The organism is Paraburkholderia phymatum, from assembly GCF_038900715.1.
Lineage (GTDB): Bacteria > Pseudomonadota > Gammaproteobacteria > Burkholderiales > Burkholderiaceae > Paraburkholderia > Paraburkholderia phymatum_A.
The window spans coordinates 55,639-112,464 of sequence record NZ_JAYMRZ010000009.1; the positions used below are offsets into that span (position 1 = coordinate 55,639).

General features: G+C 64.8%; 53 protein-coding genes and 1 pseudogene (2 of these 54 cut by a window edge). 36 read left to right on the top strand and 18 right to left on the bottom strand.

Translation table 11 applies throughout. The features are described 5' to 3' along the window. Together VSR68_RS18005 and VSR68_RS18010 are read right to left on the bottom strand one after the other, a co-directional pair. Positions 1-217, bottom strand: the 5' portion of a protein-coding gene (locus VSR68_RS18005; RefSeq protein WP_342941133.1) for an MFS transporter. Its footprint begins 1,052 nt before the window's first position; the window shows 217 of its 1,269 coding nt (coding positions 1-217); it begins with the start codon at positions 215-217; its stop codon lies off the left edge, out of view. Then, a complete protein-coding gene (locus tag VSR68_RS18010) occupies positions 214-1,248 on the bottom strand; it encodes a PRC-barrel domain containing protein (RefSeq protein ID WP_342941134.1) in 1,035 nt (344 codons plus the stop codon). Before VSR68_RS18010 ends, VSR68_RS18005 begins: the two co-directional genes overlap by 4 nt. Before the next feature lie 33 nt (positions 1,249-1,281). On the opposite strand from VSR68_RS18010, the gene VSR68_RS18015 reads away from it, so the two are divergent. From VSR68_RS18015 to VSR68_RS18035, 5 genes are all read left to right on the top strand, one after another. Beyond that, positions 1,282-1,686: a hypothetical protein gene (locus tag VSR68_RS18015; RefSeq protein ID WP_342941135.1), complete on the top strand. Its 405-nt coding sequence runs from the start codon at positions 1,282-1,284 to the stop codon at positions 1,684-1,686. A gap of 172 nt (positions 1,687-1,858) precedes the next feature. Continuing rightward, positions 1,859-3,256 carry an NCS2 family permease gene (locus VSR68_RS18020; protein ID WP_090862439.1) on the top strand — a complete coding sequence of 466 codons (1,398 nt, stop codon included), beginning with the start codon at positions 1,859-1,861 and terminating at the stop codon, positions 3,254-3,256. 113 nt (positions 3,257-3,369) lie between these two features. Continuing rightward, positions 3,370-3,792 (top strand): metalloregulator ArsR/SmtB family transcription factor, encoded by a 423-nt coding sequence (locus VSR68_RS18025; RefSeq protein WP_342941136.1) that lies wholly within the window; start codon positions 3,370-3,372, stop codon positions 3,790-3,792. Next, positions 3,699-4,127, top strand: coding sequence for an SRPBCC domain-containing protein (locus VSR68_RS18030; RefSeq protein ID WP_342941137.1), 429 nt, complete (start codon positions 3,699-3,701; stop codon positions 4,125-4,127). Before VSR68_RS18025 ends, VSR68_RS18030 begins: the two co-directional genes overlap by 94 nt. Before the next feature lie 62 nt (positions 4,128-4,189). Then, complete coding sequence (locus VSR68_RS18035) at positions 4,190-4,963, top strand: thioredoxin family protein (protein WP_342941307.1); 774 nt, start codon at positions 4,190-4,192, stop codon at positions 4,961-4,963. Between the two features lie 40 nt (positions 4,964-5,003). Here VSR68_RS18035 and VSR68_RS18040 read toward each other — a convergent pair whose 3' ends face one another. Together VSR68_RS18040 and VSR68_RS18045 are read right to left on the bottom strand one after the other, a co-directional pair. Beyond that, positions 5,004-5,186, bottom strand: coding sequence for a hypothetical protein (locus tag VSR68_RS18040; RefSeq protein WP_090861582.1), 183 nt, complete (start codon positions 5,184-5,186; stop codon positions 5,004-5,006). 158 nt (positions 5,187-5,344) lie between these two features. Next, positions 5,345-6,250, bottom strand: coding sequence for an NAD-dependent epimerase/dehydratase family protein (locus VSR68_RS18045; RefSeq protein WP_342941138.1), 906 nt, complete (start codon positions 6,248-6,250; stop codon positions 5,345-5,347). Between the two features lie 387 nt (positions 6,251-6,637). Between VSR68_RS18045 and hutH the strand changes: the two genes are divergently transcribed. The 8 genes from hutH to VSR68_RS18085 all read left to right on the top strand — a co-directional run bounded on the left by hutH (position 6,638) and on the right by VSR68_RS18085 (position 16,149). Beyond that, the gene (gene hutH / locus VSR68_RS18050) at positions 6,638-8,161 is read left to right on the top strand and encodes a histidine ammonia-lyase (RefSeq protein ID WP_342941139.1); all 1,524 of its coding nucleotides are present in this window, start codon (positions 6,638-6,640) and stop codon (positions 8,159-8,161) included. Between the two features lie 36 nt (positions 8,162-8,197). Beyond that, positions 8,198-8,893, top strand: coding sequence for a histidine utilization repressor (hutC, locus tag VSR68_RS18055; RefSeq protein WP_342941140.1), 696 nt, complete (start codon positions 8,198-8,200; stop codon positions 8,891-8,893). A 91-nt stretch (positions 8,894-8,984) separates the two neighbouring features. After that, on the top strand, positions 8,985-10,673 hold the full coding sequence (gene hutU, locus VSR68_RS18060; protein WP_342941141.1) for a urocanate hydratase: 1,689 nt from the start codon (positions 8,985-8,987) through the stop codon (positions 10,671-10,673). A gap of 2 nt (positions 10,674-10,675) precedes the next feature. Beyond that, entirely contained in the window at positions 10,676-11,425 is a 750-nt protein-coding gene (locus tag VSR68_RS18065) for a HutD family protein (RefSeq protein WP_342941142.1), read from the top strand. Between the two features lie 57 nt (positions 11,426-11,482). Next, positions 11,483-12,700 (top strand): imidazolonepropionase, encoded by a 1,218-nt coding sequence (gene hutI, locus VSR68_RS18070; protein ID WP_342941143.1) that lies wholly within the window; start codon positions 11,483-11,485, stop codon positions 12,698-12,700. 207 nt (positions 12,701-12,907) lie between these two features. Next, positions 12,908-14,308 carry a formimidoylglutamate deiminase gene (locus VSR68_RS18075; RefSeq protein ID WP_342941144.1) on the top strand — a complete coding sequence of 467 codons (1,401 nt, stop codon included), beginning with the start codon at positions 12,908-12,910 and terminating at the stop codon, positions 14,306-14,308. 55 nt (positions 14,309-14,363) lie between these two features. After that, positions 14,364-15,176, top strand: coding sequence for an N-formylglutamate deformylase (gene hutG, locus VSR68_RS18080; RefSeq protein WP_342941145.1), 813 nt, complete (start codon positions 14,364-14,366; stop codon positions 15,174-15,176). A 310-nt stretch (positions 15,177-15,486) separates the two neighbouring features. After that, on the top strand, positions 15,487-16,149 hold the full coding sequence (locus VSR68_RS18085) for a hypothetical protein (RefSeq protein WP_342941146.1): 663 nt from the start codon (positions 15,487-15,489) through the stop codon (positions 16,147-16,149). A gap of 34 nt (positions 16,150-16,183) precedes the next feature. Here VSR68_RS18085 and VSR68_RS18090 read toward each other — a convergent pair whose 3' ends face one another. Both VSR68_RS18090 and VSR68_RS18095 read right to left on the bottom strand, forming a co-directional pair. Beyond that, a complete protein-coding gene (locus VSR68_RS18090) occupies positions 16,184-16,960 on the bottom strand; it encodes a helix-turn-helix domain-containing protein (RefSeq protein WP_342941147.1) in 777 nt (258 codons plus the stop codon). 127 nt (positions 16,961-17,087) lie between these two features. Then, positions 17,088-17,735 carry a response regulator transcription factor gene (locus VSR68_RS18095; protein WP_342941148.1) on the bottom strand — a complete coding sequence of 216 codons (648 nt, stop codon included), beginning with the start codon at positions 17,733-17,735 and terminating at the stop codon, positions 17,088-17,090. Between the two features lie 659 nt (positions 17,736-18,394). Between VSR68_RS18095 and VSR68_RS18100 the strand changes: the two are divergent. The 3 genes and pseudogenes from VSR68_RS18100 to VSR68_RS18110 all read left to right on the top strand — a co-directional run. Beyond that, positions 18,395-18,496 (top strand): annotated as a pseudogene (locus VSR68_RS18100) (helix-turn-helix domain-containing protein); the annotation flags it as partial. Between the two features lie 9 nt (positions 18,497-18,505). Next, positions 18,506-19,003 (top strand): LysR substrate-binding domain-containing protein, encoded by a 498-nt coding sequence (locus VSR68_RS18105; protein ID WP_342941308.1) that lies wholly within the window; start codon positions 18,506-18,508, stop codon positions 19,001-19,003. Continuing rightward, entirely contained in the window at positions 18,913-19,299 is a 387-nt protein-coding gene (locus VSR68_RS18110) for a LysR substrate-binding domain-containing protein (protein WP_342941309.1), read from the top strand. The genes VSR68_RS18105 and VSR68_RS18110 overlap by 91 nt, the downstream gene beginning before the upstream one ends. A 9-nt stretch (positions 19,300-19,308) precedes the next feature. Here VSR68_RS18110 and VSR68_RS18115 read toward each other — a convergent pair whose 3' ends face one another. Then, the gene (locus VSR68_RS18115; protein WP_090861606.1) at positions 19,309-20,163 is read right to left on the bottom strand and encodes a LysR substrate-binding domain-containing protein; all 855 of its coding nucleotides are present in this window, start codon (positions 20,161-20,163) and stop codon (positions 19,309-19,311) included. 152 nt (positions 20,164-20,315) lie between these two features. Between VSR68_RS18115 and VSR68_RS18120 the strand changes: the two genes are divergently transcribed. Beyond that, positions 20,316-21,587, top strand: coding sequence for an aminotransferase class I/II-fold pyridoxal phosphate-dependent enzyme (locus VSR68_RS18120; protein ID WP_342941149.1), 1,272 nt, complete (start codon positions 20,316-20,318; stop codon positions 21,585-21,587). Positions 21,588-21,718: 131 nt separating this feature from the next. Then, positions 21,719-23,107 carry a DHA2 family efflux MFS transporter permease subunit gene (locus tag VSR68_RS18125; protein WP_342941150.1) on the top strand — a complete coding sequence of 463 codons (1,389 nt, stop codon included), beginning with the start codon at positions 21,719-21,721 and terminating at the stop codon, positions 23,105-23,107. A 27-nt stretch (positions 23,108-23,134) separates the two neighbouring features. Here VSR68_RS18125 and VSR68_RS18130 read toward each other — a convergent pair whose 3' ends face one another. Continuing rightward, positions 23,135-23,683, bottom strand: coding sequence for a hypothetical protein (locus VSR68_RS18130; protein WP_342941151.1), 549 nt, complete (start codon positions 23,681-23,683; stop codon positions 23,135-23,137). A gap of 162 nt (positions 23,684-23,845) precedes the next feature. Here VSR68_RS18130 and VSR68_RS18135 point away from each other — a divergent pair, with 162 nt between their 5' ends. Together VSR68_RS18135 and VSR68_RS18140 are read left to right on the top strand one after the other, a co-directional pair. Beyond that, on the top strand, positions 23,846-24,784 hold the full coding sequence (locus tag VSR68_RS18135) for an AraC family transcriptional regulator (protein ID WP_342941152.1): 939 nt from the start codon (positions 23,846-23,848) through the stop codon (positions 24,782-24,784). After that, positions 24,781-26,673: a DUF3857 domain-containing transglutaminase family protein gene (locus tag VSR68_RS18140; RefSeq protein WP_342941153.1), complete on the top strand. Its 1,893-nt coding sequence runs from the start codon at positions 24,781-24,783 to the stop codon at positions 26,671-26,673. The genes VSR68_RS18135 and VSR68_RS18140 overlap by 4 nt, the downstream gene beginning before the upstream one ends. Before the next feature lie 876 nt (positions 26,674-27,549). Here VSR68_RS18140 and VSR68_RS18145 read toward each other — a convergent pair. The 5 genes from VSR68_RS18145 to glgC form a co-directional block, all read right to left on the bottom strand. Next, positions 27,550-28,704, bottom strand: coding sequence for a branched-chain amino acid ABC transporter substrate-binding protein (locus tag VSR68_RS18145; protein WP_342941154.1), 1,155 nt, complete (start codon positions 28,702-28,704; stop codon positions 27,550-27,552). Positions 28,705-29,259: 555 nt separating this feature from the next. Next, positions 29,260-29,721, bottom strand: a complete 462-nt coding sequence (locus VSR68_RS18150; RefSeq protein WP_090861620.1) for a hypothetical protein — start codon at positions 29,719-29,721, stop codon at positions 29,260-29,262. 114 nt (positions 29,722-29,835) lie between these two features. Beyond that, entirely contained in the window at positions 29,836-30,699 is an 864-nt protein-coding gene (pdxY, locus tag VSR68_RS18155; protein ID WP_342941155.1) for a pyridoxal kinase PdxY, read from the bottom strand. A 337-nt stretch (positions 30,700-31,036) separates the two neighbouring features. Then, on the bottom strand, positions 31,037-32,497 hold the full coding sequence (gene glgA, locus VSR68_RS18160; RefSeq protein WP_342941156.1) for a glycogen synthase GlgA: 1,461 nt from the start codon (positions 32,495-32,497) through the stop codon (positions 31,037-31,039). 93 nt (positions 32,498-32,590) lie between these two features. Next, positions 32,591-33,865 (bottom strand): glucose-1-phosphate adenylyltransferase, encoded by a 1,275-nt coding sequence (glgC, locus tag VSR68_RS18165; RefSeq protein ID WP_342941157.1) that lies wholly within the window; start codon positions 33,863-33,865, stop codon positions 32,591-32,593. A gap of 641 nt (positions 33,866-34,506) precedes the next feature. Between glgC and VSR68_RS18170 the strand changes: the two genes are divergently transcribed. Continuing rightward, on the top strand, positions 34,507-35,595 hold the full coding sequence (locus VSR68_RS18170; RefSeq protein WP_342941158.1) for an alpha/beta hydrolase: 1,089 nt from the start codon (positions 34,507-34,509) through the stop codon (positions 35,593-35,595). A 108-nt stretch (positions 35,596-35,703) separates the two neighbouring features. On the opposite strand, the gene VSR68_RS18175 is transcribed toward VSR68_RS18170, so the two are convergent. Further along, complete coding sequence (locus tag VSR68_RS18175) at positions 35,704-36,696, bottom strand: LLM class flavin-dependent oxidoreductase (RefSeq protein ID WP_342941159.1); 993 nt, start codon at positions 36,694-36,696, stop codon at positions 35,704-35,706. A 1,006-nt stretch (positions 36,697-37,702) separates the two neighbouring features. On the opposite strand from VSR68_RS18175, the gene bamE reads away from it, so the two are divergent. Continuing rightward, positions 37,703-38,245 carry an outer membrane protein assembly factor BamE domain-containing protein gene (gene bamE, locus VSR68_RS18180; RefSeq protein ID WP_342941310.1) on the top strand — a complete coding sequence of 181 codons (543 nt, stop codon included), beginning with the start codon at positions 37,703-37,705 and terminating at the stop codon, positions 38,243-38,245. A 267-nt stretch (positions 38,246-38,512) separates the two neighbouring features. Continuing rightward, complete coding sequence (locus VSR68_RS18185) at positions 38,513-39,517, top strand: patatin-like phospholipase family protein (RefSeq protein ID WP_342941160.1); 1,005 nt, start codon at positions 38,513-38,515, stop codon at positions 39,515-39,517. Positions 39,518-39,546: 29 nt separating this feature from the next. Here VSR68_RS18185 and VSR68_RS18190 read toward each other — a convergent pair whose 3' ends face one another. Further along, positions 39,547-40,164, bottom strand: a complete 618-nt coding sequence (locus VSR68_RS18190; RefSeq protein ID WP_342941161.1) for a class I SAM-dependent methyltransferase — start codon at positions 40,162-40,164, stop codon at positions 39,547-39,549. A 418-nt stretch (positions 40,165-40,582) separates the two neighbouring features. Between VSR68_RS18190 and VSR68_RS18195 the strand changes: the two genes are divergently transcribed. The 4 genes from VSR68_RS18195 (at position 40,583) to VSR68_RS18210 (ending at position 44,011) form a co-directional block, all read left to right on the top strand. Beyond that, positions 40,583-41,272, top strand: a complete 690-nt coding sequence (locus VSR68_RS18195; RefSeq protein WP_342941311.1) for a histidine ABC transporter permease HisQ — start codon at positions 40,583-40,585, stop codon at positions 41,270-41,272. A gap of 28 nt (positions 41,273-41,300) precedes the next feature. Continuing rightward, positions 41,301-42,014, top strand: a complete 714-nt coding sequence (locus VSR68_RS18200) for an ABC transporter permease (RefSeq protein ID WP_342941162.1) — start codon at positions 41,301-41,303, stop codon at positions 42,012-42,014. A 115-nt stretch (positions 42,015-42,129) separates the two neighbouring features. Next, complete coding sequence (locus VSR68_RS18205) at positions 42,130-42,921, top strand: ABC transporter ATP-binding protein (protein ID WP_342941163.1); 792 nt, start codon at positions 42,130-42,132, stop codon at positions 42,919-42,921. Between the two features lie 37 nt (positions 42,922-42,958). Further along, complete coding sequence (locus VSR68_RS18210; protein ID WP_342941164.1) at positions 42,959-44,011, top strand: GlxA family transcriptional regulator; 1,053 nt, start codon at positions 42,959-42,961, stop codon at positions 44,009-44,011. Positions 44,012-44,374: 363 nt separating this feature from the next. Here VSR68_RS18210 and VSR68_RS18215 read toward each other — a convergent pair whose 3' ends face one another. Continuing rightward, on the bottom strand, positions 44,375-44,623 hold the full coding sequence (locus VSR68_RS18215) for a hypothetical protein (protein ID WP_342941165.1): 249 nt from the start codon (positions 44,621-44,623) through the stop codon (positions 44,375-44,377). A 381-nt stretch (positions 44,624-45,004) separates the two neighbouring features. Between VSR68_RS18215 and VSR68_RS18220 the strand changes: the two genes are divergently transcribed. The 6 genes from VSR68_RS18220 to astE are packed head-to-tail and all read left to right on the top strand — an operon-like array spanning position 45,005 to position 52,247. After that, entirely contained in the window at positions 45,005-46,234 is a 1,230-nt protein-coding gene (locus tag VSR68_RS18220; RefSeq protein WP_342941166.1) for an aspartate aminotransferase family protein, read from the top strand. Positions 46,235-46,274: 40 nt separating this feature from the next. Further along, entirely contained in the window at positions 46,275-47,327 is a 1,053-nt protein-coding gene (aruF, locus tag VSR68_RS18225; protein ID WP_342941167.1) for an arginine/ornithine succinyltransferase subunit alpha, read from the top strand. Further along, the gene (gene astA / locus VSR68_RS18230) at positions 47,324-48,364 is read left to right on the top strand and encodes an arginine N-succinyltransferase (RefSeq protein WP_342941168.1); all 1,041 of its coding nucleotides are present in this window, start codon (positions 47,324-47,326) and stop codon (positions 48,362-48,364) included. The genes aruF and astA overlap by 4 nt, the downstream gene beginning before the upstream one ends. Positions 48,365-48,397: 33 nt before the next feature. After that, positions 48,398-49,861 carry a succinylglutamate-semialdehyde dehydrogenase gene (gene astD, locus VSR68_RS18235; protein WP_342941169.1) on the top strand — a complete coding sequence of 488 codons (1,464 nt, stop codon included), beginning with the start codon at positions 48,398-48,400 and terminating at the stop codon, positions 49,859-49,861. A 9-nt stretch (positions 49,862-49,870) separates the two neighbouring features. Further along, positions 49,871-51,211 (top strand): N-succinylarginine dihydrolase, encoded by a 1,341-nt coding sequence (gene astB, locus VSR68_RS18240; RefSeq protein WP_342941170.1) that lies wholly within the window; start codon positions 49,871-49,873, stop codon positions 51,209-51,211. Then, entirely contained in the window at positions 51,195-52,247 is a 1,053-nt protein-coding gene (astE, locus tag VSR68_RS18245; RefSeq protein WP_342941171.1) for a succinylglutamate desuccinylase, read from the top strand. Before astB ends, astE begins: the two co-directional genes overlap by 17 nt. A 601-nt stretch (positions 52,248-52,848) precedes the next feature. Here the strand turns inward: astE and VSR68_RS18250 are convergent. Then, positions 52,849-53,289 (bottom strand): hypothetical protein, encoded by a 441-nt coding sequence (locus VSR68_RS18250; RefSeq protein WP_342941172.1) that lies wholly within the window; start codon positions 53,287-53,289, stop codon positions 52,849-52,851. A 54-nt stretch (positions 53,290-53,343) separates the two neighbouring features. Between VSR68_RS18250 and VSR68_RS18255 the strand changes: the two genes are divergently transcribed. The 3 genes from VSR68_RS18255 to VSR68_RS18265 all read left to right on the top strand — a co-directional run bounded on the left by VSR68_RS18255 (position 53,344) and on the right by VSR68_RS18265 (position 55,835). Beyond that, positions 53,344-54,135 (top strand): ABC transporter substrate-binding protein, encoded by a 792-nt coding sequence (locus VSR68_RS18255; protein ID WP_342941173.1) that lies wholly within the window; start codon positions 53,344-53,346, stop codon positions 54,133-54,135. Between the two features lie 33 nt (positions 54,136-54,168). Further along, positions 54,169-54,348 (top strand): hypothetical protein, encoded by a 180-nt coding sequence (locus VSR68_RS18260; RefSeq protein ID WP_342941174.1) that lies wholly within the window; start codon positions 54,169-54,171, stop codon positions 54,346-54,348. A 131-nt stretch (positions 54,349-54,479) separates the two neighbouring features. Next, on the top strand, positions 54,480-55,835 hold the full coding sequence (locus VSR68_RS18265) for an EAL and HDOD domain-containing protein (protein ID WP_342941175.1): 1,356 nt from the start codon (positions 54,480-54,482) through the stop codon (positions 55,833-55,835). A gap of 99 nt (positions 55,836-55,934) precedes the next feature. Here VSR68_RS18265 and VSR68_RS18270 read toward each other — a convergent pair whose 3' ends face one another. Then, positions 55,935-56,826, bottom strand: the 3' portion of a protein-coding gene (locus tag VSR68_RS18270; protein WP_342941176.1) for an HDOD domain-containing protein. 566 nt of this gene lie beyond the right edge of the window; 892 of the gene's 1,458 nt are visible here — the last part of the coding sequence; its start codon lies off the right edge, out of view — the gene reads right to left on this strand; its stop codon occupies positions 55,935-55,937.

Here is a 56,826-nt window from a genome sequence, read left to right on the forward strand (position 1 = left end):
GCAGGGCGTCGACGACGGCGCCGCCCGGCACCTGACACACCATCGCGCTGATTGTGCCGATGGAGAGGGCGAGACCGATCTCGCCCTGCGTCCACTTGTGCGACGCGAGGTACGAAGCAATGAACGGCCCGAATCCCGTCTGCACGTTGGCGACGAAGAAGTTGAGCCAGTCGAGGGCGCGGAGACTGCGTGCGGTGACCATGAGACGGCTCGTCATCGTGAATTGCGGGCGGTTGATGCCGCCGCGGCGGACGACGAAGGGCCAGCCGCCGCGGCAGGCGGGGCGGCTGGAGGTGGTGCGGGTGATACGGCGTGAATCGGCTTGTCCGTTTCGTAGGATGGCGACGCCTTGATCTGCGCGTCATTGAGGTCCATCAACGGGCGCAGCGTCTTGTCCTTCGTGACGAAGCGCAGCGCCGACCAGTTCGCGGCGATCATCCGGCGATCGGGGCTGATGATGCCGCTCACGTCGAGCACGATGGCCTGCGGCTGCGCGTTCGCGTCGATCAGCACGTCGATCACGCGGCCGACCTTGCCGCCGTTCGGGCGCTCGACATCCGCGTCCATCAGCTCCAGCTGGCCGGGCGGCACGGCGGGCGGGGCCGTCACGGCGGCGAGCGGCGTCGCGAGCGCGGCCGACGGCTTCGGCTGGCTGGCCGCCGACAGCTGATTGGGCGGCACGGTGATCGTGATCGGCGCGCCCTTCGCGTTCGGCGTGAAGCGGAACGCCGTCCACGGAAATCCGACCTTGCGGTCGCCGACGCCGAGAAAGCCCTGCAGGTTCACGATCATCAGGCGCGGCGTGCCGCTCGCGTCCGCCGTCATGTCGACGGCGCGTCCAAACACCTTGCCGTCGCTCTTCTGCACTTCGCTGTCGAGCAGGCCGTGCGTCGTGCTGCGCTCGATCACGCGCGTCGTGATGATCGGCGCGGGAGCGGGCGGCGGGGGCGGCGGAGGGGGCGCCGGCGTGACGACGGGCGGCGGCGGTTCCGGCTTGCGCGGACGCACGACGGGGGGGCGCGGCTTCTTCGGTTCCTTCGGCTCGACGGTTTCGACGGGCTCGGGCTCAGGCTCGGATGCGGCGACGGGCGCGGGGACGTTCAGCAGCGTCACCGTCGCTTCGCTGATGGGCGCGGGCGGCTGTTCGGTCGGCCCGAACAGGCTGCACCCCGACAGTATCGCGAACGAGGCCGCAAAAACGGCCAGAAACAATAGACGGAAGGCTGGACGTAGGAAACCGCCATTCATCAAGTGGGACTCCGTGGCCAGGGCGGCAGGCCGATGCAGGTGCTGTCGCAAAGAATCGATCCAGAGACTGATGCGGGCATCGAAAGCCTCGCCGACAATGCATTAAAGGCGTGGTTTGCCGAGAGTTTAACCCGTGACGCCGCGCGGCCCTTGTTTCGTCTGCGTTTGCGGGCAGCGGCACGGATGGCGCCGCTTCGCAAACGGCGCCGTAAATGCAGTGGCCGCGCGAGCGCGTGGGCTGCATTCAATCTCGGCTTCAAAGCGCTTACAGCAGCGCTTGCGCGCCTGTCGGGCCGCGCGAAAGGCGTAGGTGTTAACGCTCGGATAGCGAGCGCGCGTTGCCGTGATTCAAACGATATAAGGATCGCGACATGCCCGGCATCTTTTTATCGCGATGGGACTTATAAGGTGATTCGCCTAACCTTGGCCTCAGCATAAAAAGAACAACGGCGCGACACGTGACGATACGTGGCATGACGGACGGTGTCCGCCTGCGCGCCGAGGGCCGGAAAGCGCAACACATACCGACTACTCAACGAGACGAACCTGATGACGGCGCAGCCGATGAAGAGGCCGCCGTTTCAGCATGCTGATAAAGGAGGCACTCATCATGATGGAACCCCAGGCCCAGAGCATCGCGGAAGCCGCCGCGAGCGAGGTATTCGAAGGCACCCGCGGCGGGCAGACGTTCATCGATCGCTTTTTCGACATCACCGCGCGCGGCAGCACGGGACGTCAGGAGATCATCGCAGGCATCACGACGTTTCTCGCGATGGTCTATTCCGTGTTCGTCGTGCCGGGCATGTTCGGCAAGGCGGGCTTCGACACGAGTGCCGTGTTCGTCGCCGTGTGTCTGACCACAGCCTTTGGTTCTCTGCTGATGGGCCTCTGGGCGCGCCTGCCGATCGCGATCGGCTGCGCGATCTCGCTGACGGCATTCACCGCGTTCGGCCTCGTGCTCGGCAAGGGCTTGCATCCGAACGTCGCGCTCGGCGCCGTGTTCCTGATGGGCCTCGTTTTCACCGCGATTTCGGTGACGGGCGTGCGCTCGTGGATTCTGCGCAATCTGCCTGCGGGCGTCGCACATGGCACGGGCATCGGCATCGGGCTCTTTCTGCTGCTGATCGCAGCCAATGATGTCGGCCTCGTCGTGAAGAATCCGGGGCCGGGGCTGCCTGTGTCGCTGGGCCATATCACGTCGCTGCCGGTGCTGATGTCGGTGGGCGGCCTCGCGGCGATCTTCGGTCTCGTGCGCCGTCGCGTGCCGGGCTCGATCCTGATCGTGATCGTCGCAATCTCGGCGCTCGCGCTGCTGATCGACCCCGCCGTCGCGTTTCATGGCGTGTTCGCATTGCCGTCGCTGAGCACGCCGGGGCATGCTTCGCTGATTGGCGCGATGGACATCAAGGGCGCGTTGTCGCTCGCCGTGCTGCCCAGCGTGCTCGCGCTCGTGATGACGGCCGTGTTCGACGCGACGGGGACGATACGTGCCGTCGCAGGGCAGGCGGGCCAGCTCGACGAGAACGGCCGCATCATCAATGGCGGCCGCGCGCTGACGGCCGACTCGCTCAGCTCGATCTTCTCCGGCCTGATGGGCGGCGCGCCGGCTGCCGCTTATATCGAGTCGACAGTCGGCGTGGCCGCGGGCGCGAAGACGGGACTGGCGGCTGCCGTGGTCGGCTTGCTGTTCCTCGTCGTGATGTTCTTCTCGCCGCTCGCCGCGCTCGTGCCTTCGTATGCGACGGCGCCCGCGCTGATGTACGTCGGCTTGCTGATGCTCTCCAGCGTGAGCAAGCTGCACATGGACGATATGGTCGATTCGATGTCAGGCCTCGTGTGCGCCGTGTTCATCGTGCTGACGGCCAATATCGTCACGGGCATCATGCTGGGCTTCTGCACGCTCGTGATCGGCCGCGTGGTCAGCGGCGAATGGCGCAAGCTGAATGTGGGGACGGTCGCGATCGCTGTTGTGCTGGCTGTGTTCTATCTCGGCGGCTGGGCGATCTGATTCTTTCCTCTGTGTCGCCCGTTCGTCTGCGGCGCGCAAAGCAAATCACACAGAAGCTGTCGCAGACGAAACCCGGCCTTGACACCACGCGTCAGGCGCCTACACTTAACCTCATGGTTAAGTTTCAAGACGATACGCTCGATCGCACATTCGCGGCGCTGGCCGACCCCACGCGCCGCGCGATGCTATCGCGTCTGTCCGACAGCGCGGATCTGTCCGTCTCCGCACTCGCCGAGCCGTTCGCGATGTCGCTGCCCGCCGTGATGAAGCACCTCGACGTGCTGTCGGACGCGGGCCTCGTCACGCGGACGAAGACGGGTCGCACGGTCGCGTGTCGTCTGTCAGCGGCGCCGATGGAGGAAGCGATGGAATGGCTGCGCCGCTATCAGCGGTTCTGGTCCGAAGCGCTCGATCAACTGGCCGCCTACGTGGAGGAACAGTCATGCCCGACCGCCCCAGTCTTACGCTCCAGCGACACATCAGCGCGTCCCCGGAGAAAGTCTTCAGCGCGTGGACGGACCCGCAGCAAATCGTGAAGTGGCTACATCCGGGCGGCTGCAACGTCGTTCACGCCGAGATGGAGCTGAAGGCGGGCGGCCGCTTTCACATGATCATGCGCGCGCCCGACGGCGAAGAGCATGACGTGAGCGGCGTCTTTCGCGAAGTCGCGATGAACGAAAAGCTCGTCTATACGTGGGCGTTTCGTTCGACGCCGGAACGTGAGTCCATCGTCACATTCACGCTGAAGCCTGACGGCGACGGCACGTGGCTCACGCTGAAGCACGAACAGTTCTTCGATGAAGCCGCGCGCGACGCGCATCGGGGCGGGTGGTCGGAAGCACTGGATGGACTCGAACACTATTTCTCGTGAAGGCCGCGCTCGCCTGCATGGAGCGAAAGCAGGGCGAACGGGCCGTGCAACCGGAGGAACTGATGGAACAGCACAAGATCGTTTCACGCGAAGAATGGCTTGCTGCGCAACGCGCGCATCTCGACGAAGAAAAGGCGTTCACGCGCGCACGCGACGCGCTTGCGAAAAGACGCCAGGCGCTGCCATGGATGAAAGTCGACAAGACCTATACGTTCGATACGCCCGATGGCAAGAAGACGTTCGCGGATCTTTTCGCGGGGCGCAGCCAGTTGATCGTCTATCACTTCATGCTCGGACCCGACTGGGAGCAAGGCTGTCCCGGCTGTTCGTTCCTGTCCGATCATATCGACGGCGCGCTCGTGCATCTCGCGCATCGCGACGTGACGTATGTGGCCGTGTCGCGTGCGCCGCTCGGGAAAATCGACGCATACAGGAAACGCATGGGCTGGCGATTCCCGTGGGTATCGTCGTTCGGCAGCGACTTCAATTACGACTTCAACGTGTCGTTCACGCCGGAGCAGGAAGCCGAAGGCAAGGTCGTCTACAACTTCGACACGCAGGATTACGCGTGCGACGAACTGCCCGGCATGAGCGTGTTCTACCGGAACGACAAGGGCGAAATCTTCCGCACGTTCGCGTCGTATGCGCGCGGCGGCGAGCCGCTGATCGGCACGTATACGCTGCTCGACTACGTGCCCAAGGGCCGCGACGAAGACGACAACAAGATGATGGGCTGGATGCGCCGTCACGACAGCTATGAAGACGGCGTGACGGGCACATCGCTGACGGAAGGGAAAGAGGCGGATGCGTGCTGCCATTCGGCGGCGCACAAGTGAACGCTCGCGAATAGCCAGCACAGCCGGATCGGGCCCGCGTTTACAGCGACATTTCGAACGCGGGCTTGAGAAAGAGTTCGATGGCCATCACGACGAGGCCCATCGCGCCTGACGCGAGCGTGAGCGTGCCGTATTCGTCGTAACGCGAGTCGTACAGGCACGCGATCACGAAGAGAATCGCGAGCAGATTCGTCAGCCAGTCGAAATTGAGTGCAAGCAGCATTGAATGATCCGGGCTCGTGCCGATAGATCAAAATCGTCGTGATCCTGATCGAACGGATTCTAGCGATGCGAGCTTACGGATAAGCAACAGCCGGACTTACAGCGTGTGCGCTGGACAACGTTTCGCGCGCGTTTCTACGCGTCCATTTACTCGTTCTTCTACGCGTTTTTCATCATGTCGTTTTCGATCCAGTCGATCACCGACGTGCGCGTCGGTTGCCAGCCGAGCAGCTCGCGCGAGCGGGTGCCGCGCACGCGGCTATTCGAGCCGAGCCCATACGACGCCATTTCATAGCCCCATTCGTCGATCGCCTGATCGAGCGGCCAGTCTTGCGCGGGACCGAGATGCAGTGCTTTCGCGATGGCGGCGCTCATGTCGCGGAACGACGCTTCGCCGCTTTCGACGAAATAGAACGTGCCCGCCGGGCTCTTCTCCAGCGCGAGACGATACAGCTCGACGACGTCGTCGATGAATACGTTCGACCAGATGTTGCCGCCGCTGCCGACATGCCGCACGACGCCGCTCTCTTGCGCCTGACGCACGAGACGCGGCAACTGCACGCTCGCGCTGCCTTTGACGGCGCCGTGTCCATAAATGAGCGTATTGCACAGCACCGATGAACGGATGCCGCGCTGCGCCGCATCGAGCACGAGCCGGTCGATCGCGACGCGCGGCGCCTTGTCGGCCGTCGGCTCGGGCAGCGCATCTTCCGTGTAGATTTTCGCATCGCCGCGTTCGCCGCCCGACGCATCGCCGACGATGCTCGATCCGCTCGTGTGCAGGAGCGGCTTGCCCGAGCCCGCGAGTCCTTCGATCAGCGCTTCGATTGCGCCGCGATGGTCGCTGCTCGCCGCGTTGATGACGGCGTCGGCGGCTTGCGCGTGCGCGATCAGCAGGTCGCGGTCGTCGAGCGTGCCCGTCACGGGCTCGATGCCGAGGTGTTTGAGTTCGGCCGCATGTTCGGGGTTGCGGATCAGGCCCGTCACGCGATGGCCAGCACGCACGAGCCCCGCCGCAATCGATCCGCCGATAAAGCCGCTTGCGCCTGTCACGAAGATGTTCAAAACGTTCTCCTTGCGAGAAAAGACTTGGGACGGCGTCAGTATGGCGGTGCAAGGAGTGTGCAAAAAGCGTGCGAGGCTCAAATCAGTCTTGATTTGGAATCAAGAATGTGGACGCGTGGCGGCCATGCCGAAGCCGCCGTTTTTTGTCCGCTTGCCAGCACGCAAACCCGACGTGTATATACAAGTTATCGGATGCAGACGGGAGCGGCGCATCTATAGCGGCGCGAACCGCCCGATCGGCACACGGCGGTGAAAACTGCCAGATCCATGCCAGATTGCCTTTCCGGCCCTAATGGAAAGCCCTTACGCGAATCCGCGAAATTTGAGTTGTATATACAAGCTGCCGCCGCTACACTTCTCGAAATTGTATAGACAGGAATTCACATCATGATCCTCACGCCCGGCTCCCTGACTCTGCCCCAACTGCGCCAGATCGCGCGCGAACAGGTGACATTGCAACTCGATCCCGCGAGCTTCGCCGCCATCGACGCCTGCGCTCAAGCCGTCGCGGACATCGCCGCCAAGGGCGAGCCGGCGTACGGCATCAACACGGGCTTCGGCCGCCTCGCGAGCACGCATATCCCGCACGATCAGCTCGAACTGCTGCAGCGCAATCTGGTGCTCTCGCATGCCGTCGGCGTAGGCGAGCCGATGTCGCTGCCCGTCGTGCGTCTCCTGATGGCGCTCAAGCTGTCGAGCCTCGGCCGCGGCCACTCGGGCATTCGCCGCGAAGTGATGGACGCGCTGATCAAGCTGTTCAACGCCGACGTGCTGCCCGTGATTCCCGTAAAGGGCTCGGTCGGCGCATCGGGCGACCTCGCGCCGCTCGCGCATATGTCGGCCGTGCTGCTCGGCGTCGGCGAAGTGTTCGTGAAGGGTGAGCGCATCCAGGCGACGGAAGGTCTGCGTCTCGTCGGCCTCAAGCCGCTGACGCTGCAAGCGAAGGAAGGCCTCGCGCTGCTGAACGGCACCCAGGCATCGACGGCGCTCGCGCTCTACAACATGTTCGCGATCGAAGACCTGTATCGCGTCGGCCTCGTGGCGGGCGCGCTGTCCGTCGATGCGGCGGCTGGTTCCGTCAAGCCGTTCGACGCACGCATTCACGCATTGCGCGGTCACCAGGGCCAAATGGATGCAGCGTCGTCGTATCGCTCGCTGCTCGACGGCTCGGCGATCAATCTGTCGCATCGCGATTGCGGCAAGGTGCAGGACCCGTACAGCCTGCGTTGCCAGCCGCAGGTGATGGGCGCGTGCCTCGACCAGATGCGCGCGGCCGCGCAAGTGCTGCTCGTCGAAGCGAACGCGGTGTCCGACAACCCGCTGATCTTCCCGGACACGGGCGAAGTGCTGTCGGGCGGCAACTTCCACGCGGAGCCCGTTGCGTTCGCCGCCGACAACCTCGCGCTCGCCGCATCGGAAATCGGCGCGCTCGCCGAGCGCCGCATCGCGCTGCTGATCGACGCGACGCTGTCGGGTCTGCCGCCGTTCCTCGTCAAGGATGGCGGCGTGAACTCGGGCTTCATGATCGCGCATGTGACGGCGGCCGCGCTCGCATCGGAGAACAAGACGCTGGCTCACCCGGCTTCCGTCGATTCGCTGCCGACGTCGGCGAACCAGGAGGACCACGTGTCGATGGCGACTTTCGCCGCGCGCAAGCTCGCCGACATCGCCGACAACACGGCGAACATCCTGTCGATCGAGCTGCTCGCCGCCGCGCAAGGCGTCGATCTGCGCGCGCCGCACAAGACGAGCCCCGCGCTGCAAAAGGTGATGGACACGGTGCGCGCGCACGTCGCGCATTACGAGCTCGACCACTACTTCGCGCCCGATATCGCGGCGATCACGAAGCTCGTGCAGGACGGCACGATCGCGGCGCACAGCCCGTTCTCGTTCGTCTCCGAGCAACGCTAATCCACTTGCACAGCGGCAGAGCGAGAGATGCCCAGCATGAACGCACCGGCCTATCAGGGAATCAAGGACTTCATCCTCGCCCGCATCCACGCGGGCGAGTGGAGCGAAGGGCACCAGGTTCCATCGGAGAACGAGCTTGCACGCGAGTTCAACGTCGCGCGCATGACGGTCAATCGCGCGCTGCGCGAACTGACGGCCGAACAGGTGCTCACGCGCGTTCAGGGCTCGGGCACGTTCGTCGCGCGGCCGAAGTACGAATCGACGTTGGTGGCGATCCGCAGCATCTCGGATGAGATCGTCGCGCGTGGCCATCAGTATCACGCGAATGTGCTGCACGTGGGCGCCGCGATCGCCGACGAAGAGCTCGCCGCTGAAATGCAGGTGAGCGCGGGCAGTCCGATCTTTCATTCGCGCGTGCTGCATTTCGAGAACGACGAGCCGGTGCAGCTCGAAGAACGCTGGGTCAATCCCGCCGTCGCGCCCGAATACGCGTTGCAGGACTTCACGAACACGACGCCGAACCAGTATCTCGTGCGTGTCGCGCCGCTGCAGCGCGTCGAGTACCGCATCGAAGCGTCCGCGCCGGACGCCGACACGCGCCGGCTCCTGACGATGGACGACGTCGAGCCGTGCCTCGTGCTGCATCGTCGCACGTGGTCGCAGAGCGTGGTCGCGTCCATTGCGAATCTCTGGCATCCGGGCAACCGTTACCGGTTCACCGGCCACTTCTGACACTGCTGATTTCGTTTCCGCTCGATCCGTTCAATCCATTCGCTCAGTCATCACCTCAGTCATCCCTGTTACTAGCGCTTCCGAGGGCAACATGAACAACCCGAAACACATCGACCCGCGTCTCGACCCGACCCGCACGATCCGCGCGCCGCGCGGCAGCGAGAAAACCTGCAAGACCTGGATCGCGGAAGCCGCTTACCGGATGATCCAGAACAATCTGGACCCGGAAGTGGCCGAGCATCCGCACGCGCTCGTCGTGTACGGCGGCATCGGCCGCGCGGCGCGCAACTGGGATTGCTTCGATCAGATCCTCGCATCGCTGAAGGACCTCGAAGAGAACGAGACGCTGCTGATTCAATCGGGCAAGCCCGTCGGCGTGTTCCGCACGCATGCCGATGCGCCGCGCGTGCTGCTCGCGAACTCGAATCTCGTGCCGCACTGGGCAACCTGGGACCACTTCCACGAACTCGACCGCAAGGGCCTGATGATGTACGGCCAGATGACGGCGGGCAGCTGGATCTACATCGGCAGCCAGGGCATCGTGCAGGGCACGTATGAGACGTTCTTCTCGGTGGCGAACCAGCACTTCGACGGCAATCCGAAGGGCCGCTGGATCCTGACGGGCGGCCTCGGCGGCATGGGCGGCGCGCAGCCGCTCGCCGCGACGATGGCGGGCTTTTCGATGATCGCCGTCGAATGCGACGAGACGCGTATCGACTTCCGCCTGAAGACGCGCTACGTCGATAAAAAGGCGAAGACGCTCGACGAAGCGCTCGCAATGATCGACGAGGCGAAGCAAGCGGGCACGCCCGTTTCGATCGGTCTGCTCGGCAATGCCGCCGATGTGTTCGCGGAACTCGTGAAGCGCAACATCACGCCCGACTGCGTGACTGACCAGACGAGCGCGCACGACCCGATTCACGGCTACCTGCCGCAAGGCTGGACGATCGAAGACTGGCGCGAGCGTCAGAAGACGGACCCGCAGAGCATCGTGACGCCCGCGAAGCAGTCGATGGCCAAGCAGGTGCAAGCGATGCTCACGCTGCAGCAACGCGGCGCGGCCACGCTCGACTACGGCAACAACATCCGTCAGATGGCACTCGAAATGGGCGTGCAAAATGCGTTCGATTTCCCCGGCTTCGTGCCCGCGTATATCCGTCCGTTGTTCTGCGAAGGCAAGGGGCCGTTCCGCTGGGTCGCGCTGTCGGGCGATCCCGAGGACATCTACAAGACGGACGCGAAGGTCAAGGAACTGATCCCCGATGATCCGCACCTGCACAACTGGCTCGACATGGCGCGCGAGCGCATCGCGTTCCAGGGCTTGCCGGCGCGTATCTGCTGGGTCGGCGTGAAGGATCGATATCGTCTGGGCCAGGCGTTCAACGAGATGGTCAAGAAGGGCGAGCTGAAGGCGCCCATCGTGATCGGCCGCGATCACCTCGATACGGGATCGGTGGCGAGCCCGAATCGCGAAACGGAAGCGATGAAGGACGGCTCTGATGCCGTCAGCGACTGGCCGCTGCTCAACGCGCTGCTGAACACCGCGGGCGGCGCGTCGTGGGTGTCGCTGCATCATGGCGGCGGCGTCGGCATGGGCTTTAGTCAGCACGCGGGCGTCGTGATCGTCGCCGACGGTTCGGACGCCGCGCATGAGCGCCTTGGCCGCGTGCTGTTCAACGATCCCGCGACGGGCGTGATGCGTCACGCGGACGCCGGCTACGATCTCGCGCAGAAGACGGCGCGCGAAGCCGGCCTCAAGCTCCCGATGCTGGGCCGCTGATCGTGAGCGCGACGTCATCGTCCGCAAGCGTGTCGCTGATCCGCGGCGCGGATCTCGTGGCGTCGCCGTGGAAGAACGGCGGCGGAGTCACGCGCGAAGTCGCGGCTCATCCCGCGGGCGCAGCGCTCGATGCGTTCGTGTGGCGCGTGAGCGTCGCCGATGTCGGCGCGGCCGGTCCGTTCTCGCGCTTCGCGGGTATCGACCGGACGCTCGTGCTGCTGTCGGGCTCGGGCATGCTGCTCGACGAAGCGAACGAAGCGAACGAAGCGCACGAAGCGCACGAAGCACACGAAGCACACGAAGCACACGAAGCACACGAAGCACACGAAGCACACGAAGCACACGAAGCACACGAAGCGCCACGAGTGGCGCATGCGCTGCGCGAGCCGCTCGACGTTGCGCGCTTCAAAGGCGAGACGGCTATCGACGCGCGTCTCGTCGACGGCCCGACGCGCGACTTCAACCTGATGGTGCGGCGTGGCGCGGCAACGGGCGACGTCGCGATCTGGCGTGACGAAGCGCGCGCGCAACTCGATGCCGACGTCGTGCTGCTGTTTTGCGCGCAAGGTTCGCTCGATGTCGCGCTCGGCGGCGATATGAATGTAGCCACGCTCACGCCCGACGACACCTTGCGCATCGACAACGCACGCGCATTGCGATGCGAGGTCGAAGGGAAGGGCGCGTTGCTCGTCGTCAGCATTCGTTATACGGACAAGTCTACGGACAAGTCTACGGACAACGCGCCAGCCTGAACCTGTTTTGAACGCATCGGGCCTGCCCTCAACAGACTGCCTTCAACGATATCCGCAATGAAGCCAACCGTCTGGAACCATCTCAAGCTCTGCGCGCAGGGCAATCCCAACGAAACGATCGACGATGCCGCGATCGCCGCCGAGAACGGCCGTATCGCGTGGCTCGGCGCGGCGCGCGAACTGCCCGCGCAGTATGCGGCGTGGCCGCGCGAAGACCTGGGCGGCGCGTGGGTGACGCCGGGGCTCGTCGATTGCCATACGCATCTCGTGTACGGCGGCCAGCGCGCCGACGAATTCGCGCAGCGTCTCGCGGGCGTGAGCTACGAAGAAATCGCGAAGCAGGGCGGCGGCATCGTATCGACGGTGCGCGCGACGCGTGCCGCCGACGAGGCGTCGCTCTTCCATCAATCGGCGGCGCGGCTCGAACCGATGCTCGCCGAAGGCGTGACGGCCATCGAAATCAAATCCGGCTACGGGCTCGATCTGCAAAGCGAGCGCAAGATGCTGCGTGTCGCGCGGCAACTGGGCGAGCGCTATCCCGTGACCGTCTACACGACGTTTCTCGGCGCGCACGCGTTGCCGCCGGAATTCGCGGGCCGCGCGGACGACTACATCGATGAAGTGTGCGAACGCATGCTGCCCGCGCTCGCCGACGAAGGGCTCGTCGATGCTGTCGACGTGTTCTGCGAGCGCATCGGCTTTTCTCTCGAACAGAGCGAGCGCGTGTTCAACGCCGCGGCGCGGCGCGGACTGCCCGTCAAGATGCACGCGGAGCAGCTGTCGAACAGCGGCGGCACGGCGCTTGCCGCGCGTCATCGCGCGTTGTCGGCGGATCACCTCGAGTTTCTCGACGAAGCGGGCGTCGCCGCGATGAAGGAAGCGGGCACCGTCGCCGTGCTGCTGCCGGGCGCGTTCTACTTCATCCGCGAAACGCAGTTGCCGCCGCTCGACCTGCTGCGCCGTTACGAAGTGCCGATCGCGATTTCGACCGACAGCAATCCGGGCACATCGCCCGCGACCTCGCTGCTGCTGATGATGAACATGGCGACGACGCTCTTCCGGATGACCGTCCCGGAAGTGCTGCAAGGCGTGACGCGCCATGCGGCGCAGGCGCTCGGCAAGGCGGATACGCATGGCGCGCTCGCGGCCGGGCGTGCCGCCGACTTCGCGGTGTGGTCGGTGCAATCGCTTGCCGAGCTTGCGTACTGGATCGGGCGCCCGCTGTGCGAGCGCGTCGTGTGCGGCGGCGAGACGGTTTATACGCGGCGCGGCTGATCCGCGCGCGGGAGCACGCGTACAGGCACGGAAACGCGCACAGAGAAACACGCGCACGCACGAGCACGCGTACAGGCACGGAAGCACGCACAGAGAAACACGCGCACGCACGAGCGCGCGTACAGGCACGGAAACGCGCACAGAGAAACACGCGCACGCACGAGCACGCGATCAAAGCAAGCCAACGCAACGACAGCACAACACGACATGACTCAAGCCACTCAATCGCTTTTCGCCGATCACGCGTTCCTGCCCGAAGGCTGGCGCCGCAATGTGCTGATGCAATGGGACGCGCACGGCGCGCTGCTTTCCGTCACGCCCGACGCGCAAGCGCCCTCGGGCGTCGCGCGCGCGAGCGGCCCCGTCTTGCCCGGCATGCCGAATCTTCATTCGCACGCGTTTCAGCGCGCGATGGCGGGCCTCACCGAATACCGGGCCGCGGGCCAAGGCGCCACCGACAACTTCTGGAGCTGGCGCGACCTGATGTATCGCTTTGCCGCGCGCATCACGCCGGAAGGGCTCGCGTCGATTGCGCAATGGCTCTACATCGAAATGCTGAAGGCGGGCTACACGTCCGTCTGCGAGTTCCATTACGTACATCACATGCAGGACGGCAGCCGCTATGCGAACGCGGCGGAACTCGCGCAACGCGTCGTCGATGCGGCTGGCGCGAGCGGCATCGGCATCACGATGCTGCCCGTGCTCTATCAGTACGCGGGCTTCGGCGCGCAGCCGCCGCGCGACGATCAGCGCCGCTTCATCAACACGCCGGAGAGCCTGCTTGCGTTGCTCGACACGCTGCGCAGCGTGCGTCCCGAGCATGGCTCGCTGCGTTACGGCGTCGCGCCGCATTCGCTGCGCGCCGTGTCGAACGATACGCTGCGCGCGCTGCTCGACGGCCTCGACGCAATGTCGCCGGGCGCGCCCGTGCACATCCATATCGCCGAGCAGACGGCGGAAGTGGACGCATGCGTCGAAACGGAAGGCGCGCGGCCCGTGCAATGGCTGCTCGACCGCTTCGACGTGGACGCGCGCTGGTGCCTCGTGCACGCGACGCACATCGACGCCGATGAAACCAGGGCGCTCGCGAAGAGCGGAGCCGTCGCTGGCCTGTGCCTGACGACGGAAGCGAATCTCGGCGACGGCATTTTTCCGGCGCACGATTATCTCGATCAGAACGGACGCATCGGGATCGGCAGCGACAGCCATATCGGCGTCGACTGGCGCGCGGAACTGCGGCTGCTCGAATACGGCCAGCGCTTGTCCAGACGGCAGCGCAACGTGCTCGCGTCGGCGGACATGCCGCGCGTCGCGGACCGCCTGTTCGCTGCGTCGCTGGAAGGCGGCGCGCTCGCGACGGGCCGCGCGGTCGGCGCATTGCGTGCCGGCGCGCGCGCCGATTTCATCGTGCTCGATGCGAACCATTCGGGCATCGCGGAGCATGCGAGCGACGCGTGGCTGTCGGGTGTCGTATTCTGCGAGCATGGAGAGACGCCTATCCGCGATGTGTATGCGGGCGGCGCGAAAGTCGTCGACGATCGCAAGCATCGCGACGAAGAGCGCGCGTATGCGCAATACCGCGCGGCGCTTTCCGAACTGCTGAAGTGAAGCCAACCGCCGGCACTCTGGCCGGTCCGAATCAACTTTGAGAAGCACTGACGACATGACCGCGACGCACACCTTGCCTGTCTTCTCGCTGCATCGGGGAAGCCTGCCGATGCTGATCTCGATCCCGCATCTGGGCACGCGCATTCCCGACGACATCGCCGCGACGATGACGCCCGTCGCCGCGCGCACCGACGATTGCGACTGGCATCTCGACCGCCTGTACGCGTTTGCGAAGCGCATGGGCGCGTCGATTCTCGCGCCCACTTACGCACGCTACGTGATCGACCTGAACCGTCCGCCCGATGGCGCGAACCTCTATCCGGGGCAGGACACGACAGGCCTCTTGCCCGTCGATACCTTCGACAAGGAGCCGCTCTATCGCAACGGCCATCTGCCCGACGACGCCGAAGTCGCCCGCCGTCGCGATGCGTACTGGAAGCCGTATCACGAGGCCTTGCAGGGCGAGCTTGCCGCGTTGAAGGCGCAGCACGGCAACGTGCTGCTGTGGGAAGCGCACTCGATCCGCTCGCAGGTGCCGCGCTTCTTCGACGGACGGCTGCCCGATTTCAACTTCGGCACGTCGAACGGCGCGAGCGCGGTGGAAGGGCTCGCCGAAACGCTGGCGAATATCGTCATCGGGCATGGCGGCTATACGGCCGTTGCAAACGGCCGCTTCAAGGGCGGCTATATCACGCGGCACTACGGACAGCCCGCGCAGAACGTGCATGCGATCCAGCTCGAACTGTCGCAGATCACGTACATGCAGGAGCAGATGCCGTACGCGTACGACGAAGCGCTTGCCGCGAAGATCGAACCGCTGCTTGAAACGCTCGTCAAGACGGCGCTCGAGCGCGTCGTGGCCGCCTGATCACGCCTTCTTGCCCGCCACGCGGCGAAATCCGTGTGGCGGCGTCTCCATCGCGCGGAACGCTGCTTGCTTTCCGCGGTCAATTCCCGGGTGAGTTGCGCGCGTCCGGTCTGCGCGCCACTGTTGTCTTTGTGCCGCAGCGTGCGGGCGAATCCGGTTGCGCGCCGCATGGCGATACGACTATCTTTGTCGAACACAGCGTCTGGGCACGTGCCTTGCGCCGCGAGGCCGTCCGGCGAAGCATCGCGCATCGGCGCGGCCTGCTGCGCCGCGTGCGCTCGCAGCGAGACTGACGAAGGAAGACCCAGCGATGGAATATTCCGACGAATACCTGCTTCCCGTCCGGCGAACGAATCTGGCCTTGCTGACGCGTGAGGTCGGCGCATCGACGCGTCTTGCGCGGATGATGACGTTCTCCCCGTCGTACCTGAAGCTGATGCTCGCCGGCCAGCGCGACTTCAGCGAAGAGTTCGTGCGCGGCGTCGAAGCGGTGACGGGGCTGCCGCCCGGCTGGATGGATACGCCGCACGAATCGCACGACGTGCCCGACAACGTGCGCGATGCAATCGACAACGAAACGCCGCTTGCTCGCTTTCGCGGCACCGCGCATCCGGTGCGCAAGAAGTCGGTGCTGCGTCCGCCGGAGCCGATCTTCGGTCAGCAGCCGCAACGCCGTCCCGAAGACGACACGCACGAAGCCGAACAGCATCGGCGTCAGGCACACTTTCGCAAGGTGCGCGATCTCGCCGTGCAGGAAGTGCGGCGCTTCGAACGCTACCTGACGCATCCGCCCGTCGAGCTGGCATCGGTGCGCGCGAAAGTCGAAGACGTAATGGCTGCCGCCGATCTCGACGAGCAGATCGATGCCGATCTCGCCGGCCGTCTCGAACAGATCGACAAGCACCGCCATATGCTGCTGCGTCATACAGAGCGCTTGCACGCGCTGCTCGCACAGCTAGGCGAAGACGACTGACCACGTCGCGCACGAGCCTGTAGCGCATGATGCGTCAGAGCCGCGCGAGCGCGGCGCTGTCGATGATGCGGATCTGCTTGCCGCGCGCATGCACGAGCCGCTCCTGTTGCAGCTTCGAGAACATCCGGCTGGCCGTCTCCAGCGTGATGCCGAGATAGCTGCCGATCTCGTTGCGCGTCATGCGCATGTTGAACTCGGTCGCCGAGTAGCCGAGCGTGCCGTAGCGCTCCGCGAGACTCAGCAGAAATGCGGCGACGCGCTGCTCGGCGCGCATCGTGCCGAGCAGCAGGATCATGTTCGTTTCGCGCACGATTTCCCAGCTCATCATTCTGTGCAGATGCCGCTGCATCGGCTTGATTTCACGGCACAGGTTCTCGAGCGGCTCGAACGGAATCACGCAGACGGTGCTGCGTTCGAGCGCGACCGCGCCGCAACGATGCTGGCCGCCGGCGATGCCGTCCAGCCCGAGCATTTCCCCGGAGATCTGGAATCCCGTCACCTGCTCGCGTCCCTCTCGATGCATGACGACGGTCTTGAACGAGCCGCTGCGCAGCACGTAGACGCTGTGAAACGGATCGTTCGCGCGATAGAGGTTGCCGCCGCGCTGCACGGTGCGCACTTCGCAAACGAGCGAGTCCACCTGCGTGAGTTCGTCGGTGCTGAGATCGGCGGGATCGCACAGCGCGTTGATTGCCCATTGCGAGCCGCGCGGCGCCTGATGCGGTGCCGCGCCCGCGTGCAATCTGCGCGCGAGGTCCGGTGCCAGGCTGAATGGGAAGGGCGTGGTCGTCTGCGCGTCGGCAAGCAGCATGATGGTCTCCTTCGAGGGAACGCGCATGCGCGCCATGCGCACGCGCGGTGGTGTTGTCCCGCCATCGCGTCATTGCAGAAGAGCGGCGCGGACGGGCGACTCTGGTGTTGCGGCGAGCGTGGCGCGCTCAGGGTTCCTCGCTCTCGTCGAACAGCCTGTGGCGCATCGCGTAGCGGACGAGCGCCGTGCCGTGCGGCATCCGCATCTTCTCGAGGATGCGGGCCTTGTAAGTGCTGACGGTCTTCGTGCTCACGCACAGTTGCGTCGCGATCTCGCCGATTCTTTCTCCTGCGGTGATGCGCCGGAACACGTCGAATTCGCGCTTGCTCAACCGCTGATGCGGCAGCGCTTCAAGCGACTCGGGCGGATCGCGCTCGATCTGACCGGCCATCGCGGCGCTCATGTGGATGCCGCCGCCGGCGATCGTCGTCAGCGCGCCGATCAGCTCGCCGCTTGTGCTTTCGCTGGTGAGATAACCCGATGCGCCTGCCTTGAGTGCGCGCATCGCGTGCTGCTCGTCGCCGTTCATCGTCAGCACGAGTACCTGGATGCCCTGATTGATCTCCCTGATTTCGCGGATCAACTCGACGCCGGTGTGGCTCGCTATCGACGCGTCGAGTATCAGGATGTGCGCTTGCGTCGAGCGCACGAGTGCGATCGTGCCGGCCGCGTCGGCTGCTTCGCCGGCGACTTCGAAGTCCGTCACGCGCAGCAGAATGTGGCCGATGCCTTCGCGTATCAGCGCGTGATCGTGTGCAATGAGGATGCGGATCATGAGTGCGGCTCTTTAAGTTGAAAGGGCGTTCAATGGAAACGCGTTCTCACGCGCGAGCGGCACGATTCAAGTGCCGTTGCGCGTAATGTCATTACGTTCGCGTTCTCGATTATTTAATGCATCCATCATGTTTGATATCGCTTATGTAACTACCGGATAGCCGGCATTTCATTGCTGAAAACAAAACGTATTGATCGTGCATGGGAATAATTTATCCCCCTCCAAACGGAGGGTGCCGCATCGAATTTTCTCGACTTAGACTCTTTGCTAATCGGTCGGGGATGCAGCCAGGCGTAGCCAGGAGGCAAGCCACGAACGGCCCGCACACCATGGCGTCGGAGGCGCGACTCAACGATGTTGGCGCTCCGCCGCATGCCGTTTTGTACTCGCCCAATCAACCTCGCGAAGGGAAAAGTCCTCCGCGTCAAGGCCTGCGACTCACTGTCGTGTTCTGCTTGTTCTCGCTTGTCCATCGGATGCCTCCATTGCGATAACGAGTTAGCTGTCCAAAGCGGCGTTTTTGCCATGTCGCGAGTCGCGGTATATATGATTTTTCCTTAAAAATAATATGTCTCATAGGATAACTAAGAAATAGATGTAGTTGAAAACAGTATTCTCATTTTTGGAAAAGGTTTCTTATGGATCTAAACGCGACTCGTATGTTCGTTACGGCAGTGCAGACGGGGACTCTTTCTGCTGCGGCAGCACGCCTTAACGTACCGTTGCCTACGTTGAGCCGGCGCATCCGGCGGCTCGAGCGCGATCTGCGCGTGCAACTGATCGAGCGCGGCACACGGGGCGTGACCTTGACGCGCGCCGGCATGCAGTTCTACGAAACGACCGACTTCGGCATCGACGCGCTGCTCAAGGCCGAGGACGTGCTGAGGTCCGGGCAGGCTCATTACGAAGGCGTGCTCAGGCTTTCGTTGCCGCCTTCGTTCGAGCCGTGGTGGGAAATGCTCGGCGATTTTCAGGAGCGCTATCCGGCGATCAAGGTGTGCGTGTACACCAGCGAGCGCAGTGTCGATCTGCGGCACGAGGGTATCGACGTTGCGCTGCGGGTTGGCCGGGTCGTCGACGACAGCATGGTGGCGCGGCGGCTCGTCAGCTACCGGCATGTGCTGGTGGCAAGTCCGTCGCTCGCCGAGCGCCTCGATATCGATTCGCCCGAGGCGCGCTGCATTCGTGTCCGTGCGCGGTCTGGTCGAACCAGCCTAACGACGAAAGCAGTTGGCGCCTCGGCGACCAGGCGCTGCGCGGCAGCGTGAGGCTCGCCACGAACGACTACCTTCATTTGCGCATTCGCGCGTTGCGTGGCGAGGTCGTCACGGAGCTGCCGCCGTTTCTCGCGGCGGACGCGATCCGCGATGGCACGCTGCGCGTGCTATTCCCCGACCACGTGATGCCGTTGCAGTACATCAGTCTCGTGTATCCGTCGCATCGCCATCCGTCGAGCCTCGTGAAGGCCTATCTCGACCACTGCGAGGAATACGTTGCTTCGTTCGTGGGGCTTGCCAACCAGGGGGCGCGCGCATCCGGAGGAGAGCGGCCGTCTCGCGCCTGACGCGTGCCTTCAGGCGCGCAGTTCGCTCAGGATCTGTTCCGCGAGATAGTCGCAAGGCGGACGATTCGAACGCGCGCTGCGCGCCAGAATGATTTCGAGTTCCGGCAGCTTCGGCAGGCCATGCTGCCGGCCGAGCGTGACGAAGCGCTCGGGCACTGCGCAACGCGCGAGCGGCGCGACGGCGAGCCCGGCGTCGACCATGCTGAAGAGGCCCATCAGGCTCGGGCTCTCATACGACGTGCGATAGGCGATCTTCGCGCGCTCCAGCGCGTGCAGCGCATTCGCGCGCGCGACGCTGCCTGTGCCGAACACCGCGATGGGAAGTGGGCGTTCCTTCCACACTTCGCGTCCCGCGGCGGACGTGCCCGCCCAGACCATCGGTTCGAGCCGGATGAACTCGCCCGCGAGACCCTTGACGCGCGTCACGCAAGCGAGGTCGATCTTGTTGTCCTTCAGGAGCGGGGCCAGCGCATTGCTGGGCAGGCCGACCACCTGGATTTCGACCTTCGGATACGTCGCCGAAAAATTGCGCAATACGGAGGGCAGCAGCGACGACGCGTAGTCGTCCGGCACGCCGATCGCGACGCGGCCTTTCACATCGGGATGCACGACGGACGCCCACGCCTCGTCGCGCAGCGCGAGCATGCGCCGGGCGTAGGCGAGAAGTGTCTGGCCGTCCTGCGTCAGCGTCACGCTGCGCGGTCCGCGTATGAAGAGCGGCTTGCCGAGCGCCGCTTCGAGCGAACGTATCTGCATGCTCAGCGCCGATTGCGAGCGATGCACGAGCGTCGCGCCGCGCACGAAGCTGCCCGTATCGGCGATGGCGACGAACATCGCGAGCACGTCGAGGTCGAGGGCTTTCATTCGCTTTTACCTGCCGCTATCCGTTGCAGTCCCTTGTTGCGGACATCAGAAATATTGATCGATTTGTTCAATATAACGCGTTTGCCTGAAGTCAGGCGCGGCGCGCATACTGGTTTCGCCCGAGACCTTTCACACGACACCCCATCGACACCATGACGACGCCCGCCACCTACGACGAATTCAAGCGCCTGAACATGCGGCTCGACATGTCGCGCGGCAAGCCTTCGCCCGAGCAGCTGGACCTGTCGCGAACGCTGATCGACGAAGCGGGGACGGCGGGCTTCATGTCGCGCGATGGGATCGATTGCCGCAACTACGGTCACGTGCTGGGCCTGCCGGAAGCGCGCGAGTTCGGCGCGCAGCTGCTGGATATCGACGCGGCGCAAGTCATCGCGGCGGGCAACTCGAGCCTCGAACTGATGCACGATGCGCTCGTGTTCGCGATGCTGCACGGCGTGTCGGCTCAAGTAGCCGCGCATGTATCCGCGCGTGTACCGGATCACGCGCCGTGGAGCCGGCAGGGGGACGTCGCGTTTCTGTGTCCCGTGCCAGGATACGACCGGCACTTCGCGATCTGCGAGGCGCTTGGCATCCGCATGATCGCCGTGCCGATGAAGCACGATGGCCCCGACATGGACGCCGTCGAAGCGCTCGTCAGGCACGATGCGTCGGTGAAAGGCATCTGGTGCATGCCGCTTTACAGCAACCCGTCGGGCGCGATCTGGTCGCGCGCGACGATCGAGCGTCTCGCCGCGATGCCGACGGCCGCGAACGATTTCCGGCTCTTCTGGGACGACGCCTATCGTTTTCATCACCTGACCGACACGCGGAACGCGACGCCCGACATCATCGAACTCTGCGAGCGGGCGGGACATGCGGATCGCGCGCTGGTGTTCGCGTCGCTGTCGAAGGTGACGCTGGCGGGCGGCGGCGTTGCGTTTCTCGCGTCGTCGCGGCGTAATGTCGACTGGTGGCAGCGGCATGCGAGCGTTCGCACAATCGGCCCAGACAAGCTGAACCAGTTGCGGCACGTGCGCTATCTGCGTGACCGCGAAGGGCTCGAACATCTGATGGCGAAGCATCGCGCGCTGCTGCGCCCGAAGTTCGACGCGGTGGCGGCCGCGTTCGACACGCTGCTCGCCGATGTGCCCGATGTGTCGCGGAACCGGCCGGAAGGCGGCTACTTCATCAGCCTGTACGCGCCGAAGGGCCATGCGAAGCGCACCGTCGCGCTCGCGGCCGACGCGGGACTCGTGTTGACGCCCGCGGGCGCCGCGTACCCGTATGGACGCGACGACGAAGACCGGCATCTGCGTATCGCGCCGTCGTTTCCGTCGCTGGATGAGGTGACGCTCGCGGCGCGTGGCATCGCGCTGTCGTTGCGCCGCGCGCTGGAAGAGAGCGCCACCAGCGCGGCGAGGTGACGAGGGTGAAGAGCGTCCGCCCGCATGCGCAAGCCGCATGCGGCGCAAACCGGTAGCGCGCGCAACAAACTGTAATGACGGGCACGCGATGGAATTCGCCATCGCCGGCGCTTTTGCGGTAAAAGAAAAGGATGACCGACCGCGCCCGCATCATTCCGCTGATCGTTGCCTGTCCGCTGTTCCTGCAAAACCTCGACACGTCGATCATGGCGACCGCGTTGCCGTCGATCGCGCGCTCGCTCGACGTCGAGGCGCTGCATCTGAATCTCGCGATCACCTCCTATCTGCTGAGCCTCGCTGTGTTCCTGCCCGCGAGCGGCTGGCTCGCCGACCGCTTCGGCGCGCGCCGCGTGTTCTGCTCGGCGATCGGCCTGTTTTCGTTCGCCTCCGCGCTGTGCGGGCTCGCCGCGTCGCTGCCGCAGCTCGTCGTGTTCCGCGTGCTGCAGGGCATGGGCGGCGCGATGATGGTGCCGGTCGGCCGCCTGATCCTGCTGCGCAGCGTGCCGCCCGCGCGGATGGTCGCCGCGATGGTGTGGTTCACGGTGCCGGGTGCCGTCGGGCGGCTGGCGGGGCCGCTGCTCGGCGGTTTCGTCGTGACGATCACGTCATGGCGCTGGATCTTTCTGCTGAATGTGCCGTTCGGCGTGATCGGCGTGCTGTGCGCGCTGGCCTTCGTCGACGATACGCACGAGCACATCGACGAGCGTTTCGATCTGACCGGCTTCATTCTGCTTTCGACGGGGCTCGTCGGGCTGGTCGGCGGGCTCGACACGGCGGGCCGCGGACTCGTGCCGCAATGGGTGACGTTCGCGTTCACGGGCACGGGCGCGCTGTCGATGTTGCTGTACTGGCTCTATAGCCGCCGCCACTCGGACGCGATCATCGATCCGTTGCTGCTGCGCTTCAAGGCATACCGGACGGCCGTGCTCGGTGGGATGCCGCTGCGCATCGGCATCGGCGCGTCGCCGTTCCTGATGCCGTTGATGCTGCAACTGGGCTTCGGTCTCTCGCCGCTCACGTCGGGGTCGCTGAGCGTCGCGACGGCCGTCGGCTCGCTCGCCGTGCGCGGCGTGATGGGCCTCGCGATCCGTCGCATCGGCTTTCGCACGGTGCTGATCGGCGCGACCTGCATGACGGGCTGCTTCTACGCGTGCTATGGCCTTTTCCGGCCGAGCACGCCGCATCTGCTGATCTTCTGCGTGCTGCTGGTGGGCGGCCTCTTCAATTCGCTGGCGATGGTCACGCTCAACACGCTCGGCTACTCCGACATGCCCAAGCCGAAGATGAGCCGCGCGACGGCGCTCTCCGGCATGGCGCAGCAGCTCTCCGTGAGCGTGGGCGTCGCGTTTGGCGCGTCGCTGCTCGCGCTGACGGCGCATCTGCACGGCGGCAGCGCCGTGCATCTCGCCGCGCGCGACTTCTCGCCGGCGTTTTTCGTCGTCGGCGCGGCGGTGCTGTGCTCGCTGTTCTTCTTCGTGAAGCTGTCGAAGGACGAGGGCGCGGAGTTGCGACAGCGTTAGCTGGTTCGCGCTCTTGCGCCTGCGGCGTCAGCCGCGCCGGCGCCGCGCAACGAACTCCCCTTGGAGATTCCACGTGATGCCGTCATCGGCGAGCGCGACGCCTGTCCAGCGGAACGAGTCGTCGGTGATCTCGGTGAAGTTCCAGCGGATCGGCGTGCCGTTCGCACGCGTGCCGATCTGCACGATATCGCGGCCGACTTTCCTGCCGATCAACTCGTCGCGCTGGCCGGTCACGGGATTGATGTACGTGACGCGCCACGCGCCGATCGACGGGTCCCACACGCGCAGCGTCGTGCCGTACATGTCGAGGCCGGGCTCGCGTTGCGCGCTACGGTCCGCGCGGCGCGGCATGATCCAGACGTCCTGCACCGCGCGCCCTTCGAGCGCCCAGCCGAAGTGAATCTCGCCCGTGAGCCGCTGCTCGCGCACGTCGGCGCGATAGTGCAAAACATCCATGTCCCAGCTGCCGACGAGCCAGCCATACAGATCGTCGGCGGCATTGATATCCGCTGCGCGGCTGGGCGCGGCGAGTGCGGCGTGAAAGCCAGAAGCAAGCCCGTGATCCAATGCGTTCATTGCATGTAGCTCCGTTTGAGAGGTTCGGTCGAAGAGTCCGGTTGAAAGGCCTTGTTGAAGGGTCCGGTTGAAGGGTCCGGTTGAAAAGTGCGGCCGGGCGCGGCTCTGTGCACCAGCCGCCGATGTGATAAAACAATCGTACGGACCCGGCGAGGTGACATCTTGGGAAAAATTGCCGTCGATCTCGAAGCCGCGCTGCAACGAGGCGATGTGCTCGGCACGCGCGGCAGCACGCACATGCGCACGCTCGCGACGGGCGATGGCTGGACCGTCGTCGATGTGCTGTGCACGTTCGGTCCGCGTGACCAGCCCTTCGAAGAGCGGCACGCGGGCGTCTGCATCGCGATGGTGGCGGCGGGCGCATTCGGCTACCGCTCGACGAAAGGGCGCGAGCTGCTGACACCCGGCTCGCTGCTGCTCGGCAACGCGGGCGAGTGCTTCGAGTGCGGGCATCGTCATGCGCCGGGCGATCGCTGCGTGTCGTTTCACTATCAGCCCGCGTACTTCGAGCGGCTCGCTTGCGACGCGGGCTTTTCTCGCGCGGACATTCCGTTCCGGCGCGGCCGCATGCCGCCGTTGCGCGCGTTTTCCGGGCTGATCGCGAAAGCGTGCGCGGGTGCCACCGATGCAATGCGGTTCGACGCCTGGGACGAACTCGCCGTCGATCTTGCCGAAGCCACGCTGCGTTCGACGCAAGCCGATGCGAAGCGCCGCGCCCCGGAGACGAGCGCATCGGCGTGGGCACGCGTCACGCAGATCGTCCGCGTGATCGATGAAGCACCCGATGCGCCGCATACGCTCGCGAGCCTCGCGCGGATGTGCGGGCTGTCCGATTTCTATTTTCTGCGCACCTTCGAGCGCGTGACGGGCGTCACGCCGCATCAATACGTGCTGCGCGCGCGGCTGCGTCATGCGGCGCTTCGGTTGGCCGGCGAGGACGCGAAGATCGTCGATATCGCCCTCGATAGCGGCTTTAACGATGTGTCGAATTTCAATCACGCGTTTCGCGCCGAATTCGGCATGAGCCCGCGCGCGTGGCGCGTACAGTGCGGCGCGCGTGGGAATGGTGTGGCTCGCATCCGCGAGGCATCGAAAGCATGAGCCGGCGTGTTCACCGGTTGCGCGCGGCGGCCGTGCTGCCGCTGATCGTCTGCGCGTGCGGCGCGGCCGCCGTGTACGCGCAGGAGCGGGTCGCGCCCGACGACGTGCCGCCGTCGACTACGGAACGCGATGTGCATCTGTTCGTCGTGCAGAAAGACGGTTCCGTCGAGGAGCACGACGATACGATCCTGCGCGCGAACACGACGAGCGGCGTCGACGAAATCGCGCAGCGCTATGTGTGGTTCAACAAGGATATCGAGCAGGTGCAACTGCTCGCGGCGGAGACGATCGACGGCAATGGCGTCGCGCATCCCGTCGGGCCGGACGGCATTCGCGACGTGCAGGAGCCGCGTTCGGCGGGCGCGCCGACCTTCGAGGACGGCGTGCTGCGCACGGTGATCTTTCCGGGCGTCGAGCCGGGCTCGCGCGTGCATCTCGCGTTTCGCAAGACGCGCGCGGTGCCGTTGCAAGCGGGCACGTTCGCGTATTTCGTCGAGCCGACGCGCGGGCCCGTCGACATGCAGCAGCTGATCTTCGATTTGCCCGCCGACGTGCCGCTCTACGCCGACGCGCGCGGCTACGTCGCGTTGCCGCCCGTGACGGACAACGGCCGCACGCGCTACACGTTCGAATACCATCACGGACCCTATGCGCCCGTCGAGTCGGGCGCCGTCGGCTATCCGACATACGGGGACCGCCTGATGGTCTCGACGACGCGCGACTTCGCCGGCTTCGCCGGGCGTTATCGTTCGGCCGCATACGATCCGAGCTGGCGCGACCCGAGCGTCGTGCAACTCGCGCAATCGCTGACGGCGCAGGCCGACGATCCGCGCACGAAGGCGCAGATCCTTTACGACTGGGTGCGTCTGAACATCCGCTACGTCGCGCTTTTTCTCGGCGAGACGGCGGCCATGCCGCACAAGGTGAGCGACATCCTGCGCAACCGCTACGGCGACTGCAAGGATCACGTCGCGCTTTATAGCGCGATGCTCGCGGCCGTCGGCATCGACAGCCAGGCCGTGCTGCTCAATCTCGGGCCCGTCTATACGCTGCCCGACGTGCCGGGCTACGGCGCGAGCGCGATCAATCACGCGATCACGTGGATTCCGTCGCTCCAGATGTACGCGGATACGACGGCGGGCGGAATCGGCTTCGGCTATCTGCCGCCGGGCGCGATGGACCGGCCCGTGCTGCTCGTCGACGACGGCGCGCTCGCGCGCACGCCCGCGACGCAGGAGCGCGGCCGCGCCGTGCGGCTCGGCATCGACATCGATCGCACGGGCACGGCGGGCTTCACGTATCGCGTCGAGGACGCGGGTGTGTCGGCCGAACTGGAGCGCAACGTGTTTCGCCGCGCGACGCGCCAGCGCTGGCAGCAGATCGCCGCCGACCGCTTGCGGCAGACGGGACTGCACGGCATCGCGCGCCTGCAGCCGGGCGAGCTACGAGCGACCACAGGCCCTTTCTCGATGACGATGCAGGGCACGCTGGAGCACTTCTCATGGCCTGACGGCACGACGGCGCTGCCCGCGCTGACGAGTCTGTCGGGCGGCATCGCGACGCAGGTGCAGGCATGGCTCGCGGAGCCGGCGCGCACGCAGCCGTGGGTGTGCATCGGCGGCGACTTCGACGAGACGTCGCAGATCACGCTGCCCGATACGGTGCGCGTGACCGACATGCCGCAGGACACATCGGTGCGTGACCGCTACTTCGATTACCAGTCGCACTATGTGTTCGATCCGTCGTCGCGGATCGTGCAGATCACTCGGCGGCTGCACGCGCGCTTCGGGCATCAGGTGTGCAGCCCGGATGAGTTCGCGCAGACGCGGGCGGCGCTGATGAGGATCGAACGCGATGCGTTGTCGCAAATCGTGGTGAGGGCAGGCTGAGGCGCCTGCATGTTTTATGTTCGTTTAGCCTGCTGCTGGCATTCGTGGTTTGCTTTGCCATTGTCGCTGGCATCCGCGGTTTTGCTTTGCCATTGTCGCTGGCATCCGCGGTTTACTTTGCCCTTGTCGCGGGCATCCGCGTTAGCGCCTCGCGGCGCGGGCGTTGCCCCTGTGCGGGGCGGCACCTACTTTTCTTTGCCGCCGCAAAGAAAAGTAGGCAAAAGAAAGCGGGCTAACACCTCCCGCACTTGACCTCTACCCACGGGCCCTCAACGTCCCCATCCTTCGCACGGCAATGTGCCAGCTAATGTTCGTTGCCAACGCGCCCGCTAAACGCCTGACCCGCTTCATACACCCGTGGCATGGCTAAGGGCATCGAATGCTTCAGCGCCGCAAGTCGGTAGTGAATGAGGTTGCTGTGTCGTACAGGGCATCGCTCGCACTTTTCGCCGCATCGCGTAGCGAAGGGTTCCTGTGTGGTGCGAATGCCTACACACAGTTTGCCGCAAAGGGGCCGAGGATATGCGATGTCGCGGGCCGCAACACGGGTGCGCGAGGCAGGTGAGGCGTTCAGGTAGTGCGCTGGCAGCGAACATGAGCCAGAGCGTTGCCGCATGAAAGATGGGGACGTTGAGAGCCCGTGGGTAAACGTCAAGGACTGGCGGTGTGAGCCCGCTTTCTTTGCTTACTTTCTTTGCGGCGGCAAAGAAAGTGAGTGCCGCCCCGCACAGGGGCAACGCTAGCGCCGCGAGGCGCATCGCGAATGCCAGCGGCAGGCTAAAACAACCACAACAAAAAAGCCGCCGCCGACACGACAAGCAATCGCGAATGCCAGCGGCAGGCTAAAACAACCAAAAAAGAGGGCCGCGGCGACCGCTAAACGCCGCTCTTAGTCACGACAGGCACCCAAACCCCGTTCTTCACCTGATACAGCGTCGATGCCGCGCTCTTCAGCGCGCCCGTGCTGTCGAACGAGATCGTGCCCGTCACGCCTTCGAAGTTGATGCTCTTGAGGGCCGGGCGATACACCTTCGGGTCCGGCGATTTCGCCGCCTGCATCGCCTTGATCACGGCCCACGCCGCGTCATAGCCGAATGGCGCATACGACAGGATGTCGTCGCCGAAGCGCTTCTTGAACTTCGCCGAGAAGTCCTTGCCGCCAGGCAGTTGCGCGAGCGGGCGGCCATATTCCCAGGCCATCGCGCCTTCGGCCGCTTCACCCGCGAGCTTCACGAACTCTGGATCTTCGACGCCGCCGCCGCCGAGCAATTGCGCCGTCATGCCGAGCTGCTTCATCTTCTTCGCGATCGCGGCAGCCTGCGTGTCGAGCCCGCCGAAGAAGATCAGATCGGCGTTGGTCGCCTTGATCTTCGTGAGCTGCGTGCTGAAGTCGACGGCCGTGTTGCTCGTGAACTCGCGCGCGACGATGTTGCCGCCCGCCGCCTTCACCGCCTTCTCGAACTCGTCCGCTTCGCCCTGGCCGAAGGCCGTGCGGTCGTCGATGATCGCGATGCGCTTCGCCTTCGTCACCTGCACGGCGTAGGTGCCCGCGTTGCCGGCGTTTTGCGCGTCGGTGGAGATCACCATGAACGTGTTCGCAAAGCCGCGGTTCGTGATGGTCGGGTTCGTCGCGGCGGGATCGATCATCGGAATGCCCGCCTGTTCATAGACCTGCGATGCGGGAATCGTCGTGCCCGAGTTGAAGTGGCCGACGATGCCGGACACGCTCTGGTCCACCAGTTTCTGCGCGGCCTGCACGCCGATGCGAGGGTCGGCCTGGTCATCTTCGGAAACGAGTTCGAAGCGCGCGACCTTGTCGCCGATCTTGATCTTCTGCGCGTTGGCTTCCTCGATGGCAAGCCGCACGCCGTTCTGCAGGTCCTTGCCATACCCTGCGTTGGGGCCCGTCATCGGTGCGGCGAAGCCTATTTTTACGGGCATTTCGTCTGCGGCGAAACTGGCGAGCGGCGCGATGGACAGCACGGCGCCCAACATCACGGCAAACGGATTCAGCGTCTTGCAAAGGCTCATGGTTTCTCCTTACATCGGCAGACAGGGATGGGAAAAACAGCCGGCTTGCAGTGCGCACTTCACGTCGGCTCGACGTCTGGTCTTATGTCGAACGACGCAAAGCGCTACCGGTCGGATTGCTCGATGCAGTGTGTCGGCAGGTCTCCTTCGTGACGATATCGGACAAATGCACGGACGAGAGTACGGACGATGCAGCACGGACGGCAATGCTGGAAAACACCGAAACCGCATCGCTTGCATGCCCTCTGCCGACGGACCCAGGACCTCGCGCAACCCGCGTGCTGCAGCCGATCCGTGGCGCGAATATAGAAAGCCAATATGCGTGCGTCTTGGCAGTTCGCGGCATGTTGAATGCGCATTTCAGCACAGCGCGTGTGCCATGAGCGTGCCCGCTATCGAGCGAGGGCAGGGAAGATGCGCACGCGATTCGCCGCGCAAGGGGAGGGAAAGCGTGGAGGCCACGCGTCATGCATGCATCACGCGCCGGCGATCGCGCAACGCCCGTCGATGCAAATCATGCAGAAGGCGCTGCGCGTGAAAATCAGCGTGATGTGCTCACTGCTCGCCTTGCATGCGCAGCAGTTCTTCGCGCAGACGCAGCAGCGGTTCTTTCACGTCGTCTTCGGCCCACGTGTCGAGATCGTCGATTGCGCGCTGGCAGCCATCGAGCACCACGTCGAGATCGACGGGCACGCCGTTCGCGATTGCGAAGTGAAGGGTCTCGGCGAACTGCTGGCATTCGTCCGCGCCGTACGAGATGTCGAGGTTGTCGCCGATCACTTCGGCGATGTTGCTGCGCGCCTTGTCGTCGGGCGTGACCATGTCGATGATGCCGCGCGCGACGGCAGGCGAATAGTAGAGCGCGATATCGAGCCATTGAGCCGCGTCGAAATCCGCTTCGCCGAATTGCGATTCGAAGAACTCGATCGCTTCCTGCTCGTGCGCTTCGTCTGCATCGACGCTGATGCACAACTCTTCAAACTGCTCTTCACGTTCGCTGCGGATAGTGCCGTCCATCGGTGCCTCGTCTGCCAGTGACCTATAACAATGCTGCGCGGTTTCGCGCGGCACGCATTATAGGACGTCAGGCTTAAAGGTAAAGTTCGCGGACGCTCGAAACATCGCCGGACGCTATGCCGACTCCACGACCCATGCATCGAACCAGTCGCGCGGATGCGCGATATCGTCCTGCGCGGCGATGATCTCGAGTTCATAGCGCCCCGCATCCCACGTCGCGCGCACGACCGCGTTGACGGCCGCCATCGTATGCTCAAACGCGCCGCGCACGGAATCGCCGTGCAGCGTGCGCGCGACGAACACAGCGCTCGTCAGGTCGCCGACGCCGACGGGCTGCCGCGCGAACGGGTAGAGCGGGCGCTGGCCCATCCACGCTTCGCGCTCGGTGACGACGAGCATGTTGAAGCGGTCCGCGGCGCTGTTGCGATCGAGCAGATGCTTGACGAGCACCGTCTTCGGTCCGCGCTCCATCAGGTCGCGGCACGCGGCGACGGCTTCCTCGACGGTTTCGATCTCGCGGCCCACGAGCCGCTGCAATTCGCTGTGATTCGGGCACATCACGTCGGAGACTTCAGGCATCGTCCGCACGAGAAACTGCTGGATGCCGGGCTCGACGCGGCAACCGGTCGCGGTGCCCATCACCGGGTCACAGATATAGCGCGCATGCGGATTCGCGGCCTTCACGGCGCGCACGATTTCGATCACCGCCTGCGCCTGCTCGGGCGTGCCGAGGTAGCCCGACAGCACGGCATCGCAGCGCGGCAGCACGCCGATCGCGCCGATGCCTTCGACGAGCGCGAGCATCTGCGATGCGTCGATCGCGCTGCCTTCCCAATGGCCGTATTGCGTATGGTTCGAGAACTGCACCGTGTTGAGCGGCCACACGTTGACGCCGAGACGCCGCATCGGAAACACCGACGCGCTATTGCCTGCGTGCCCGAACACGACATGTGACTGGATGCTCAGAACGTTTTTCATGTTGAATCGATATGGCGCGGCGAAGGCGCTGGTCGAATGCGGATCGGATGTAATCACGGGCAGCCGCCAGGCAGCACGTGTCGGCTCATGCGCGCGACGGCCTGTCGGGCAGCCGCGCACCGCGTTCTTGCACCGTTTTGGCGTCTATGCCCGTCGATACATGGACAGCATGCGCGTCATGCCCTGATCAGCACAAGATACATGAGTTTTCGTGCGACGGAAGCGAATCCGGCCCCGTCGTGTTGCGCCGAACCATCAACGCGAAGGCCGACGACGCAGCCGCTCGCGGCCGGTTTGCGCCCGGTCACGCGGCCGCGCAGCAAGTCTTGACGCGCGCTCAGACCAGCTCGCGATACAGCGCGAGATAGCGTTCCGCCGACGCGCCCCAGCTGAAGTCCTGGCGCATCGCGCGACGCTGTGCCGCTTTCCAGTCGGTGCGTCGCGCGTAGAGCGCGAAAGCGCGGCGGATCGCGCCCATCAGCGCATCGGGCTCGAAGCGCTCGAACATGAAGCCCGTCGCGAGATCGTCGGCGATGTTTTCGAGCGACGCATCCATGACGGTATCCGCGAGGCCGCCCACGCGATGCACGAGCGGCAGCGATCCATACGCGAGCGCGTAGAGCTGCGTCAGGCCGCACGGCTCGAAGCGCGACGGCACCGCGATCACGTCGCTGCCCGCGACGATCTGATGCGCGAGCGTCTCGTCGAAGCCGAGCTCGACGGCGACGCTCTCCGGATGCGCGTGCGCGACGCGCTGCAAGCCGTTCTCGAGCGCCGGATCGCCGGTGCCGAACACGACGAGCTGGCCGCCGCGCTTGACGATCTCCGGCAGTGCCGCGAGCAGCAGGTCGAGACCTTTCTGCTCCGTCAGCCGGCTCACGACGCCGAACAGCAGCGCGTCGCTCTTCTGCGCGAGATGGAAGCGCTCCTGCAGCGCGGTCTTGCACGCGCGCTTGCCGGCAAGGCGCGTGTCGGTGTAGCGCGCGGCGATCAGCTGATCGGCGGACGGCCGCCACACCGCGTAGTCGACGCCGTTCAGAATGCCCGACAGATCGTGCGAACGCTGGCTCAGCAGCCCGTCGAGCCCGCCGCCTTGCGCGAGCGTCTGGATTTCGCGCGCATAGGTCGGGCTCACGGTCGTGATGCGGTCGCTGTAGAAGAGGCCCGCTTTCAGAAACGACATCTGCCCGTAGAACTCGACGCCGCTCATGTTGAAGAAATCGTCGGGCAGTCCCAGCTGGCCGAACTGATGCGCGGGAAAAATGCCCTGATACGCGAGGTTGTGGACCGTGAACACCGTGCGCGGCAACGGCTTGCCGCGCTCGCGCCCAGCGGCTTTCAGATACGCGGGCGCGAGCCCGGCGTGCCAGTCGTGCGCGTGGACGATCTGCGGCGTCCATTCGGGATCGAGCTGCTGCGCGAGTTGCGCCGCCGTCCAGCCGAGCGTCGCGAAACGCTGCGCATTGTCGCCGTAGGGAACATGCTCGGCGTCGAGATACGGATTGCCGCCGCGGTCGTACAGCGTCTTCGCGCGGATCACGTACACGACGAGGCCGTTCGCGGGCAGCGTGCCGCGCTCGAGCGTCACGTCCGGCGCGCCGAAGCGCTCGCCGATCGGCGCGACGGGCTGCAGGTCCGACAGCCCGGCGACGACGGCGGGAAAGCCCGGCAGCAGCACGCGGACGTCGGCGCCCAGCTCGATCAGCGCGGGCGGCAGCGCGCCCACGACATCGGCGAGACCGCCCGTTTTCAGAAGGGGATACATCTCGCTTGCGACGTGCAGCGCGCGGATCGTCATGGGCTGGGTCCTGTTCGCAATGGGTTGGGTTCGTTGTTCCAGTGCCGGCGGATCGCCACGATCACCACGCCTGCCGCGCCCGCCGCGCGCCCGCTACCGCGCGGGCGCCGCCTGGCGCCTGAGCGCTTCGGCCGTCACGAGCACGACGCCGCTATCCGTCCGATAGAAGCGCTCGCCGTCGCGCACCGGGTCTTCGCCGATCACGGTGCCGTCGGGAAGCTGGCAGCCGCGGTCGATCACGACCTTGCGCAGCCGGCAGCTCGCGCCGATCGTCACCTGCGGCAACAAGACTGCCTCAGCGATGTTACAGAACGAATTCACGACGACATTCGACGACAGCACCGAGCGCGAAATCTGCGAGCCGGAGATCACGCAGCCGCCGCACACGATCATGTTGGTGCCCGAGCCTTGCAATCCGTTCAGGTCGCGCACGAACTTGGCGGGCGGCAACTGCTCCTGATGCGTCCAGATCGGCCAGTTGCGGTCGTACAGATCGAGCGCGGGGATCGTCGATGCGAGATCGAGATTCGCGGCCCAGTAGGCGTCGATCGTGCCGACGTCGCGCCAGTACGGCTCGACGCTCGGGTCCGACGACACGCACGACATGCTGAACGGATGCGCGATCGCATGCCCCGACGTGACGACGCGCGGAATGATGTCCTTGCCGAAGTCGTGATCCGTCGCGACGCTGGTGATGTTCTCCTCGAGCAGCGAGTACAGGTAGTCGGCGTTGAACACGTAGATGCCCATGCTTGCGAGCGCGATGTCGGGGCGGCCGGGCATCGCGGGCGGATCGGCGGGCTTTTCGACGAAGCCCGTCACGCGGCGCTGCTCGTCTACGTGCATCACGCCGAACGCGACGGCATCCATGCGCTGCACCTCGATGCAGCCGACCGTGCAGTCTGCGTTCGACTCGACGTGGTCCATCACCATCCGCGTGTAGTCCATCTTGTAGATGTGATCGCCCGCCAGCACGACGACGTACTTCGGACTGATCGAGCGGATGATGTCGAGGTTCTGGAACACGGCGTCGGCCGTGCCGCGATACCAGTGCGCGCCTTCGACGCGCTGCTGCGCGGGCCACAGGTCGATGAACTCGTTGAACTCCCCGCGCAGGAAGCCCCAGCCGCGCTGCACGTGGCGGAGCAGCGAATGCGCCTTGTACTGGGTGACGACGGCGATGCGCCGGATGCCCGAATTCAGGCAGTTCGATAACGCGAAGTCGATGATCCGGTATTTGCCGCCGAAATGGACGGCGGGTTTGACGCGCTTGTTCGTCAGGGGGCCGAGGCGGGTGCCGCGTCCACCAGCGAGAACGATGGCGAGTGTCGTGTGCTGAAGATCGTTGAGGCTAGCCGGCGTATCCATGTGCGTCTCCGGTGTCGACCAGAGTTGGCATGGGACGGGAATTGACGCTTGAGCTGTCGGCCGGAGCCAGCGCTTGAGCACTTGCTCCAGCCCTATGCGGAGCGTCGACTCCCGTCCCCCTGCTTACCTGGTCCCATGCAAGGCGGTCGGCCAGAGCAGGCGCCTAAGCGGCTTTGACGCTTTGGCGCCTACCCCGGTCACATCCACGATGGTTGCTGTTATGGGTGAGCCCTGGTGGAAGCTTTCTGTCTTCGCCTACTTTGCCCCGGCGTTTTATTGTTCTGGCCTGGCGCCTGGTGTTGTTGTCGTCGTTCGCGCCAGCCAGGTTTTAGTCTGGACCATGCGCATGCGGCGCGCAACGGTGGAGCATCGGCTTGTTGCGCGTCGCGCGTTCGGCACGCCACATTGCGCGCGCGGCCGCAACGGAGTAGCGGCCCGCATCCGGTAGAAACAGCAACCATCCGCTGCGACATGCAGCGTGTACGGTAATTGATGCCGCAGTCAAACGCGTGTTTGGATCGCACTTGCCGCGTGGCGCACTGGCACTTGCGCGCGACGCTGCAAAGCGGCCTCGACGCGGGCATCATGCGGGCTTGTCCGATCTTTCTTCCTCCTGTGTTCCTCTTCGACGCTCACTGCCTATGAGATTGCCTTCATCCCTCGTTGCCGTCGCGTTGTCCGCATGCGTCGCCGCTCTGAGCGCGAATGCCTGCGCCGCCGATGCAGCGGGTGCCTCTGCGTCATCCGCCACGTCTTCGCCGAATGCCGCCGCGAGCGACGAGGGTCCCGCTTACGGCCCCGAGCTTCAAGGCTTCAACTATCCGGCGCCCGTGCAGCAGTTCGAGTTCACGTCGCAAGGCGAAGCGCTGCACATGGCCTATATGGACATCGCGCCCGCGCATCCGAACGGCCGCACGGCCGTGTTGCTGCATGGCAAGAATTTTTGCGCCGCGACATGGGAAGGCACGATCGAGCGGCTGTCGGCAGCGGGTTATCGCGTGATCGCGCCCGATCAGATCGGCTTTTGCAAGTCGAGCAAGCCGCAGCGTTATCAATTCAGCTTCCAGCAGCTCGCGCGCAACACGCATGCGCTGCTCGAATCACTCGGCGTGAGCAACGCGACCGTGATCGGTCATTCGACGGGCGGCATGCTCGCGATCCGCTATGCGTTGATGTATCCGGCGCAGACGCAGCAACTGGTGCTCGTCAATCCCATCGGGCTCGAGGACTGGAAGGCGAAGGGCGTGCCGTCGCTTTCCGTCGATCAATGGTACGAGCGCGAACTGAAGACCACGGCGGACGGCATCCGCCGATACGAACAGGCCACATACTACTCAGGCCAGTGGCGCAGCGATTTCGAGCCGTGGGTGCAGATGCTCGCGGGCATGTATCGCGGGCCGGGCAAGAAGGAAGTCGCGTGGGACTCGGCGCTGCTGTACGACATGATCTACACGCAGCCCGTCGTCTACGAACTCGGGCAGCTGAAGATGCCGACGCTGCTGCTGATCGGCGACAAGGACACGACGGCCATCGGCAAGGATGCATCGCCGCCCGACGTGCGCGCGAAGATCGGCCACTACCCGGAGCTCGCGAAGCTGACCGCGCAGGCCATTGCGCACGCAAGGCTCGTCGAGTTCGCCGAGCTGGGCCACGCGCCGCAGATGCAGGACCCGCAAGCGTTTCACAAGGCGCTGCTGGACGGGCTCGCCGCCGTGCCGGCCGATCACTGAACGCGGATGTTCGATGAGGCGAAGGCGGCGGTGCCGCGTTCGCCCGCGTCTCATGTGCCTGTCATTACGCTGGTGCCGCTGCCTCGCACGCACCACGCGCCGGACGTTTCACTCCACGCCAACCTCGTCGCGCACCTGCGCGCCGATCTCGAACGAACGCAGCCGTGCAGCGTGATCGTAGATCTGCGCGGTCAGCATCAGTTCGTTCGCGCCCGTCTGCTCGATGATCGATTGCAGGCCTTCGCGCACCGCGTCGCGATCGCCGATGACCGAGTACGCGAGCGAATGCCGCACGCTGCCCAGCTCCATCTCCGATGCGTCGATGCGATCGACGGGCGGTTGCAACTGGCCCGGCGTGCCGCGCCGCAGATTGATGAACTGCTGCTGCAACGACGTGAAGAGGCGTTGCGCCTCGTCGTTCGTGTCGGCGGCGAACAGGTTCACGCCGACCATCGCGTACGGCTTGTTGAGCGTCTCCGACGGCCGGAACTGCGCGCGATACACATGCAGCGCCTGCATCAGGTAGTCGGGCGCGAAGTGCGACGCGAACGCGAACGGCAGGCCGAGCGCCGCCGCCAGTTGCGCGCTGAAGAGGCTCGACCCGAGCAGCCACAGCGGCACGTGCAGCCCCGCGCCCGGCACGGCGCGCACGCGCTGGCCCGGCACGGGATCGGCGAAATAGCGCTGCAACTCGACGACGTCGTCGGGAAACGAATCGGCGCTGCCGTGCAGATCGCGACGCAGCGCGCGGGCCGTCGTCTGGTCCGTGCCGGGCGCGCGGCCGAGGCCGAGATCGATCCGCCCCGGATAGAGCGATGCCAGCGTGCCGAACTGCTCGGCGATCACGAGGGGCGCGTGATTCGGCAGCATCACGCCGCCCGAGCCGACGCGGATCGTCTTCGTGCCGCCCGCGACGTGCGCGATCACGACGGACGTCGCCGCGCTCGCGATGCCCGTCATGTTGTGATGCTCGGCGAGCCAGTAGCGCTTGTAGCCCCATTGCTCGGCGTGCTGCGCGAGATCGAGCGTGTTGCGGAACGCGTCGGCGGCGCTCGCGCCAGCCGTAATGGGAGAAAGATCGAGGACCGAAAAAGGAATCATGGCAATGGATGTGCGGCCAACCATCGACCGCCGCAAGGGCGGCGACAAGCGAACCGGCTCGGCAGGGCAAAAGCGGATTGTGCCAAAGCGCCCCCATTCGTGCTGGTGGCGCGATCATGCCCCTGACGACGGGAGGGTCGCATCCATTGCTGGTCGCAAACCTGGCAAGCGCGGAAAAGCGAGGCCGCGCGCCCGACGGCAAAGCACCCTGAAAACACGGCTCGGAACGTGTTGCTGTCTGCTTCGATGCGTGTGTCCTCGCACAGAGTCCGGCGCGCTCGCGCGCTAGTGTGAAGGCGTCGCCGTCGACGACGCGAAACTGCGCGGCGCGTTCTCGCGTGGCGAGGCGGCGGCCTCCACGGACCTCGACGCCGGTCGGTCCGTCACGTCACGCGTAGGTCGGCTACGCAGCACACACCCGGGCGAACCGGGCCGGCCGGGTCAGCCGGGCATGCATCGCTTGCCTGCTATCTTTGCGCGCGCCCGCGAAATCAGCGTCGCCGGCGCACGATTCATCAGCCGATTCGGTGTAAACGCGCTCTCGCGCAATTCGCGCGTGGACGCTAGATTGTCAGCATTTGCGGGACAGTCGAGGGGCCAGTGGCCGTCGCTCCGGCGGCCGATCAAGTAGTGAAACTGCGCGACGGCCAGATGCCCGAGGGGGCTTCTGGCCGAAACGCTAAAGGCGTTGCGGCTTGCGTCTGCGGCTTGCGTGGATCGCAGCGGACTGGTTGCGTCGACCGGGCACTCACCGATGCAGCGCTCCTGCAATGCGCGACTCCGGCACTTCTCCGCACTCAGCGTTCCGCGTTCGGCCCTTCTCAGCACTTCATATTCCGCACTTCTCCGCACGCGCGAAATCTCGCGTAGCAATTCTTTAAGTTTCCAAACACATCCGCCTCGCGTTCGTTCACGGTTTCGCCGTCGAGCGGGTTATCCTCTGTGTCGTTCATATTGTTTGATTGACGTGTCATCGAAGATGGTTATCCGCACCTCGTTGCGCAACATGATGCTTTTCGTGGCCGTCGCAGGCGCGCTGTCCGCGCTCGCCGGCTGCGACCAACAGCAAAGCGATCAGGCCGTGCAAAAACTCAAGGAATTTTTCAACGCCGTCAAACCGGATGCGCTGCTTCTGAAGGGCCTCACGCCCGGCGTCACGACGGAAGCGCAGATTCGCGACCAGATGGGCAAGCCCGAAACCGAGCGCGATTTCACCGACGGCTCGAAGCGGCTCGAATATCCGCGCGGCCCGCAAGGCCTCAATACGTACATGGTCGACATCGGCCCGGACGGCACGCTGCAAGCGATCACGCAAGTGCTGACGGCCGCGAACTTCGCGAAGATCCGCGTTGGCATGACCGAGGACGAAGTGCGCCGCCTGCTCGGCAAGCCCGGCGAAGTGGCCGTCTATCCGCTCAAGCCCGAGACGGTATGGAGCTGGAAATGGCGCGAAGGCGGCGTCACCGAGGAGGGCTTTTTCAACGTGCATTTCGACGTCAATCACGTCGTCTACACGACGTCGCGTTCGGACGTGATGCGCGGCCACTGACGAAGCACGCAGCGCAAGGCACGACGCACAGCGCGCAAGGCACGACGCACGACGCAAATCGCAAAGCACGCGAGACCGCGAACGAAGCGGAGAACAACGCTCGCCAGGCGACAACCGCGACGGGATGGGAAGCGAACTACGGAGCGCAAAATCGCAGGCCCGAAATCTCAGGCCCGAAATCCCGAGCGCAACAGCGGTTAGTTAAAACAAACGCCGAAAACGCCGGTCCAATCATAAAAATGGCTGGAAGGAAGGGAGAGAACAACGGTGTCAACTCATAGACGCTACCGGCGCATCGGCCTGGTGCTCGGCGGGGGAGCCGCACGGGGCTGGGCGCATATCGGTGCGATTCGCGCGCTGCACGATGCGGGGATCAGGCCGGATATCGTCGTCGGCACGTCGATCGGCGCGCTGGTCGGCGCTGTCTACGCGAACGGCGATCTCGACTGGCTCGAGGAATGGGTGTCGCGGCTCACGTGGCAGACGGTGGTGCGGCTGCTCGATCTGCGCATCTCGGGCGGCCTGCTCGGCGGCAAGAAAGTCATCCAGGTGTTTGCGAACCGCTTCAACGGCCGCGAGATCGGCGAGTTGGACATGCCGTTCGCCGCCGTCGCGACCGAGCTCGATACGGGCCGCGAGACGTGGCTGCAGGATGGCGGTGTGGTCGACGCGGTGCGCGCGTCGATTGCGATCCCCGGCATCTTCACGCCCGTTCTGCACGATGGCGTGTGGCTCGTCGACGGCGGGCTGTCGAACCCCGTGCCCGTGTCCGTTGCGCGCGGCATGCGGGCCGACTTCGTGATCGCCGTCGATCTGAACAACGATATTCTCAACGGCCGCGATTTCGGCGGCGCGGTGGTCGATCTGCCGCCCGTGCCCGTCGAGGAAGCGGAGCCCGTCGGCGTCGATGCCGATGCGCCGGCGCCCGAGATCGCCACGGCTGAGCCTTCGCCGCTGCTACGGCGCAACGGCAAGCCGTTTCCGAACTGGCTGCAGCCTTCGGCGGAATATTCTCGCGACGTGCGCGTGCCGCCCGCGCCGAGCGCGCGCGTGCCCTCGTTGCTCAGCTCGATTGCGCAAAGCATCGACATCATGCAGGTGCGGATCACGCGCAGCCGCCTCGCGGGCGAGCCCGCCGACATCCTGATCCAGCCGCGTCTGGGCGGCATGGGCATTTTCGATTTCCACCGCGCGGAGCCCGCGATCGAGGAAGGGCGTGCGGCCGTCGAGGCGATGCTGCCTGCGATTCGCGCGTGTCTCGCGATCGATTGACGGACATTCGGACCTGGGCCGGGCCGCCTTCAACCCCCGGCGTGTTCCGTGCGCCTGGCCGCGATGATGCGGCACACGCGCTTGCCTGAACTGGCGCTCGTCGTGTCGTCGGCGAACAGGATCACGCAGGCGCTCAGCGCATTTGTGACGAGCGAAGGCTCGAACGCGGAATACAGGCGCCCGTCCGGCTGGCGCCGATCGTCGCCCTCGGTGACGCGCCACGACAGATACAGCATGCCGCTCGGGCGCAGGATGCGCACGAGGTTGTCGACGGCATCGGTGATCGCGTCAGCGGCGAGGTGCATCAGCACGGTTTCGCAGACCACGTTGTCGAACTGCTCGTCGATCTCGGCCAGCGACGGCAGCGTCGCCGTGCGAAACGCGATCGACGGATAGAGCCGCCGCGCTTCGTCGAGCAGTCCCTCCGACGCATCGAAGCCCGTCACGCGATAGCCGTGCTCCGCGAGCCATGCCGTATCGCGGCCGTTGCCGCAGCCGATGTCGGCCGTCTTGCCCATCGGCAGCAGATGGTCGCGCCATAGCGCGTACATGTCGTCGGGCGGCGGCTGGTCGAGCCATTCGCGCGAGTAGCGGGCGGCGTCGCGCGTGTACGCGTCGAGCGTCGCGGAGTCGGGGCGAAGTGTCATGCGGCGATCCTGATCCGGTGAAGGAATGCGGCAGCGAGCGCAAGAGGGCATCGGCAAGTCTAGCGCGCGATGGCGAATGCGGTTTCGACGGGACGCGCGTCGCCGCACGAGACGCGGGCTGTCATTCAGGGAAAGCCCCAATGGGCGCGGGTTTGCGGGCTTTTCGCCCGGCTTGCGCGTCTATCGAAAAAGCGACCCGAAACTTGCGAAATCGCGGCACGCGGATTGCGCATGGCGTCCGCTTACAAACGGATAGCGCCCCGATTCTGCGGGCGTTCAACGCCAGCCGTCCGCCAGCATCGGGGATGTTGCGACGCACAAGAGCCGACTGATCCGATTTGAGAAAGTATTTTTGCCTGCGAGTATCCGCGCCATGCCGCAGCAGATGCGGCGTTCGAACATGGGAAGGGAGACGCGCGTGATTCTCTATGGCTTTGGCCCGGTGCTTCTCGACGGCACGATCAAGACGATCGAGCTGTCGGTTCTTTCGCTGGCGGCGGCCGTCGTGCTCGGCCTGATCGGCGCGGCCGCGAAGCTGTCGTTCAACCGCCCGTTGCGCGCGATCGCGACGGGCTATACGACGCTGATCCGCTCGGTGCCCGATCTCGTGCTGATGCTATTGCTCTTCTACAGCATCCAGATCGCCATCAACAATCTGACTGACGCGCTCAGCCTGCCGCAATTCGACATCGACCCGTTCGTCGCGGGCGTGCTGACGCTCGGCTTCATCTACGGTGCGTATTTCACCGAGACGTTTCGCGGCGCGTTTCTCGCCGTGCCGCGCGGCCAGCTCGAAGCGGGCGCCGCGTACGGCATGAGCGGCGTGCGCGTGTTCGCCCGCATCCTGTTCCCGCAGATGATGCGCTTCGCGCTGCCCGGCATCGGCAACAACTGGCAGGTGCTCGTGAAGGCGACGGCGCTCGTGTCGATCATCGGGCTCGCCGATGTCGTCAAGGCCGCGCAGGACGCCGGCAAGAGCACGTTCAACATGTTCTTCTTCATCCTCGTCGCCGCGCTGATCTATCTCGCGATCACGACCGTATCGAACCTCGTGCTGATCTGGCTGGACAAGCGCTATTCGACGGGCGTGCGGCACGCCGAACTCTGACTGCCCGAATCCGCTGGAGACGACGACCATGATCGACATCCTCAACCAGTTCTGGCGCGCGTTCCTCTACTGGGACGGCCAGCGCATCTCGGGGCTTGCCGTCACGCTGTGGCTGCTGGTCGCATCGATCGGCATCGGCTTCGTGACGTCGATACCGCTTGCCGTCGCGCGCGTGTCGAAGAAGCGCTGGCTCTCGATGCCCGTGCGCTTCTACACGTATGTGTTTCGCGGCACGCCGCTCTACGTGCAGCTGCTGCTGATCTACACGGGCATGTACAGCCTCGAATTCGTGCGCTCGCATGCGTTGCTCGACACGTTTTTCCGCAGCGGCTTTCACTGCGCGATCCTCGCGTTCGCATTGAACACCTGCGCGTACACGACGGAGATCTTCGCGGGCGCGATCCGCGCGACGCCGCATGGCGAGGTCGAAGCCGCGCGCGCCTATGGGATGAGCTGGTTCACGATGTATCGGCGGATCGTGATACCGTCCGCGCTGCGCCGCGCGCTGCCGTTGTACAGTAACGAAGTGATCCTGATGCTGCATGCGACCACCGTCGCCTTCACGGCCACCGTGCCCGACGTGCTGAAGGTCGCGCGCGATGCGAACTCGGCGACGTACCGCTCGTTCGAGGCTTTCGGGCTCGCGGCGCTGATCTATCTTGCTGTATCGTTCGCGCTGGTCGCGTTGTTCCGGCGCGCCGAGCGTCACTGGCTCGCGCATCTCGCCGTGCGCCGGAATTGAAGGGATTTCGCGCCGCAGCGTACAGCGTGCGCGCGTCGTTCGCGTCGTATCGATCGATCGGCGGCTCGCAGCAACGAAGCATCCGTTTCACCTGTCTTCACTCTGGGAGAGCATCTTGCTCCACACGACTCAAACGGAAGCCTGCAAGCTCGCCGTGCAGGACATCCACAAGCGCTATGGCGATAACGAAGTGCTCAAGGGCGTCTCGCTGAACGCCAACAAGGGCGACGTGATCAGCATCATCGGTGCGAGCGGGTCGGGCAAGAGCACGTTCCTGCGCTGCATCAACTTTCTTGAGCGGCCGAATGCCGGACAGATCGTCGTCGATGGCGAAGCGGTGCGCACGAAGGTCGATCGCCACGGCAACTTCGAAGTCGCGGATCACAAGCAGTTGCAGCGCATTCGCACGAAGCTCGCGATGGTGTTCCAGCACTTCAACCTGTGGTCGCATATGAACGTGCTGGAGAATGTGACCGAGGCGCCCATCCACGTGCTCGGCTTGCCGCGCAAGGAAGCGGAAGACCGCGCGCGCGAATACCTGGAGAAAGTGGGCCTCGCGCCGCGTCTTGAGAAGCAGTATCCGTCGCATCTGTCGGGCGGCCAGCAGCAGCGCGTAGCGATTGCGCGCGCGCTGGCGATGCATCCCGACGTGATGCTGTTCGACGAGCCCACTTCGGCGCTCGATCCCGAACTCGTCGGCGAAGTGCTGAAGGTGATGCAGAAGCTCGCCGACGAGGGCCGCACGATGATCGTCGTGACGCACGAAATGGGTTTCGCGCGCAACGTGTCGAACCATGTGATGTTCCTGCATCAGGGCCGCACGGAGGAAGAGGGCGTGCCGTCCGAGGTGCTGGTCGCGCCGAAAAGCGAGCGCCTGAAGCAGTTCCTGTCCGGCAGCCTCAAGTAATCCCGTATCGCGCGGCACCACTTTGCAGCACACATCAATGGCACGCCCGTCGTCCAGTCCGGCGCGCACGACTCAGGTCGCGATCGTCGCGTTGCCGCCCGTCTCGATGTCGGGCGTGGGGCCTATCGTCGATGCGTTGCATCTTGCCAATGAAATAGACGGCCGCGCGCTGTACCGCTGGCAGGTGTGTTCGTGGGACGGGCGGCCGGTGCCGCTTGCGGGCGGCGCGCAATGGCCTGCCGACGCCGCGTTCGGCGATGCCGTTTCATGCGACTGGCTGATCATCGTCAGCGAGCGCTTCCAGCAATTCGCCGATTACCGGCTGTTCCTCGCGAGCCTGTCGCGCGTCGGCCAGCGCACGCCGCTCGTGACGGGCATTCATCATGGCGTGTGGTGGCTCGCGATGGCGGGGCAGTTGTCCGGCTATCGCGTGAGCGTGAACTGGGAGACGTATCAGCAGTTCACGGAGCAATTCGAGCGCTCGATCGTCACGCAGCAGATCTTCGAGATCGACCGTGATCGCGCGACCTGCGCGGGCGGACAGGCGACCGTCGATTTCATGCTCGCGATGATCGGCCGCGACCACGGCCCCGAGCTGGCGGAGCGGATCGCGGACACGATGGGCGTCGGCACGCTGCGCGCCGGCGAGGAGCGCCAGCGCATTCCGTTCGTGACGGCGCCGGGCGAGCGTCATCCGCGTTTGAACGATGCATTGCTGCTGATGGAAGCGAACATCGAAGACCCGCTGACCTCGGACGAGATCGCGGGGCTGGTCGGCGTATCGCGCCGGCAGCTCGAACGTCTGTTTCGCCAGTACCTGGGCTCGATGCCGTCGAAATACTACCTCGGTCTGCGCCTTGCGAAGGCGCGCACGCAGTTGCAGCGCACGAGCAAGTCGGTCGTGCAGATCAGCCTCGCATGCGGGTTCTCGTCGGCGGCGCATTTTTCCAATGCTTACCGCGAGCGGTTCGGTGTGACGCCGCGCGAAGAGCGGCGCAACTGGATCGAGAAGCAGCACGGGGCTGGGGTTGCACGTGCGGGCATCGATGAGCCGCGGCCGGCGGCGATGATCGAGCGGCCGGACGTTTAGGTTTTCTTTTTTGTCTGCCGACGGTGTTGGTTTTTTGACTTTGTCGCCGGCATCCGCGAATGCGGTTCGTGTCTGCAACGGCTTTTGTTTTGGTCTTTATGGGTTGCTGGCGGTATTCGCGTATGCGTTCGTTGCTTTGCCCTTATCGCGGGCATCCGCGATGCGCCTCGCGGCGCGGGCGTTGCCCCTGTGCGGGGCGGCACCTACTTTTCTTTGCAGCGGCAAAGAAAAGTAGGCAAAAGAAAGCCGCTCACACCGCCAATGCTCCGTATTACCCACGGGCTCTCAACGTCCCCATCCTTCACGCGGCAAAGCGCTGGCTCATGTTCGTTGCCAGCGCACTACGTGAACGCCTCACCTGCTTCATGCACCCGTGTTACGGCGCACAACATCGGATATCCTCGGCCCCTTTGCGGCAAACTGTGTGTAGGCCTTCGCACCACACAGGAAGCCTTCGCTACGCGATGCGGCGAAAAGTGCGAGCGATGCCCTGTACGACACAGCAACCTCATTCACTACCGATATGCGGCGCTGGAATTTTCGATATCCTTCGTCGTGCCACACGTGCATGAAGCGGGTCAGGCGTTTAGCGGGCGCGTTGGCAACGAACATGGGCTGCCACATTGCCGCGTGAAGGATGGGGACGTTGAGAGCCCGTGGGTAAACGTCAAGGACTGGCGGTGTGAGCCCGCTTTCTTTGCTTACTTTCTTTGCGGCGGCAAAGAAAGTGAGTGCCGCCCCGCACAGGGGCAACGCCCGCGCCGCGAGGCACATCGCGGATGCCAGCGAAGGGCAAGGCAAACGAACGCACGCGCGGATGCCAGCGGCACGCTGAAATAACCGGATGCCCGCGACAACGGCAAAAAAACAAACAGCGTCGCAAGACCTTAGTCGCAAGACATTAAAAAGAACCCGTCGCTTCCACGCAAGACGCCTCGCGCCACGTCACCTACACTAGGAACCATTACTGTGAACGAGCCCCAAGGACCCGCCATGAACGACCAGAACGTAACCCGCCAGACCTTCGACGAAGTCATGGTCCCCGTATTCGCGCCGGCGTCTTTCGTGCCGGACCGCGGCGTCGGCTCCCGTGTGTGGGACACGCAAGGCAAGGACTACATCGACTTCGCGGGCGGCATCGCCGTGACGGCGCTGGGCCACGCGCATCCGGAGCTGCTGAAGGTCCTGCACGATCAGGGTGCGAAGCTGTGGCACATCGGTAACGGTTACACGAACGAGCCCGTGCTGCGTCTGGCAAAGCGTCTCGAAGAACTGACCTTCGCCGGCCGCGCGTTCTTCGCGAACTCGGGCGCGGAAGCCAACGAAGCCGCGCTGAAACTCGCGCGCCGCGTCGCGTTCGACCGCTTCGGCGCAGAGAAAGACGAAATCATCTCGTTCACGCAGTCGTTCCATGGCCGCACGTTCTTCACGGTGAGCGTCGGCGGCCAGCCCAAGTATTCGGAAGGCTTCGGCCCGGTGCCGGGCGGCATCCGGCATCTGCCGTACAACGACATCGACGCGGCGCGCGCGGCCATCGGCCCTAACACATGTGCCGTGATCGTCGAGCCGGTGCAGGGCGAAGGCGGCGTGATTCCCGCCGATCCCGCGTTCCTGAAGGCGCTGCGCGAAGCGTGCGACCAGCACGACGCGCTGCTGATTTTCGATGAAGTGCAGACGGGCGTGGGCCGCACGGGCTTCTTCTACGCATACGAGGACACGGGCGTGACGCCCGACATCCTGACGACGGCCAAGGCGCTCGGCAACGGCTTCCCGATCGGCGCGATGCTGACCACGAAAGAGCTCGCCGCGCACTTCAAGGTCGGCGTTCACGGCACGACGTATGGCGGCAATCCGCTCGCGACGGCGATCGCGCTGAAGGTGGTGGATCTCGTCAGCGATCCGAAGCTGCTCGAAGGCGTGCGCGCGCGCAGCGAAGCACTGAAGGCGACGCTCGCGAAGATCAACGAACGCTTCGGCATTTTCAGCGAAGTGCGCGGCAAGGGCCTCCTGATCGGCGCCGAACTCACGGACACCTACAAGGGCCGCGCGAAAGACTTCGTGACGGCAGCGGGCAAGCACGGCGTGATCATGCTGATGGCGGGTCCCGATGTGCTGCGTTTCGCGCCGTCGCTGATCATTCCGCTCGACGACATGAACGAAGGTCTCGCGCGCTTCGAAAAGGCGATCGAGGAAGTCGTCGGCGCCACGGCGCTGGCCAAGTAATCCGTCGAGCCACATTAAAGCTTCATTACACGAGACCACGATGCTCTTCGTCCGCCCTGGCCGCCTGGCCGATCTCGACGCCTTGCAACAGATGGCGCGCAACGCGCAGCCCGTGCTGCACTCGCTGCCGCACGACCGGCGCGCGCTGGAGGCGCGCGTCGCGTTGTCGGAAGACTCGTTTCGCGCGGAAGTCGATTTTCCGGGCGAGGAGTTCTATCTCTTCGTGCTGGAGGACAGCGAGACGGGCATGCTGCACGGCACGGCGAGCATCGTTGCGGCAGCCGGCTACTCGGAACCGTTCTACGTGTTCCGCAACGATGCCCTCATTCACGCGTCGCGCGAACTGCACGTGAACCGCAAGATTCACGCGCTGACGATGTCGCATGAACTGACGGGCAAGAGCCGTCTCGCCGGCTTCTATATCGATCCGGCGATGCGCGGCGATGCCGCCGCTCATCTGATGTCCCGCGCACGCATGATGTACATCGCCGCGAACCGCAAGCGCTTCACGTCCGAGGTCTTCTCGCTGCTGCTCGGCGTGACGGACGACGTGGGCGTGTCGCCGTTCTGGGAAGCCGTCGGCCGCAAGTTCTTCGGCCGCAATTTCGCGGATATCGAAGTGCAGTCGGGCGGACGCAGCAGCACGTTCATCGCGGAAGTGATGCCGAGCTATCCGATCTATGTGCCGCTGTTGCCCGAAGCCGCGCAGCGCGTGCTCGGCGAGCCCGACGAAAAGGCGCTGCTCGCGTATGACATCCACATGGAAGAGGGCTTCGAGACCGACCGCTACGTCGATATCTTCGATGCGGGTCCGGTGCTCACCGCGCAGGTCGACCGCAGCACATGCGTGGCGCGCAACGAGACGCGCGCGGTGCGCGAGGCGTCGGCGCAACAGGGCGCGACGTATCTGATCGCGAGCAACAGGCCGGGCGAATTCCGTTGCGTGCTCGCCGATCTGCCCGCGCAGAAAGAAGAAGGCGCGCCGCTGCCGGCGGCCGCGCGTGATGCGCTCGGCGTGCGGGACGGCGAGGCCGTGCGCTGCGTGCCGTTGCATCAGCAGGAACAGAAACACACTACGGGAGAAGCACAATGATCGTCGTTCGCGTCGTGCAGACGGGCGATGTGGACGCGCTCGTCGCGCTCGCTCAGGAGACGGGGCCCGGTCTCACGACCTTCAAGCCGGACCGCGATGCGCTCGCCGCGCGCATCGCTCGCGCGCGCCGCACGATCGAGGACAAGGCCGCATCGCACGAGAAGGGCTACTTCTTCGTGATGGAAGATTCGCAGACGAAGGACATTGCCGGCGTCTGCGGCATCGAAACGGCCGTGGGACTCGAGCAGCCGTTCTACAACTATCGCGTGAGCACGGTCGTGCATGCGTCGCAGGATCTCGGCATCTGGACGCGCATGCGCGCGCTCAACATCTCGCACGACCTGACGGGTTACGCGGAAGTGTGCTCGCTGTTCCTGAGCCCGCGTTATCGCGCGCACGGCGTGGGCGGCTTGCTGTCGCGCTCGCGCTTCATGTTCATCGCGCAGTTTCGCGACCGCTTCCCGCAGCGCATCTGCGCGGAGCTGCGGGGCCATTTCGACGCGGACGGCACGTCGCCGTTCTGGCGCGCGGTCGGCTCGCACTTCTATCAGATCGATTTCAACGCCGCGGACTATCTCAGCTCGCATGGCCGCAAGTCGTTCCTCGCCGAGCTGATGCCGCGCTTCCCCGTGTATGTCGAGTTGCTGCCCGAAGACGCGCAGCAGGCGATCGGCCTCACGCATAGCGACACGCTGCCCGCGCGCAAGATGCTCGAAGCGGAAGGGCTGCGTTACGAGAATCACGTCGACATCTTCGATGCAGGTCCCGTGCTCGAATGCCACGTCGCCGACTTGAGAACGGTGCGCGAGAGCGTCGTCGTGCCCGTCGAGATCTCCGCAGTTCGAGCACAGGAAGACGCCGCGCCGGAAAGCGGCCCGCGTTCGCTCGTTTCGAACACGTCGCTGGTCGACTTCCGAACGGGCGTGGCGGCGGGCGTCGTCGAGGACGGCGTGTTCCGTCTGTCGGCGGACGAGGCGGCGGCATTGAACGTGAAGGCAGGCGAGCCCGTGCGCGTGCTGCCGCTGAAACGCAAATGAGCGTAGGTAAGTGAGAGAGAAACAAGGACTGACATGAGCGAGCTTTTCATCGACGGCGAATGGATCGCCGGCACAGGACACGCATTCGCATCGCGCAACCCCGGAACGGGCGCGACGGTGTGGGAAGGCAATAGCGCATCGGCCGACGATGTCGATCGCGCCGTGATGAGCGCGCGCTGTGCGTTCGCGATGTGGTCGGCCGTGAGCCTCGACGAACGCATCGCCATCGTGCGCCGCTTCGCTGCACTGATCAACGAACGCAAGGAAGCGATCGCCGAGGCGATCGGCCGCGAAACGGGCAAGCCGCTGTGGGAAGCGCGCACGGAAGCCGCGTCGATGGCGGCGAAGGTCGAGATCTCGATCCAGTCGTACAACGAGCGCACGGGCGAACGGCGCGCCGCGATGGCGGACGGCACGGCCGTGCTGCGTCATCGTCCGCATGGCGTCGTGGCCGTGTTCGGTCCGTATAACTTTCCGGGGCATTTGCCGAACGGGCACATCGTGCCCGCGCTGATCGCGGGCAATGCCGTCGTGTTCAAGCCTTCGGAACTCGCGCCGGGCGTCGCGCGCATTACCGTCGAAGTGTGGCGCGAGGCGGGCCTGCCCGCAGGCGTGCTGAACCTCGTGCAAGGCGAGAAGGACACGGGCATTGCGCTTGCGAATCATCGGCAGATCGACGGCCTGTTCTTCACGGGCAGCTCGGATACGGGCACGCTGCTGCACAAGCAGTTCGGCGGGCGGCCCGAGATCGTGCTCGCGCTGGAGATGGGCGGCAACAACCCGCTTGTCGTCGGGCCCGTCGCGGATATCGACGCCGCCGTGCATCACACGATTCAGTCGGCGTTTCTGTCGGCAGGGCAGCGCTGCACATGCGCGCGTCGAATCTTCGTGCCGAACGACGCGTTCGGCGAGCGCTTTATCGAGCGCCTTGTCGACGTGACGTCGCGCATCGCGGTCGGCGAATACAACGCCGATCCCCAGCCGTACATGGGCGCCGTGATTTCGGCGCGCGCGGCGGCGCGTCTCGTCGAGGCGCAGGCGCGGCTGATCGCCGACGGCGCGAAACCGCTGCTGAAAATGGAGCAACGCGATCCGAAGCTCGGCTTCGTGACGCCGGCGATTCTCGACGTGACGAACGTGCAGAGCCTGCCCGACGAAGAGCACTTCGGCCCGCTCGCGCAGATCGTTCGCTATGGTTCGTTTGACGAAGCGATCACGGGCGCCAACGATACCGAGTTCGGTCTGTCGGCAGGACTGCTCGCCGACGACGAAGCGCTGTGGACGCACTTTCAGCGTACGATCCGCGCCGGCATCGTGAACTGGAACCGGCCGACCAATGGCGCATCGTCGGCGGCGCCGTTCGGCGGCACGGGGCGTTCGGGCAATAACCGGCCGAGTGCGTACTACGCGGCCGATTACTGCGCGTACCCGATGGCCTCCGTCGAAAGCGCGCAACTGCAAATGCCCGCGAGCGTGTCGCCGGGTCTTCATTTCTAAGGATCGACGATGCAAGCCACTGAAGCGAATTTCGACGGACTCGTCGGACCGACCCACAACTATGCGGGGCTGTCGTTCGGCAACGTCGCGTCGCAGACCAACGAGAAGTCCGTTGCGAACCCGAAGGCCGCTGCGAAGCAGGGCCTGCGCAAGATGAGGCAGCTCGCGGACCTCGGTTTCAATCAGGGCGTGCTGCCGCCGCAAGAGCGTCCGTCGATGCGCCTGTTGCGCGAGCTGGGTTTCTCCGGCGATGAGGCGAGCGTGATCGCGCGCGTCGCGAAGAATGCGCCTGAACTGCTCGCGGCGGCAAGCTCCGCATCGGCTATGTGGACCGCGAACGCGGCGACCGTCAGCCCGTCCGCGGATACGCACGATGGCCGCGTGCACTTCACGCCGGCGAACCTGACGAGCAAGCTGCATCGCGCGATCGAACACGAATCGACGCGCCGCACGCTGCGCGCGATTTTCGCGGACCCGTCGCGCTTCGTCGTACACGAAGCCTTGCCCGGCACGCCCGCACTCGGCGACGAAGGCGCGGCGAACCACACGCGCTTTTGCGCGGAGTACGGCGCGAAGGGCGTCGAATTCTTCGTCTATGGCCGCAGCGAATATCGCCGCGGACCCGAGCCGAAACGTTACCCCGCGCGTCAGACGTTCGAGGCGAGCCGTGCTGTCGCGCATCGTCATGGCCTTTCCGACGATGCAACGGTGTACGCGCAACAGACGCCCGACGTGATCGACGCGGGCGTGTTCCACAACGACGTGATCGCAGTGGGCAATGCGCGCACGCTGTTCTGTCATCAGCTGGCGTTCGTCGATCAGCGGGCCGTTTACGACGAACTGCACGCGAAGCTGTCGAAGCTCAACGGCGAGTTCAATGTGATCGAGGTGCCGGACGCGCAGGTGAGCGTCGCCGATGCCGTGACGTCGTATCTGTTCAACAGCCAGCTGCTGTTGCGCGGCGATGGCCGCCAGGTGCTGGTCGTGCCGCAGGAATGCCGCGAGAATCCGCGCGTTGCGGCGTACCTCGACGAGCTTGCATCGAGCAAGGCGCCCATCGACGACGTGCTCGTTTTCGATCTGCGCGAGAGCATGAAGAACGGCGGCGGGCCCGCGTGCCTGCGTCTGCGTGTGGTGCTCAACGATGCCGAGCGTGGCGCGGTGGCGCCGGGCGTGTGGATCGACGACAGTCTCTTCACGAGGCTCGATGCGTGGATCGAGAAGCACTATCGCGATCGCCTCGCGCCGCTGGATCTGGCCGATCCGCAGTTGCTCACGGAGTCGCGCACGGCGCTCGACGAACTGACGCAGATTCTGGGTTTGGGATCGCTGTATGACTTCCAGCGCTGATACGCCCGTGCCGGCGATGCTCGACGATTTCCTCGCGTTCACGCTCGCGGGCGCGCAGCCTGCCGACGATGCGCGCGCCGGTGTGTGCGCGAACGGCGTGCAATGGTCGTGGATCGACGACGGCGTGCTCCAGTTCGAGCCCGCTGCGTCATCGGGTGGCGACGTGCATAGCGTGCTTGCGTCCGCTGGCATTCATGGCGACGAGACGGCGCCCATCGAGCTGCTGTCGTTTCTGGTCCGCGACATTGCGCGCGGACGCGTTGCGCTCGCGTGCAGGCTGCTCGTCATTCTGGGCAACGTGCAGGCGATGCGCGAGTCGTGCCGCTATATCGACGACGATCTGAACCGGCTTTTCAGCGGGCGTCACGCGCAGTTGCCCGAGAGTCACGAGGCGCCGCGTGCTGCCGCGTTGGAGCGCATTGCGATGCGCTTTTTCGACGATGCATCGGATGCGCCCGGCGCGCGCTGGCACATCGACATGCACACAGCGATTCGCGCGTCCGTGTTCGAGCAGTTTGCGTTGTTGCCGCATACGGGCGCGCCGTTGTCGCGTTCGATGTTCGAGTGGCTGCGCGATGCGCGTATTGCGGCTGTGCTGCTGCATACGACGAAGGGCAACACGTACTCGCATTTCACGGCCGAGTCGTGTGGCGCGGATGCCTGCACGTTGGAGCTGGGGAAGGTAAGGCCTTTTGGGCAAAACGACTTGTCGCGGCTTGTTGGCGCCGATCATGCCGTGCGGCAGCTCATCGCGGGTGAGGCGGGGAATGCTTCGCTTGCGTTGCCGCGTGTGTTTACTGTGATCGATCAGATCACGAAGCGGAGCGATGCATTTGAATTGCTGTTCGCGAAGGACGTGGCCAACTTCACAGCGTTTGGGCGCGACACGGTGCTCGCGCGGGATGGCGATTACCGGTATGTCGTGCGGCATGACGAAGAGCGGATCGTGTTTCCTAATGCGACCGTCAAGCCTGGGTTGAGGGCGGGGTTGCTGGTTGTTGAGACTACCGATGAGACGCATTCGGTGTTGATGTAGGTTTTTTGTCTGTCTGCGACGCTGTTGGTGTTTATGGCTTGCCGCCGGCATCCGCGTATGCGTTCGTTGCTTTGCCCTTATCGCTGGCATCCGCGTATGCGCCTCGCGGCGCGGGCGTTGCCCCTGTGCGGGGCGGCACTCACTTTCTTTGCCGCCGCAAAGAAAGTAAGCAAAGAAAGCGGGCTCACACCGCCAGTGCTTGACCTTTACCCACGGGCTCTCAACGTCCCCATCCTTCATGCGGCAGCATACTGACGTGCATTCGTTGCCAGCGCACTACTCGAGCGCCTCACCTGCCTCGCGCACCTGCGTTGCGGCCCGCGACATCGAAGATCCCCGGCCCCTTAGCGGCAAACTGTGTGTAGGCCTTCGCACCACACAGGAAGCCTTCGCTACGCGATGCGGCTTAAGTGAGGGAGATGCCCTGTACGACACAGCAACCTCATTCACTACCGACATGCGGTGCTGGAACGTTCGATGTCCTTAGCCGTGCCACACGTGCATGAAGCGGGTCAGGCGTTTAGCGGGCGCGTTGGCAACGAACATGGGCTGCCACATTGCCGCGTGAAGGATGGGGACGTTGAGAGCCCGTGGGTAGAGGTCAAGTGCGGGCGGTGTGAGCCCGCTTTCTTTTGCCTACTTTTCTTTGCGGCGGCAAAGAAAAGTAGGTGCCGCCCCGCACAGGGGCAACGCCTGCGCCGCGAGGCGCATATGCGGATGCCAGCGCAAAGGCAAAAACACCACAGGAAAAGCCGTTGCAAACAAAAGCAGGTGCAGGGGCAACGCCCGCGCCGCGAGGCGCTAATGCGGATGCCAGCAGCAAGCCATGAAGACCAAAACAAAAGCCGTCGCAGACACGAACCGCATTCGCGAATGCCAGCGGCAAAGCCAAAAAAACCAATAGCGTCGCAGACAAAAAACACTGCCGCGCGCAGCGAACAAGGAAGACCCTGTAAAATCCACCGCCTCGTGCGGCGTCTTGTGCGCCGCACCACCCCCCGCACACGCGCTTGAACCGTATTTTTAGCATTGCAATGATCACGCGCACGCCCAACGCGGGGCGTACCGCATACCCGCATTCTTGAGGAAAGCATCGATGAAAATGAGTTGGCAAAAGATGGCCGCGCTCGCCGCATTCGCGGGCGCGATGATGGCAGTGAACGCAACGGCCGCCGAGATCAAGGAACTCCGGTTCGGCGTCGAGGCGTCGTATGCGCCGTTCGAATCGAAGTCGCCGGCGGGTGAGCTGCAAGGCTTCGATATCGACGTCGGCAACGCCGTCTGCGCCCGGCTCAAGACGAAGTGCGTGTGGGTCGAGAACTCGTTCGACGGCCTGATCCCCGCGCTCCAGGCCCGCAAGTTCAACGCGATCAACTCGGATATGTCGATCACCGACCAGCGCCGCGCCGCCATCGACTTCACCGATCCCATCTACGTGATCCCCAACCAGATGATCGCGAAGAAGGGCAGCGGCCTGCAGCCGACGGCCGCATCGCTGAAGGGCAAGCACGTCGGCGTGCTGCAAGGCACGATCCAGGAAACCTACGCGAAGGCCAAGTGGGCGCCCGCAGGCGTCGACGTGATTCCGTATCAGACGCAGGACCAGGTGTACGCCGATCTCGTCGCGGGCCGTCTCGACGCATCGTTCCAGGACGCGGAAGCGGCGTCGAAGGGCTTCCTCAAGAAGCCGCAGGGCGCAGGCTTCGAATTCGCGGGCCCGCCCGTTTCGGACGAAAAGCTGCTCGGCTCGGGCGTCGGCTTTGGCATCCGCAAGGGCGACACCGCGCTGAAGGACGCCGTCAACCAGGCATTGAAGGAACTGAAGGCCGACGGCACGCTCGATCGCCTCGCCGCGAAATACTTCGACGTGAAAGTCGTGCTCAGGTAATACGCGCGTCATCGGCTGCGGATAAGCTCGCCGATGTTGTTCGACTACGGCCGCTTCGAGCGGCCGTTTTGTTTTTTGCCCTTGTTTTATGGTCTTTTTGAGCAGCCATGCTCCGGGGCCATTGTGGCTGCGCTAAAATCGGCGAGCGGGGAAAAGGGCTCGATGCGCCGCGCTCGGGAAGCGGGCGCTTCGAAGCCTCAAGAACAACACTGAACACGATGAGAGCACGAAGCGCCACGCTTCGCTGCAACCACATGCATGGGACCAGGTAGTCACGGGACGGGAGCACGCGTTAAAGCGCCCACTCCGATCGACACGCCGGGTCTGGTCGACAGGGGACCGGAATGACTACCAACGCAGTCGCTGAAGAACGCCAGGCCGAGGGCGTTCACGGCATCGCGCAGGACCAGTGGGCAAACGTTTCAATTGCCCGTCAGCCTGTTCTGAATCGCGACAACATGTTGTGCGCGTTCGAACTCAAGGTGCACCAGCCGCCCGTCGCGCAAGCGAGCGAAGAGCCGGCGACGGCAGACGAGCCATCATCGAAGCCACAGGGCAGCGCAGCGGAAGCCATCATCCGCGCCGTTTTGCAGGCCGATGTGCGCGCCGCGCTCGCCGGTCATCCGGGCTATCTGCAGATCACGCGCGAACTGCTGTTCGACGACGCGCTCCGCCAGATTCCCGCCGGGCGCTTCATGTTCGAGCTGCCGCCCGAAATCGGTGCCGACGATCAGCTGATCGCGCGCATCGTCGAGCTGCATGGCCGCCGCTATCGCTTCGTGCTCGACAACGTCGCGCAGGCCGACGAAAACTTCGCGCGTCTTCTGCCGTATGCGGATGCCGTGAAGATCGACATGAACCGCATCCCGCAGGCGATGTTGCCGAAGTTCGCGAGCGTGCTGAAGTCGGCGGGCAAGCTGCTGATCGCGCTCGGCGTCGAGTCGCAAGCCGCGTTCGAGCAGGCCTTCAATCTCGGCTTCGACCGCTTTCAGGGCTATTACTTCGCGCATCCGCAGGGCGCGGACGCGCGCAAGGTCAGCGCGCCGCGTCATGCGCTGCTGAACCTGCTGCAACTGCTCGGCGGCGAGCCGACGGTCGCGCAACTCGAAGCGGAACTGAAGCTGAACCCCGTGCTCGTGATGCACCTGATGCGCCTCGCGAACTCGAGCGGCCTCGCGATGGGGCGCAAGGTCACGACGCTGCGCGAGGCGATCAACGCGACGGGCACCAACCGCATCGCGCGCTGGACGCAACTGCTGTTGTACGCGGACGGCCGCAAGGTCGCGCTCGAAGACGATCCGTTGCTGCAACTCGCCGCCACGCGCGCGCGCTTCATGGAACTGGCCGTCGAGCGCCTGCCCGAGGCGGGCCGTCACGAAACCGATGCGGCGTTCCTCACGGGCGTGTTCTCGTTTGTCGATGCGGTGTTCGGCGGCTCGATCGAACATACGCTGAACGTGCTTGCGCTGGCGAAGCCGATCCGCGACGCGATTCTCCAGCGTGATGGCGTGCTCGGCACGTTGCTGACCGTGATCGAAGCGCTGGAGCGCGGCGCGTGGTCCGACATCGAAAACGGCTGTGCGCGGCTCGAAGGCCTGCAGGTGCGCGACGTCGCGCAAATGGGCCTGGTCGCGGCTGCGTGGGCGGGCATCGCCGATCGCAGCGCGGAAGCGGCGGGGCTCGAGCGGATCGAGGATTGAAGAAGACGCGCGGCTCGAACGCATGAGCCGCGCAGGTCGATGGCAGAAGGTGCGCGGATGACCTCGGCCTGAGCCGGTCAGCGCGGCCTTCGTGCTACATCACAGCGTTTCCACTTCACTCACCGGCGCGTGCGCGAAGAACCGTCCTAGTTCTCGCGCGAGGTCGTTGAGCGCGGCCATTTCCCGCTGCGAGATGCGGCGCGGCATGTCGTGACGCGCCCAGTCGCCGTAGAGCAGCGCGACCGTCGATTTGTTCTCCAGCACCACGGGCAGCAATACGAACGAATGCACGTCGTCGAATGCGTGGCGGTACCAGCCCGGCAAACGCGCGTGCATCTTCGGGTCGCGTGCGTTCTCGATGAAGATGCCAACCGAGTTCGCGATCGCGAGATGAAACACGTCGGGCTCGAACGCCGTCGCGAAGCTGAGCTTGGGCAACGCGCCTTCGATCTTCGCGCCGAAGCCCATTGTCGCCTTGAAGATGCCGCTGCCCTGACGCACGAACACGACAGTGCGCTCGAAGTGCAGTCCCGCGAGCACGGTCTCCGATGCCATCGCGAGCGCGGGCGCAAGTCCGCTGTCGCCCGGCAGCGCCTGTAGCTCGCTGACGCCCGCGAGAATGCACGACTCCGGGTCAAGCGACTCGCGCGCGATCGCATCGGCGTTCGCGCGCAATTCGAAGATCTCGCGCATCACGCCGTCGCGCGTTTCTTCTTCGGCGAGCGTCAGGCTCATGTCGACGAGCACTTCGGGGTCGGTGCCGAGCGTGCGGCTGTAGCGCTGCGCAAGTTCGGCGATGCGCACGTCGCGTTGTGACTCGGGCAGATGCGTCTGCGTGAGCACGTTTGCGACTTCCGTCGAATAGTTCGTGATCGCGCGCAGCCATTGCGCCTGGCGCGGTTCGTCGTGCTGCAGCGGATCGAACTCGGTCATGCCGACGCGGATCATGTCCGGCAGGCGCCAGCGCGTCGCCGCTTCGAGTCCGATCTCC

Coding starts and splice junctions, on each gene's coding strand:
- VSR68_RS18010 (WP_342941134.1), bottom strand. CDS start 1,248: ATGAATGGCGGTTTCCTACGTCCAGCCTTCCGTCTATTGTTTCTGGCC.
- VSR68_RS18015 (WP_342941135.1), top strand. CDS start 1,282: ATGCAGGTGCTGTCGCAAAGAATCGATCCAGAGACTGATGCGGGCATC.
- VSR68_RS18020 (WP_090862439.1), top strand. CDS start 1,859: ATGATGGAACCCCAGGCCCAGAGCATCGCGGAAGCCGCCGCGAGCGAG.
- VSR68_RS18025 (WP_342941136.1), top strand. CDS start 3,370: ATGGTTAAGTTTCAAGACGATACGCTCGATCGCACATTCGCGGCGCTG.
- VSR68_RS18030 (WP_342941137.1), top strand. CDS start 3,699: ATGCCCGACCGCCCCAGTCTTACGCTCCAGCGACACATCAGCGCGTCC.
- VSR68_RS18035 (WP_342941307.1), top strand. CDS start 4,190: ATGGAACAGCACAAGATCGTTTCACGCGAAGAATGGCTTGCTGCGCAA.
- VSR68_RS18040 (WP_090861582.1), bottom strand. CDS start 5,186: ATGCTGCTTGCACTCAATTTCGACTGGCTGACGAATCTGCTCGCGATT.
- hutH (WP_342941139.1), top strand. CDS start 6,638: ATGATCCTCACGCCCGGCTCCCTGACTCTGCCCCAACTGCGCCAGATC.
- hutC (WP_342941140.1), top strand. CDS start 8,198: ATGAACGCACCGGCCTATCAGGGAATCAAGGACTTCATCCTCGCCCGC.
- hutU (WP_342941141.1), top strand. CDS start 8,985: ATGAACAACCCGAAACACATCGACCCGCGTCTCGACCCGACCCGCACG.
- hutI (WP_342941143.1), top strand. CDS start 11,483: ATGAAGCCAACCGTCTGGAACCATCTCAAGCTCTGCGCGCAGGGCAAT.
- VSR68_RS18075 (WP_342941144.1), top strand. CDS start 12,908: ATGACTCAAGCCACTCAATCGCTTTTCGCCGATCACGCGTTCCTGCCC.
- hutG (WP_342941145.1), top strand. CDS start 14,364: ATGACCGCGACGCACACCTTGCCTGTCTTCTCGCTGCATCGGGGAAGC.
- VSR68_RS18085 (WP_342941146.1), top strand. CDS start 15,487: ATGGAATATTCCGACGAATACCTGCTTCCCGTCCGGCGAACGAATCTG.
- VSR68_RS18090 (WP_342941147.1), bottom strand. CDS start 16,960: ATGCTGCTTGCCGACGCGCAGACGACCACGCCCTTCCCATTCAGCCTG.
- VSR68_RS18095 (WP_342941148.1), bottom strand. CDS start 17,735: ATGATCCGCATCCTCATTGCACACGATCACGCGCTGATACGCGAAGGC.
- VSR68_RS18115 (WP_090861606.1), bottom strand. CDS start 20,163: ATGAAAGCCCTCGACCTCGACGTGCTCGCGATGTTCGTCGCCATCGCC.
- VSR68_RS18120 (WP_342941149.1), top strand. CDS start 20,316: ATGACGACGCCCGCCACCTACGACGAATTCAAGCGCCTGAACATGCGG.
- VSR68_RS18125 (WP_342941150.1), top strand. CDS start 21,719: ATGACCGACCGCGCCCGCATCATTCCGCTGATCGTTGCCTGTCCGCTG.
- VSR68_RS18130 (WP_342941151.1), bottom strand. CDS start 23,683: ATGAACGCATTGGATCACGGGCTTGCTTCTGGCTTTCACGCCGCACTC.
- VSR68_RS18140 (WP_342941153.1), top strand. CDS start 24,781: ATGAGCCGGCGTGTTCACCGGTTGCGCGCGGCGGCCGTGCTGCCGCTG.
- VSR68_RS18145 (WP_342941154.1), bottom strand. CDS start 28,704: ATGAGCCTTTGCAAGACGCTGAATCCGTTTGCCGTGATGTTGGGCGCC.
- VSR68_RS18150 (WP_090861620.1), bottom strand. CDS start 29,721: ATGGACGGCACTATCCGCAGCGAACGTGAAGAGCAGTTTGAAGAGTTG.
- pdxY (WP_342941155.1), bottom strand. CDS start 30,699: ATGAAAAACGTTCTGAGCATCCAGTCACATGTCGTGTTCGGGCACGCA.
- glgA (WP_342941156.1), bottom strand. CDS start 32,497: ATGACGATCCGCGCGCTGCACGTCGCAAGCGAGATGTATCCCCTTCTG.
- glgC (WP_342941157.1), bottom strand. CDS start 33,865: ATGGATACGCCGGCTAGCCTCAACGATCTTCAGCACACGACACTCGCC.
- VSR68_RS18170 (WP_342941158.1), top strand. CDS start 34,507: ATGAGATTGCCTTCATCCCTCGTTGCCGTCGCGTTGTCCGCATGCGTC.
- VSR68_RS18175 (WP_342941159.1), bottom strand. CDS start 36,696: ATGATTCCTTTTTCGGTCCTCGATCTTTCTCCCATTACGGCTGGCGCG.
- bamE (WP_342941310.1), top strand. CDS start 37,703: ATGATGCTTTTCGTGGCCGTCGCAGGCGCGCTGTCCGCGCTCGCCGGC.
- VSR68_RS18190 (WP_342941161.1), bottom strand. CDS start 40,164: ATGACACTTCGCCCCGACTCCGCGACGCTCGACGCGTACACGCGCGAC.
- VSR68_RS18200 (WP_342941162.1), top strand. CDS start 41,301: ATGATCGACATCCTCAACCAGTTCTGGCGCGCGTTCCTCTACTGGGAC.
- VSR68_RS18210 (WP_342941164.1), top strand. CDS start 42,959: ATGGCACGCCCGTCGTCCAGTCCGGCGCGCACGACTCAGGTCGCGATC.
- VSR68_RS18215 (WP_342941165.1), bottom strand. CDS start 44,623: ATGTTCGTTGCCAACGCGCCCGCTAAACGCCTGACCCGCTTCATGCAC.
- VSR68_RS18220 (WP_342941166.1), top strand. CDS start 45,005: ATGAACGACCAGAACGTAACCCGCCAGACCTTCGACGAAGTCATGGTC.
- aruF (WP_342941167.1), top strand. CDS start 46,275: ATGCTCTTCGTCCGCCCTGGCCGCCTGGCCGATCTCGACGCCTTGCAA.
- astA (WP_342941168.1), top strand. CDS start 47,324: ATGATCGTCGTTCGCGTCGTGCAGACGGGCGATGTGGACGCGCTCGTC.
- astD (WP_342941169.1), top strand. CDS start 48,398: ATGAGCGAGCTTTTCATCGACGGCGAATGGATCGCCGGCACAGGACAC.
- astB (WP_342941170.1), top strand. CDS start 49,871: ATGCAAGCCACTGAAGCGAATTTCGACGGACTCGTCGGACCGACCCAC.
- astE (WP_342941171.1), top strand. CDS start 51,195: ATGACTTCCAGCGCTGATACGCCCGTGCCGGCGATGCTCGACGATTTC.
- VSR68_RS18255 (WP_342941173.1), top strand. CDS start 53,344: ATGAAAATGAGTTGGCAAAAGATGGCCGCGCTCGCCGCATTCGCGGGC.
- VSR68_RS18260 (WP_342941174.1), top strand. CDS start 54,169: ATGTTGTTCGACTACGGCCGCTTCGAGCGGCCGTTTTGTTTTTTGCCC.
- VSR68_RS18265 (WP_342941175.1), top strand. CDS start 54,480: ATGACTACCAACGCAGTCGCTGAAGAACGCCAGGCCGAGGGCGTTCAC.